Source organism: Arthrobacter sp. AG1021 (assembly GCF_003633665.1).
Lineage (GTDB): Bacteria > Actinomycetota > Actinomycetes > Actinomycetales > Micrococcaceae > Glutamicibacter > Glutamicibacter soli.
In genome coordinates this window covers 168,786-226,456 of the sequence record NZ_RBLB01000009.1, presented here as the reverse complement: position 1 = coordinate 226,456, position 57,671 = coordinate 168,786, and the positions used below count along the sequence as shown (strand labels likewise).

Genomic DNA, 57,671 nt, shown 5'->3' with positions numbered 1-57,671 from the left:
CAAACCGTCCCGGCCTGAGCCATCAGGAACGCTTCCAGAGGTACGGGGTCGTGGTCGTCACCTTGGCCAAGCCCTGGCGCTCCAGGATGGGGCGGGAGTACTCGGTGGAATCGCTGTGCGCAAAACTGTGCCCGGTGGCCATCGCGGACCGGGCGCGGGCGTTGGTCAGCGCACGGTAGATTCCGCGGCCGCGGTAGCCCGGGAGCACGCCGCCGCCCCAGAAACCGACTACCTCGGTGCCGGCCACGGGCTCGATCCTGCCTGCGCCGACCATGAGGCCTCCAGCCCAGGCCGCCCACAATTCGACGCCGTCGGCGAGGTCCATGCGCGCCGCCAGCTCCTGGGCCGTGCCCGGGGCAGACGGCTGGTCGAACGCCTCGGCTGACATGACGCACATCTGCTCCAGCTCGGACGTCGTGCTGATCCGGCGGACCTGCACGCCCTGCGGAGCCGGCCGGTGGCTGACCAGGTTTTCAAGCCGGCCGAGCATCACCGATTCCGGCTCCCCGGCGGCGAATCCGTGGGACAGCAGCGTCTCATGCAGGCCCGGGGCATAGTCGTGGGCGCGGGTCTTGAACTCCACCTTGGTGATTCCGCTGTGCGCCGTGAAGTACTCCAGCGCCGGGGCAACCAGCTCGGACAGCGGCGTTGGCTCGCCGCCGGAAAACCTCGGCGAGGTGATGAACCCCTGGCCGCCGGGGAAGATTGCCAGGTAAAGCGGACCCACCCGGCCAACATGGACGGCGCCCTGCATTTCAGCATCGGTACGCAGCAGCGAATCGTAGACATCCAGGAGCCTGGCGGCGGGTTCGGTCATGGGAAAATTCTAGGGCCGAGCAGCCCTGCGGGCAGCGCTTTGCCCTGAGCGCAGGTCGGTGGCACACTCGGACGAGGCAGCCAACGTACAAACAGGGAGCACCATGGGACGCAAGATCATCCGGCGCCGTGTCATCCGGGCCATGTCGGATGGAACCACCCGGGTGCGCGAAGAGAAGCTGGCCGGCGAAGAGCCGCTGGAAATCCGCTTCGGGCACACCTCCTTCACGACCTCGATGCGCACTCCCGGGGACGACTTCGACCTCGTCGCGGGCTTCCTGCTGGCTGAAGGGATCGTCACCAAGGCCGAGCATCTGGCAGCGATGCGCTATTGCCTGGGCACCGACGAGGACGGAAACCAGACATATAACGTCATAGAGGTGCAGCTGGGTTTCGGCGCCGTACCCCCTCAGCTGAGCGCCGCGCGCAACGTGGTGACCAGTTCGGCCTGCGGCATCTGCGGCACCAACTCGATCGACGAGGTGCGCAAGAAGTCCACCGTCCAGCTGCGCGAGGACTGCGGCCATGTGGACCTGGACGTGTTGTTGTCCATGCCGGACACGCTGCGCGAATCGCAGAAGCTGTTCTCCTCCACCGGCGGCGTGCACGCGGCAGGCCTGTTCTCCACCCGCGGGGATCTGCTGATTCTGCGTGAGGATGTGGGCCGCCACAACGCGGTGGACAAGGTAATCGGGGCGGCCCTGCGCGAAGGTCGTATGCCGCTGTCCGACACCGTGCTGCAGGTCTCCGGCCGCGCCTCCTTCGAGCTGGTGCAGAAGGCGGCCATGGCCGGCATCCCCGTGCTCACCGCGGTGAGCGCGCCCTCCTCCTTGGCCGTGGACCTGGCCCAGGATGCGGGGCTGACGCTCGCGGCATTTTCGCGCGGGCACAGCGTAAATCTCTATACGCATGCGCATCGCGTCGTGAACGCGTAGCGTAGTAGGTGTGTGGCTGGCGCCACAGCGCATTCGGCAGGAATTCAGACGGAGGAACGACATGCATCGCCCGGCTCCCAAGGAAGACATCAACGAAGACGAGCTGAAGGTCACCGAGCCCGAGCATTCGGCCGCGGGCCTCAAGGCCGTCATGGTGTCCATGGAACGCGGCTTCTCCGAAGCCGGCCCTTCGCGGACCCTGCGTTCCATGCTGCGCATCAACCAGCGCGGCGGCTTCGACTGCCCGGGCTGCGCCTGGCCCGAATCGATCACCGGCGCCCGCAAGCCCGCGGAATTCTGCGAGAACGGCGCCAAGGCGATCGCCGAGGAGGCCAGCGCCCGCACGGTGACCCCCGAGTGGTTCGCCCAGCACCCGATCTCCGTGCTGCAGGACAAAACCGAGTACTGGCTCGGCTCCCAGGGCCGCATCACCAACCCGATGATCATCCACGCGGGGGAGACCCACTACCGCCCGATCAGCTGGCCCGAAGCGTTCTCCACGATCGCCGAGCACGTCAACGCCACCACCCCGGACCGCTGCGTGTTCTACACCTCCGGGCGCACGGCGAACGAAACCGCGTTCATGTACCAGCTGCTGGCCCGCTCGCTGGGCACCAACAACCTGCCTGACTGCTCCAACATGTGCCACGAATCCTCGGGCACCGCGCTGAACCCGACCATCGGCATCGGCAAGGGCACCGTCTCGCTGGAGGACTTCGAGCATGCCGAGGCGATCTTCGTGGTCGGCCAGAACCCCGGCACCAACCACCCGCGCATGCTCTCCGCGCTGGCCGACGCCCGCAAGCGCGGGGCGCGCATCGTGGCGGTCAACCCGCTGCCTGAAGCAGGATTCTTCGGATTCAAGGATCCGCAGACGGTCAAGGGCATGCTGGGCAAGGCGGAGCCGATCTGCACCGACTTCCTGCAGATCAAGGTCGGCGGCGACCTGGCCCTGTTCCAGGCCTTCGGCCACCTGCTGCTGCAGTTCGAGGGCGAGAACCCGGGCTCCGTGGTGGACCACGAGTTCATCGCCTCGGTGACCGACGGGTTCGAGGCCTACCAGCAGGCCCGCTCCGCCATCGACTGGGACGCCACCGAAAAGGCCACCGGGCTGACCCGCGCCGAAATCACGGATGTCGCCCGGCTGCTGGCCAAGTCCAAGGCGACCATCATCTGCTGGGCGCTGGGCCTGACCCAGCAGCCGCACTCGGTGCCGACGCTGAAGGAAATCATCAACCTGCTGCTGCTCCAGGGCAACTTCGGCAAACCCGGCGCCGGCGCCTGCCCGGTGCGCGGCCACTCCAACGTGCAGGGCGACCGCACCATGGGCATCTGGGAGAAGCCAACCGAGAAGCTGCTGGCCTCGCTGGATGAGGAATTCGGCATCGAGTCGCCACGCGAGCACGGCTACGACTCCACCGAGGCGCTGCACGCCTTCGAGAAGGACGAGATCGATGTGTTCGTCTCCATGGGCGGCAACTTCGCGCTGGCCAACTCGGAGACCGAAGCGCTGGAAGCCGGCATGCAGCGCGCCAAGCTGACCGTGCACATCTCCACCAAACCCAACCGCTCGCACGTGGTGCACGGGCAGACCTCGCTGATCCTGCCCACCCTGGGCCGCACCGACAAGGACGACAAGCACCCCGGCGGCGCCCAGTTCCTGTCGGTGGAGGACTCCATGTCGGTCATCCACTCCACCCAGGGCCGGCTGAACCCGGTGTCCGACCACCTGCTCTCCGAGCCGGTGATCGTCGCGCGCATGGCCCAGGCCATCCTGGGCGACGACCATGCGGTGGACTGGCGTGCGATGGCCGAGGACTACGACGTGGTCCGCGACCACATCTCCCGGGTGCTGCCCGGCTTCGAGGACTTCAACCGCCGGGTGCGCGAGAAAAACGGGTTCGTGCTGCCCAACCCGCCGCGCGATTCGCGCTCCTTCGCCACCGACATCGGCAAGGGCCGCTTCACGGTCTCCGAATTCGAGGCGCTCGAAGCCCCGGAAGGCCACCTGATCCTGCAGACCATGCGCTCGCACGACCAGTACAACACCACGTTCTACGGGCTGGATGACCGCTACCGCGGGATCAAGGACGGGCGCCGCGTCATCCTGATCCATCCCGAGGACCTCCAGGAAGCCGGTTTCAAGGACCGCGACCTGGTGGACGTCATCTCCACCTTCCGCGGGACCGAACGCCGGGCGAACCGCTTCCGGCTGGTGTCCTACCCGACGGCCAAGGGCTGCGTCGCCGCCTACTTCCCGGAGGCCAACGCGCTGGTGCACCGCGACCTGGTGGCCCGCGAGTCCAACACCCCGGGATTCAAGGCAATGATGGTGCGCTTTGTGGAGCACACCGAGGATCCGGGTCCGACATTGGACAGCTGAGCGCTAAACAACAGCCCACGGACGGGATTCGAACTGAATTCCGTCCGTGGGCTGTGCTCGTTCCCGCGGAAAACGGGCCGCGCGGGCAGGGACTGGATGATGCAAAGTGCATCACGTCAAGCGCTTGCCCCCGGAAGAGGCTGTATTGTTGCGACACAATATAAGGTGTCCGGCTCCCGGGTCAGAGGAGCCGCTACAGTCCATCGATGAGGATCTTCCTATGAGCGCGGCCCGCAGCAACGCAGCCACCAGCACCCGACCCGAAGACGAACGCCTGCCCCCGGGGCGCACCATCGCCTACGGTTTCCAGCACGTCTTGACCATGTACGGCGGAATTATCGCGCCGCCGCTGGTGATGGGCGGAGCCGCTGGCATGGACACCACGCAAATCGGCGTGCTCGTGGCCAGCTGCCTGTTCATCGGAGGCCTGGCAACGATCCTGCAGACCCTGGGCATCCCGTTCTTCGGCGCCCAGCTGCCGCTGGTGCAGGGCACCTCCTTCTCCGGCGTGGCCACCATGATCGCCATCCTCAACGGCGGCGGAGGCATGCCTGCGGTATTCGGTGCGGTGCTGGCGGCCGGCGCCATCGGCATCGTCATCGCCCCGTTCTTCGCCAAGCTGCTCAGGTTCTTCCCGCCGGTGGTCACCGGCGTGGTCATCACCATCATCGGCATGTCGCTGTTCCCGGTCACCGCCGACTGGGCCATGGGCGGCGCCACCGCGGGCGAGGACTACGGGTCGCTGAAGAACATCGCGCTGGCCGCCATCACCCTGGTGATCCTGCTGGCCCTGTCGAAGTCCGGAGTCCCGGCGCTCTCGCGCCTGTCGATCCTGCTGTCCATCGTGCTGGGCACCGTCGTGGCCGCCTTCATGGGGCTGGCCGATTTCTCCACCGTGCTGGACGGGGACATCCTCGCGTTCCCGACGCCTTTCGCCTTCGGCCTGCCGGTTTTCGAACTCGGCGCGATCATCTCCATGATGATCGTGATCCTGGTGACCTACACCGAAACCACCGCCGACATGCTCGCGGTTGCCGAGGTCACCGGCTCCAAGGTCGATGCCAAGCGCATCGCCAACGGCCTGCGCGCCGACATGCTTTCCTCCACCGTCGCCCCGGTGTTCAACACCTTCACCCAGTCCGCCTTCGCGCAGAACGTGGGCCTGGTGGCGATTACCGGCGTGAAGAGCCGCTTCGTGGTGGCCGCCGGCGGCGGCATCCTGGTGGTCCTGGGCCTGCTTCCCGTCCTCGGGCGCGTGGTCGCCTCGATCCCGACCCCGGTGCTCGGCGGCGCCGGCATCGTGCTGTTCGGGTCCGTGGCCGCGGCGGGCATCCGCACCCTGGCCAAGGCCAAGGACGACAACATGAACATGCTGATCATCGCGACTTCGCTGGCCTTCGGCTGCATCCCGATGGTCAAGCCCGACTTCTACGAGCACTTCCCGACCTGGGTCGGCACCATCTTCCAGTCAAGCATTTCCTCGGCCACCATCATGGCTGTGCTGCTGAACATCATCTTCAACGAACTGACCTGGCGCAAGAAGGAGGATTCGGGCCGCACCGTCTACAAGTACCAGCTGACCGGCTTGCAGGACGGCGACCGGCTGATCGGCGGCAAGCTCTATGACAGCAAGGGCCTGGAAATCAAGGTGATCTCCGAGGAGCAGGGCGAAGCGGGCGACAGGCCCATGCCGCTCTGATTCGGTGAGAATTCTGCAGAACGCGTGAACCGCATCCGGTTCGCGCGTTCTTTTTTCCGTGGCTATACGGCGGAATCCCGCGCAGTGCGAAGCACTCTATGCGCCCGGGTGTGAGCTGGAGCACACTAAGTGTGGTAGTTTCAATAATTGAATGAAGTTCGATGCAACAACCACGGGAGGCGCGTCATGGGCGGGTCCTTGGCTTGGGGGAAGGGCCAGATCGCCCACGGGTGTTAACCGCGGGCCGCGGCTGCATGGTGCTCAGTTCCGCTCCGGGCGGGAATTTCTCCCGCCCCGAGGCTGAGTCCGCCAGCTCCCGGCCGAGCATGCACAAATCGTTCAACTTCTTTCACTATGCGCCCGCGCAGGGCGCAGGAGGTGAGGCGCTGTGGCTTCGGAAGCTGCGGGAACGCCCGGGTGCACCGTCACCGTCAACCAGCAAGCCCGCGAATTCACCGGGCCGCCGCATACCAACGCCTTGGACTTCTTGCGCGGGCTCGGGCTGACCTCGTGCAAGGAAGGCTGCGCCGAAGGCGAATGCGGCGCCTGCGCCATCCTGGTGGCGCGTCCCGACGGAGAGCGCCCGCGCTGGACCGCGGTGAATGCGTGCCTGCTGCCGGCCGCCGCCTTGGACGGCCAGCACGTGCTGACCGCCGAGGGGTTGGGCACCGTTCGGGAGCCGCACCCGGTGCAACGCGAAATGGCCGAGCGCGGCGGATCCCAATGCGGCTACTGCACCCCTGGGTTCATCTGCGCCATGGCCGCTGAATACTACCGCCCGGAACGCGCCGAGGAGCAGGTCGCCGAGGCCCCGGGCCACCATGCCGGAGGGCCCAACGGCTTCGACCTGCATGCGCTGTCGGGAAACCTGTGCCGCTGCACCGGCTACCGGCCCATCAGGGATGCCGCCTTCGCGCTCGGGATGCCAGAACCCGAGGACCAGCTGGCCCAAGCGCCGGCGACGGCCCCCGCGGCCACCGACTACGGCAGGGCGGATACCCCGGCAGGAGATCCCGGACGCTACCGCCGGCCCGCCTCGCTGGCCGCAGCGCTGCGGATCCTGGCCGAAGAACCGGGAACCCGGGTGGTGGCCGGGGCGACCGACTGGGGCGTCGAGGTGAATATGAGGTTCGCGCGGGCCCAGTCAGTGCTGGCCATCGACCGGCTTCAGGAGCTGCGCCGGGTGGTGCAGACCGATGACTGCCTGGAACTGGGGGCCGCGTGCACGCTGAGCGAACTTGAGCGCGTGCTGGCCGGGAGGGTTCCGCTGTTGTCGCTGCTCTGGGCGAACTTCGCCTCCCGGCTGATCCGCAACTCGGCGACGCTCGGAGGGAATCTCGGCACCGGTTCGCCCATCGGGGATTCGCCACCGGTTTTGCTGGCCCTGGACGCGCAGCTGGTGCTGGCCTGCAGTGCCGGGGAGCGCGTGGTGCCGCTGGATGAATACTTCACCGGCTACCGGCAGACCGTGCGGCGGCCCGAGGAACTGATCACTGCGGTCCGCATCCCGCTGCCGCTGGCTGGGCTGGTGTCCTTCCAGAAGGTCGCCAAGCGCCGCTTCGACGATATTTCAAGCACCGCCGTCGCGCTGGCCTTCGAGGTCGACGCCGGGCTGATCTCCCGCGCGCGGATCGGGCTGGGCGGGGTGGCGGCGATCCCGCTGCGGGCTACCGCCGCCGAACAGGCACTGGTCGGACAGGCCTGGAGCGAGGAAACCATGAGGGGTGCCTGCGGGATCCTGGCCGCCGAGGGGACGCCCCTGGACGACCACCGCGCCAGCGCCGCCTACCGGCAGGCGATGCTGGGCTCCGCACTTGAGCGGTTCTTCGCGCAGCAGGACAGCGGAACGGGGGCAGGAGCATGAGCATCCAGCACAACCAACGCCCGCAGGGTTCAGTGGTGGGGCGGGCCATCCCGCATGAATCGGCCTACGCCCATGTCACCGGCCAAGCGCACTATACCGAAGACCTGGCAGGGGCCCTGACCGGGGTGCTGCACGCCTATCCCGTGCAGTCGACGCACGCCCATGCCAAGCTGCTGAGGCTCGACACCTCCGCCGCGCTGCAGGTCCCGGGAGTGCGGCTGGTGCTGACCGCCCAGGACATCCCCGGGGTCAATGACCAGGGCGCGAAGCACGACGAGCCGATGCTCCCGGTGGACGAGGTTATGTTCCACGGCCAGCCGGTGGCCTGGGTGCTGGGCGAGGACCTGGAAGCTGCCAAGGCCGGGGCCGCCGCGGTGGAGGTGGACTATGAGCCGCTGGACGCGCTGGTGACCCTGGGCGAGGCCATCGCCGCCAACAGCTTCCACGGCATTCAGCCGGTGATCGACAAGGGCGAGGCAGCCGCGGGCCTGGCCGCCGCGCCCCACGTGTTCTCCGGGGAATTCGAATTCGCCGGCCAGGAGCACTTCTACCTGGAAACCCAGAGCTCGCTGGCGCAGGTCGAATCCGATGGGCAGATCATGGTGCATGCATCCACCCAGCACCCCAGCGAAACCCAGGACATCGTAGCCCACGTGCTGGGGGTCGACGCCCACCGGGTGACCGTGCAGGCGCTGCGCATGGGCGGGGCGTTCGGCGGCAAGGAAATGCAACCGCACGGTTATGCAGCGGTCGCCGCCCTCGGAGCGGTGCTCACCGGCAGGCCGGTGCGCGTGCGGCTTGAACGAGCCCGGGATCTGACCATGACGGGCAAGCGCCACGGCTTCCACGCCTCCTGGAAGATCGGTTTCGACGAGCAGGGGAAGATCGTGGCCCTGGCCGCGCAGCTGACCAGCGACGGCGGGTGGAGCCTGGATCTCTCCGAGCCGGTGCTGACCCGCGCCATGTGCCACATCGACAACGCCTACTGGATCCCCAACATCCAGGTGCGCGGCCGGGTGGCCAAATGCCACAAGACCTCGCAGACCGCCTTCCGCGGCTTCGGCGGGCCGCAGGGCATGCTGGTGATCGAGAACATCCTTGGTGAGGTGGCCCCGAAGCTGGGGCTCAGCGCGCAGGAGCTGCGCCGCCGCAACCTCTACGTCCAGGGGCAGGACACCCCGTACTACCAGCCGGTGCGCCATGCCGAACGGCTGCACCGGGTCTGGGACCAGGTGCTTGACTCCGCGCAGTTCGAGGTTCGGCAGCGGGATATCGAGGCCTTCAATGCCGCGCACCCGCACGCAAAACGCGCCCTGGCCATCACCCCGGTGAAGTTCGGTATCTCCTTCAACTTCACCGCCTTCAATCAGGCCGGCGCCCTGGTGCTGGTCTACAAGGACGGGTCGGTACTGGTCACCCACGGCGGCACGGAAATGGGCCAAGGGGTGCACACCAAGGTGCTGCAGGTGGCCGCCACGGCTCTGGGCCTGCCGCTGTCCTTCCTGCGCCCGGCTCCGACCCGGACGGACAAGGTGCCCAACACCTCAGCCACCGCGGCGAGCACCGGCAGCGACCTGAACGGCGCCGCCGTGAAAGACGCCTGCGAGCAAATCCTTGCCAGGCTGGCGGTGCTGGCCGCCGCGGAGCTGGACGCCGAAGCCTCGGATGTGGTTTTCCGGGACGGGGCGGCCCATGCCCGCGGCCGGTGGCTGGACTGGAAGACGCTGGTGTCCAAGGCCTACTTCGGCCGGATTCAGCTCTCGGCCGCGGGGTTCTACAGCACACCCGGCCTGCACTGGGATTTGGAAACCATGCGCGGGGAGCCGTTCAAGTACTTCGCCTACGGGGCGGCCGTCTCGGAGGTGCAAGTCAGCCGCTTCGACGGCTCCTACCAGCTGCGCCGCGTGGATATCGTGCACGACGTGGGCGAATCCCTGTCCCCGCTGGTGGACCGCGGGCAGATCGAGGGCGGCTTCATCCAGGGCGCCGGCTGGCTCACCCTGGAGGACCTGCGCTGGGAAACCAAGGGACCGCACCGGGGCCGGCTGGCCACCGCCAGCGCCAGCACCTACAAGCTGCCCAGCTTCTCCGAGATGCCGCCGGTGTTCAACGTCGAGTTCCTGGACGACGCGCACGAGGACGGCGTGGTCTACGGTTCCAAGGCGGTCGGCGAGCCGCCGCTGATGCTGGCGTTCAGCGTGCGCGAGGCGCTGCGCCAGGCGGTGGCCGCCTTCGGCCCGGCCGGGCACCGCGTGAAGCTGGCGTCCCCGGCTACCCCGGAAGCGGTGTTCTGGGCGGTGCAGGAAGCCCGGGACGCCTGGGAAGGCGCCGGCCGTGTGGATTGAGGACCTGGCCAGGCTGCGCGCCCAGCGCACACCTGCGGTGCTGGCCACCGTGGTGTCGGTGCGCGGGCACACCCCGCGGGAAGCCGGCGCGAAATTCGTGGTCACCGACCGCGAGCTGCTGGGCACCATCGGCGGCGGGAACATGGAGATGCTGGTGGCCGCCCGCGCCAGGCAGATGCTCGCCTCCTCGGCCAGGTCGCCGGAACAGCTGGTGCTGCGGCTGAACGACAAGGCCGAGGCGGACTTCGGCAGGCAGTGCTGCGGGGGAGAAGCGGTGGTGCTGCTCGAAGTGGTGCCGGCGCGGCCGGTCATCGCCGTTTTCGGCATCGGCCATGTGGGCCTGGAACTGGCGCACATCCTGGCCCGCCACGACGTGGAACTGGTGCTCTGCGACGCGCGCGCCGAGCAGCTCGCGCAGCTGGATGCGCTGGCGGCCTCTGCCCCGCCGGCGATGATCCGCCGGCAGCACGCGGTGCTCGGCGAACAGGTCATGGCCGAGCTGCCCGACGGGTCGCTGGTGCTGATCATGACCCACGACCACGCGGAGGACTTCCACCTGTGCGACGCGGCGCTGCGCCGCCCGGGCCTTGGCTATGTGGGGCTGATCGGCTCGGCCGCCAAATATGCGCGCTTCACCATGAAGCTGGCCGATTCCGGCCACGAGCGGCAGGATATCGCGCGGATCACCTGCCCCATCGGGCTGCCGGGCATTCCCGGCAAGCAGCCCGCGGCCATCGCGGTGTCCGTGGCCGCGGACCTGCTGGCCCGGCTTGCCCTAGATGCCGCGCCCCGGAGTCAGGATGTTCTTCCGATCTAGCGCGTACTTGATCATCTGCTGGGTGTGCAAGGTGGCCTCGTCCAGCTGCCAGGGCAGCTCGGCCTGCTTGACCAGGCCGATGCCGTGCTCGCCGCTGATGGTTCCGCCCAGCTTGAGGGCCAGCCTGGTGATGTCGCCGATGACGACCTCCGCGGCGGCGTAGCCCTCCGGGGTGTCCTCGGCCTCGACCGTCGGGTGCAGGTTGCCATCGCCTGCATGGGCCACCACGGAGATGGTGCGCCCGTGGGCTTCGGCGATCCGCTCGATGCCGTGGAACACCTCCGCCAGTTCCCCGACGGGCACCGCGACGTCGCAGGAGACCCGCAGCCCCTGGGCGTTCAACGCGGGATTGGCCAGGCGGCGGGCTTCCAGCAGGCTGTCGCCCTGCGCAATCACCACCTGCGCGGCGCCGTAGCCGCGGCACAGTTCTGCGGTGTCGTTGGCGGCCTGCTCCGCCTGCAGCCCGGTGAACTGGCCGATCAGCAGGGCGCAGCCGTCCGAGGGCAGGCCGGAGGGCTTGTAGGCCTCGATGATCTGCACGCTGCGGGCATCGAGCAGCTCCAGCACCTCGGGGGTCTGCGCGCCGTTCACGATCGCCGTCACCGCGCGCCCGGCGTCCTCGATGGAGGTGAAGCTGGCGCGGAAGGTGCGCGGGGTGCCCGGGGCGATCGCCTTGAGCCTGACCGTGGCGGCGGTGATGACCCCCAGGGTCCCCTCCGATCCGACGAACAGGCTGGTCAGGTCCAGGCCCACGACGTTCTTCAGGGTGCGGGCGCCGGTGTGCAGGATGCTGCCGTCGGCCAGCACCACTTCCAGGGCCGCCACCGAGTCGCGGGTGACCCCGTGGCTGATGCAGCGCAGCCCGCCGGCGTTCGTGGCGATGTTCCCGCCGATGCTGGAGATCTCCGCGCTGGCCGGATCCGGGGCGAAGAACAGCCCGAGCTCCGCGGCCGCCCGGTTCAGCTCCGCGTTGATGACGCCGGCTTGGACCTCTGCCAGCCGGTTGACCGGGTCGATCCGCACGATCTTGTTCATCCGCTCCAGCGACACCACCAGCCCGCCGGCATAGGCCAGCGCCCCGCCGCTCAGACCGGTTCCGGTGCCGCGCACCGAGACCTTCACCCCGTACCGGTTGGCCCAGCGCAGCGCGGCGGAGACCTCCTGCGTGGATTCGGGGAACACCGCAGCCAGCGCGGGGCCCTGGGGCTCGTAGCGCGACTCGTCCCGCGAAACGCGGTCCAGCTCGGAGCCTCCGGCTATGAACCGGTCGCCGAAGAGGTCCTGGAGTTCATTGGTCGCAGGGGCGGTCGGGGTGCTTGCGTGCATGGGGTCCTTCGATCTGGTGCGAGTGAGTGAGCTACGCAACTTACTTTATATTATAAAATCTGCGGGTCAAGGAAACGGGCCGGCCCCCGCCGGTGCGATAGTCTTCAGGGGCGGGAGCAAACATCTTCCGCGATACTCGAGGCCAGCGGCGCGACGACGGAAGCGGGGGATGGTGCCTACTTCGGAGCCACGGCGGCGCGGTGCGCAAAGCAAGGCGGACACCGCATACGCCCACATCAAGGAGCAGATCGAGCGGGGAGCTTTCGAGCCCTACCAGCGGGTGCTGGCAGCTCCCATCGCGGCCGAGCTCGGGGTGAGCGGGGTGCCGGTGCGCGAAGCCATCCAGCGCCTGGCCGCCGAGGGGCTGCTGCAGATCGTGCACAACGTCGGGGCCCGCGTCGCGGTCATCGACGACCATGCCTACCGGGCAGGCATGGAAGCGCTCGCCGTCCTCGACGGCACTGCCACGTCGCTGGCCGCCGGCCAGCTGGGCGCGGCCGACATCGAGCGGGCCGAAGAGATCAACGGCAGCATCCTGTCAATGCTCGATGACTTCGATCCCGCACTCTTCGAGGAGCTCAACACGCAATTCCACGAGGTGCTGTATTCGGCCTGCCCCAACGAGAGGATCCTGGAACTGGCCCGGTCCGAATGGAAGAAGTTCTCCAGCACCCGCGGGCCCGGCGCCGCCGTGGACCGGGACCGCGCGCGCGAATCCGTTGAAGAGCACGGGGAACTGCTGGATCTCATCCGGGGCTCGGCGCCCAGCGCGCAGATCGAGCAGGCCGCCCGCCGGCATGTGCTCAAATCCCTCGAAGCCAGGACCGGGCACCGCAGCCGGCTGCTGTAGCACTGCACGGTGGGAGCGCCGGCGGGTGCCCCCGGCCGGCACCCGGTCGCGGACTAGACTCGGATTATGGAACATCGTGAACTAGGAAGAACACAGCGCAGCGTCTCCGTGATCGGGCTGGGCACCTGGCAGCTCGGCGCCGACTGGGGCTCGGTGGACGAGAACGACGCGCTGGCCGTGCTGGACGCCGCCCACGCAGGGGGTGTGGACTTCTTCGACACCGCCGACGTCTACGGGGACGGACGCAGCGAGCAGCTGATCGGCCGCTGGCTCAAGGCCAACCCGGAGGCGGGCGTCACCGTCGCCACCAAGATGGGCCGCCGTGTGGAGCAGGTACCCGAGGCCTACACGCTTGAAGCCTTCCGCGCCTGGAACGACCGCTCGCGCGAGAACCTCGGAATGGACACCCTAGACCTGGTGCAGCTGCACTGCCCGCCCACCGCCGTCTACTCCAACGACGCCGTCTACGATGCGCTGGACACCCTGGTCGCCGAGGGGCGCATCGCCAATTACGGCGTGTCGGTGGAAACCGTGGACGAAGCGCTGACCGCCATCGCGCGGCCGAACGTGGCCACGGTGCAAATCATCGTCAACGCCTTCCGGCACAAGCCCATCGAGCAGGTGCTGCCCGCCGCGCGCGAGGCAGGCGTGGGCGTCATCGCCCGCGTCCCGTTGGCCAGCGGCCTGCTGGCCAACCGCTACACCGAGGACACCCGGTTCGCGGCCGACGACCACCGGAACTTCAACCGCGACGGGTCAGCCTTCGACGTGGGCGAGACCTTCTCCGGGGTCGACTACGCCACCGGGCTGCAGGCCGCACGGGAATTCGCGGAACTGGCCGCCGCCGAGGCGCCCGGCGCCTCCAGCGCCCAGGTCGCCCTGGCCTGGCTGGCCGCGCAGGACGGGATCAGCACCGTCATCCCCGGAGCCCGCTCCACGGCGCAGGCACTGGCCAACGCCGCCGCAGGGTCGTTGCGGATCTCCGGGGAATTCTCCGCTTCCGTGCGCGATCTCTACGACCGGAAGCTGCGCGCCCAGATCCACCCGCGCTGGTGAAGGCTCAGGCGATGCGGTAGCCGCGCTTGATGACCGTGGTGATCAGCTGCGGATCGGGCAGGTTCTTGCGCAGCCGGCTGAGCGTCATGTCCAGCGCATGGCGTGAAGGCAGGGTGCTCAGCGAGGTGGCCAGCTCATCGCGGGAGACCACATTGCCGCCGGCCTGGAGCAGGCAGCGCAGGATCTCGGCGTGCAGCGGGGTGAGCGTGCAGTCCTCGTCATTCAGCGACAGCGTACGCCCGCGCAGCTGGCACAGGCCGCGGGAGGTATCCACGCTCAGCGTGCCCTGGTCGGCCAGGGCGGTGGCCAGCTGCAGCACCATGGCGCCCATGCGGTGGCGCTGCGGAACCAGCGGGCTGCGCACCCCGGCCTGGATCAGGGGTTCGGCGGTCACCGGCCCCACCGTCGCGGCCAGCACGCGTTCGTTGAATGAGCGGATCAGCGTGGGCAGCATGCCGCGGGAGGCCGCGGCGGTCAGCAAGGAGTGCACGCTGGGGGCGCTGGTGAAGGTCACCGCGTCGAAGCGGCCGGCGCAGATGCCGTCCAGCAGGGTGAGGATGTGCGGGTCGCCGCTGCTCTCCAGCCAGCGGTAGGGTTCGATCTTCAGCACGTGCGCGGCGCCGAGCGCCCTGATGTCGCGGGCCAGCGGGCGGTCGTTGTCCGCGTGCATCTGCACCGCCACGCTGGCCCCCTGCACCTCGCCGTGCAGCAGCTGCAGCAGCGCTTCGCTGGTTCCTGCCGCGGCGCTTCCAGCCACCGGCAGGCCCAGCGCCCGCACCGCGCCGAGCGCCTTGGCCCCGCGGGTGAAGATCCGGCAGGTCTCCAGCGCCCGTCCCAGCTGGTCGCCCAGGCCGGCGGCCTCCGCCGTGTCGAACCAGCGGCGCAGCCCGTAGGCGGTGGTCACCACCAGCACTGAGGGGCGTTCGGCGATGACCCTGCGTGTTTGGCCGAGCAGGAACTGCTCGTCCTCCAGCGGAGCGAGCCGCAGCAGCGGGGTGTGGGCGGTTTCGGCCCCGCGGCGTTCCAGGGCCTCGATGAGTTCGTTGGAGCGCCGGTCACTGGTCACCGCGATGCGGAATCCTGCCAGCTGCTGCGCGCCGTTCATGCGGTGGCTCCCAGGCTCAGCGGCGGCATCGCGTCCAGGGCCAGCGGCAGCGCCGCGACCTGTCCGATGACGATCACCGCGGGGTTCGCGCAGCCGGCCGCCCGGGACGCCGCGGCCAGCGTGGACAAGGTGGCGTGGGTGGTGCGCTGGGTGCCGGTGGTTCCCGACTCGATGACGGCGCAGGGCGTGTCGGCCGCCAGCCCGCAGCGGCGCAGCCCCGCCGCGGTATGCTCCAGGGTTCCCATGCCCATCAGCACCACGATGGTTCCGCCCAGGCCTGCCAGCTGGCGCAGCTGGTGCTCCTCCAGGGGATCATGGCCCGAGATCACGGTGAAGGCGCGGGTGACCCCGCGAGCGGTGACCGGGATGCCGGCCGCGGCCGGCACCGTGATGCAGGAGGACAGCCCGGGAACCACCTCGACCGGGATCCCGGCGGCGCTGGCGGTGCGCAGTTCCTCGAATCCGCGGCCGAACACGTAGGGATCCCCGCCCTTGAGCCGCACCACGTGGCGGCCGCGCAGCGCCTCCTGCAGCATCAGGTCCTCAATGCGCTCCTGGGCGATCTTGTGGTGCCCGGGCCGCTTGCCCACGTCGACGACGCGGGCCTGCGGCGCGAGGCGGTCCAGGAATTCACCGGGCGCCAGCCGGTCGCAGAAAACCACGTCCGCGCTGGCCAGCGCGGCGGCCGCGCGCAGCGTCAGCAGGTCCAGGGCGCCGGGTCCTCCGCCGACCAGGGTGATGCGGCCGCCCATTGCGCCGGGGTCCAGCTCGACCACCGGAATGCCTTGGGCCACAGCCTGTTGGCGCAGCGCGGCGAATTTCAGGGACTGCCCGGAACACAGGGCCAGGATGTCTGCCTGTCCCAGCAGTGCCGCGGCCCCCAACGGCGTGCTGGCCTGCAGCAGGGTGTCGACGAACTGCGCCTGCAGGTACCGCGCGGCGCGGGCGGAGGTTCCCGGAGCCGCCGCCAGCAGGACCGTGCAGCCGCCCAGCTCGATGTGCGCCCCGATCATTTTTCACTCTCCCGGGCCAACAGGGCGGTGCGGCCCTCGGCGTGGAGGCACACGGTGCCCAGAGTTGCTGCAAGACTGCGTGGATGATTCTGTGACATGGGGATACGCTCCAGGGTGCTCGCTGTTTCGGCTTGATTCACATGCTATCCAGGTCTTTTTGCCTGGAAATTTCGCAATTGTTTCACCGGCAATAACTTGTCGATTCATTCGTTTCTCAGTTGGCTGCCGGGCGCACGGGGATGCTCGCGCCCAGGTCCACCGGGTGGCGCTGGCCGCGTTCGCTGGCGTATTCCAGCTCGGTGTCGGAGATCTGGGGTGCGTTCACGAAGGAACGGAAGCGCTTGAGCTTCTGGGGATCGGCCAGCGTGGCCGCCCATTCGTCCTGGTAGCTGGAGACATGGCGTTCCATAGCCTGCTCGAGCTCCGCTCCCAGCCCGAGCGAGTCCTCGACCACCACGCTGTGCACGGTGTCCATGCCGCCGGGCAGTTCCTGGATCCAGTGGGCGGTGCGCTGCAGGCGTTCGGCGCTGCGGATGTAGTACATCAGGAATCGGTCGATGTACCGCAGCAGCGTGCGGTCATCCACCCCGCCGGCCAGCAGCTGGGCGTGGGCCGGGTTGGCTCCGCCGTTGCCGCCCACGTACAGGTTCCACCCTTCCGCGGTGGCGATGACTCCGACGTCCTTGGCACGGGCCTCCGCGCATTCGCGGGCGCAGCCGGAGACACCCATCTTGAACTTGTGCGGGGCGCGCAGCCCGCGGTAGCGCAGCTCGATGTCGATGCCCATGCCCACCGAGTCCAGCATGCCGTAGCGGCACCAGGTGGAGCCGACGCAGGTTTTCACGTTGCGCAGGGACTTGCCGTAGGCCTGGCCGGATTCGAACCCGGCGTCGACCAGCTCGCGCCAGATCTGAGGCAGCTGCTCCAGCCGGGCGCCGAACATGTCGATGCGCAGCCCGCCGGTCAGCTTGGTGTACAGCCCGTATTTCTGCGCCACCCGGGCAATGACGCCCAGCTTTTCAGGGGTGATTTCGCCGCCGGGGATGCGCGGAACCACCGAGTAGGTGCCGTCCTTTTGCATGTTGGCCATGACGCGGTCGTTGGTGTCCTGCGCCCCGGCCAGCCCGGCGTCCATCGGGTGCACGTTGGTCTGGCTGGCCAGGATGGAGGCGATGGTCGGCTTGCAGATGTCGCAGCCGGTGCCGGTGCCGAAGCGTGCCATGATCTGCGGGTAGGTGCCCAGCCCGGCCACGCGCACGGCCTCGAAGAGCTGCGGGCGGGAGAGGCTGAAGTGCTCGCACAGGGCCGTGGAGACTTCCATGCCGTTCTTCGCCATTTCCGTTTCCAGCAGCTTCTTGAGCATCGGCACGCAGGAACCGCACTGGGTGCCGGCCATGGTGCAGGACTTCAGCCCGGACACCGTGGAGGCCGGGCCGCAGCCGGCGCAGGCCCCGCCCACCGCGCCGCGGATCGACCCGGCGTCCACGTTGTTGCAGGAGCACACCACCGCGTCATCGGGCAGCTCGGTATCCGGTGCCGGCCCGCCGGCGGCGCTGAGATAGGCGCCGGGCTCTGCCGGAAGCTCCCTGCCCAGCAGCGGCCGCAGCGACTGGTAGGGGCTCGCGTCGCCCACGAAGATGCCGCCGAGCAGGGTGGAGGCATCCTCGGAGACCACCAGTTTCTGGTAAAGCCCGCGGGCGGCATCCGCGTAGACCACCTCCAGCGAGCCCTCGGTGCGGGCGAAGGCGTCGCCGAAGGAGGCGACGTCCACCCCGGAGAGCTTGAGCTTGGTGGCGGTGTCGAATCCGCTGAATTCCCCCTCGCCGCCGGTCAGCCGGTCAGCGGCGACCTCCGCCATCGTGTTGGCCGGGGCGACCAGCCCGACGCACAGACCGCCGAAATTGGCGACCTCGCCGATGGCCCAGACATGCTCCACCTCGGTGGCGCAGCTTCCGTCGATGACGATGCCGCCGCGTGGGCCGAGGCTGAAGTGCGCGCCGCCGTCGGTCTGGGTTTCGTTGTGGGTGCGGGCCAGTTCGTCGCGCGGGCGCACGCCGATGGACACGATCACCATGTCAGCCGCGATGACCTTGCCGTCTGCCATGTGCACGCCGGTCACCTGCCCGTTCTCGGAGAGGATCTTTTCCGGGTACACCCCGCCGTGCACCGTGAGGTCCTTCTGGGCGATCAGGCGCCCCAGCGCCTGTCCGGCGCCCTGGTCCAGCTGGGTTCCCATGAGCCAGTGCCCGCCGTCGATGATCAGCGCTTGCGCGCCCAGGGCCTGCACCCCGGCTGCGGCTTCCAGCCCCAGCAGGCCCCCGCCGATGGTGGCAACCACCGGGGTGCGTCCCAGCGTTGCGGCCAGGGTGCGCACCTGCTTGGCGATGCCCCGCACGTCCTCCAGAGTGCGGTAGACATGGGTCAGTTCGGCGCCGGGGATCGGCAGGGTTGCGGCGTTGGAGCCGGTGGCCAGCACCAGCTCGTCGTAGCCGAATTCGCGCCCGTCCTCGGTGCGCACCACGCGGGCGGCGCTGTCCAAGGCCACCGCGCGGGCCCCGGTTTCAAGGGTGAGGTGCTCCTGCTCCCATAGTTCCGCCTCGCCCAGGGTCAGGTCCACGCCGGGATCCGTCAGCGCTTTGGACAGGGCCACCCTGTCGTAGGGCAGGTGGGCCTCTTCGGTGAGCACTGTCAGTCGGGTGCCTGCCGGCCGGCGGGTGGCCATGGCTTCGGCAAAGCGGTGCGCGGCCGGACCGCCGCCGATCACGAGGATGTGTCGCTGTTCGCTGGAGGTATTCATGATGCCCTTTCGCTGGCGGACCCACGGGGTGTGGAGCGTCTGGCACCAGCCTAGGAACCTGTTTTTGCCCCGCAGTTACCCCGATGTTTCGCCGGGCGCAATTTTCTCCAGCAGGAACGATCACCCGCAGTGAGCGCGTCGAAACATGTTCGTAGCACGGGTTTGCCCTAGGGCTGTGAATCGGGCTTTACCGACCGGCAACCGTGCGGGGCGGCGGCTGAAACATGACGCTTCTAGGCTCGAAGCATCGGAACACCAGCGAAAGGACCCACCGATGACCACGCAACTGATTGATGCACCTGCCGCACTGGCCGAACTCTGCTTCGCGGACGATCTGGAAACTGGGTGGGGCGAGGCCGCCTGGATGGAAGGGCGGCAGATCGCGGTGTACCGCACCGAGCACTTCGGCTTCTACGCCAGCTCCCACCGCTGCCCATCCACCGGCGCCAAGGTCATGGCCCGCGGCATCCTGGGCGATGCCACGGTGGACGGATATCGCGTCGCCACCATCGCCTGCCCGCTGCACAAGGAGATCTACCGCCTGGACACCGGCGACTGCCTGAGCTCCGAGGGCGCCGCACTGCCGGTGTTCGGCGTGAAGGAACTCGACGGCCGGTTGTGGATGAAGGCCTCGAAATGAGCAGGCACGCCGCCGTCCACGACGCGGACGGGACCTACCTTGAACACTGCGCATGGTTCGGCTGGTACGAGGTCAGCACGAACCCGGCAGCCTGCAAGCATTCATGAGCAGGCACGCTTCAACGATTCGAGTTTCACTAGAACACGTAACCCAGCACACGCCGCCAGGATTTCCTGGCGGCGTGTGCTGGGTTAAGCAGCCGGTCGGAACGAGGCGGGAGCCGGCAGCATCCCGCCTCCCCGCTAGGCCCGGGCCGGGAGCTCGAGCAGTTCCTCGATGCGTTCCTTGCAACCGCCGCAACCGGTGCCTGCACGGCAGTTCGCGCCAACCTCTTCGACGGTGGAGCATCCAGCCTGGACCGCCTGGGCCACCTGCCCGTAGGTCGCACCCGAGCAACGACAGAACTGGTCATCAGCCCCGGCCGCGGGCGCATGCGCATCCTCGAAGGGCGCATCCAACCGCAGGAGCAGGGACGGGTCAACCGGCAGTGCGGTGCCACGCTCGAATCCCAGGGCGAGCTCCGCCCCGGTGCGCGGCAGGCCCAAGGCCATAAAGCCGGTGGGGAGCCCATCGTGCGCCACGATCTTCAGGTAGCGTCCGGAGACGGGATCGGCGTACACCGTGACCTGCTGTGCGGGGTCGTCGAAGAGTCCTGCCTGCACCGTGCCGGCAGCGGTGAGTTCCAGCCCCTGCCCCTTGAGCATCAGGATCTCGCCGCCCTGGGCTTGGGGACCGGGCAGGCGGCCCAGATCCGGGGCGGGCGCGGAAGGATGCGGGGCCGGATGGCTCAGCAGGAAGCCGGCCAGCCACCCGGCCTGCGCCCAGCCCGGGGCGAGCAGGCCCGCAGGACGGCGCCCGGCCACCTCGGCGCAGTCTCCCACGGCGAAGAGGCGTCCGCTGGAATCCGCCATCAGCTGCTCGTTGACGGCGATCCCGTGCCCGGCGGCCAGCCCGCAGCCTTCAGCCAGTTCGGTGCGCGGGCGCACCCCGGTGGACACCAGCAGGGCGTCGGCGTGGATCAGCCCGTGGGTGTCGGTGGCCAGCGCATGGAAGCGGCCGTCCTTTTTCTGCACTCCGGTGGCGCGCACCCCGGAGAGCACCTGCACCCCGGCGGCTTCCAACTGGCGGATGAGCAGGGTGCCGCCGTCCGCGTCCACCACGCGTCCCAGCGGTGCCGGTCCGTGGTGCACCAGCACTGGCTCGAGGCCGGCGCTGGCCATGGCCAATGCGGCCTCCAGGCCCAGGATGCCGCCGCCGAGCACCAGCACCTTTCCGCCGCGGCGAAGCACCGAGTGCAGCTGCAGGGCATCGTCGAGGGTGCGCAGCGCCAGCACCCCGGCGGGCAGCGTGGAATCCGCGTGAGGATCGAAGTTCAGCCCTGCCAACGAGGGGATGACCGGTCGGGCGCCGGTGGCGAAAACCAGCCGGTCGTAGGGGACCGTCCCTGCGCTGGTGTGCACCACGCGCCGGGCTCGGTCCACCCCGGTCGCGGCGGTGCCCAGCCGCAGATCCACGCCCGCGGCGCGCAGCCGGGATTCGTCAGCCATGCCCAGGTGCTCGGGCTTGGCCGCGCCGATGGCGACCTCGGCCAGCAGCACCCGGTTGTAGGCGGAGCGCTCTTCCGCGCCCAACACCGTCAGGTGGAGGTCTTTTGAACGCACCGCGGGAAGCAGCCCCTCGACCAGGCTCGCGGCCACCGGCCCGAAGCCGATGACAACCAGTCGTTCACTCATGTCGCTCCAATCGGGACAGCAGCACCAGCGCATGCTTGAACTCGGGCATGGAACTGTCCGGGTCCACCGCATTGCCGGTGAGCAGGTTGGCGTTCTGGGTTTCAGGGAAATGGAAGGGCAGGAACACGGTGTCCACGCGGATGCCCGCGTCCAGGCAGGCCGTCGCTTCGACGCGTCCGTGCGCATTTTCCAGCACCATGTCCTGTCCGTCGCTGATGCCGCGTGCCAGCGCGGTGTCCGGATGGATCCGTGCCAGCGCCGCAGGCGCGGCCTGTTGCAGCTCGGCTACCCGGCGGGTCTGCGTCCCGGACTGGTAGTGTTCCAGCAACCGTCCGGTGACCAGCGAGATGCTCCCTGGCCGCCGCTCGGAACCACCGACCGCCGTCGGCTGCGGGTAGACCGGCTCCAGCCGCGCTTTGCCGTCGGGGTGGGCGAATCGTTCCAGGAACAGGCGCGGGGTGCCCGAGCGCTCGCCGGGAGCCGTACTGATCGGCGTGCCGCTGGGACAAGGCCAGTAGACCGCCGCCCCCGCATCGAGGCTGTCGTAGTCTACCCCCGAGTAGTCGGCGATGCCTCCGGCCGAGGCCCTGCCGAGCTCTGCGAAAACCTCCCGCGGGTCCGCGCTGAAGGCGGACGGGGCATGCAGGCGTGCGGCCAGTTCGGCCAGCAGCCACAGCTCGCTGCGCGCCCCCGGCGGCGGGGCCAGCGCGGCGCGGCGGCGCAGCACCCTGCCTTCCAGATTCGTCATGGTGCCTTCCTCCTCGGCCCACTGCAGCACCGGCAGCACCAGGTCCGCCTGCGCGGCGGTCTCCGAGAGGAAGAAGTCGGACACGACCAGGTAGTCCAGCCGGCGCAGCGCCGCAGCGGTGCGGTTGGCATTGGGGGAGGAGATGACCGGGTTGGAGCCGTGCATCAGCAGCATCCGGGCCCCGCCAGGTTCTCCCAGGGTTGCCAGCAGCTGCGCCGCCGGGATGCCCGGCCCGGGGATGATGTCAGGATCCACGCCCCAGACGCCCGCCACATGCCTGCGTGCCGCCGTGTCGGTGATCTTGCGGTAGCCGGGCAGCTGGTCGGCCTTCTGCCCATGTTCGCGCCCGCCCTGCCCGTTGCCCTGTCCGGTGATGGTGCCAAAACCCCCGGCCAGGGTTCCTGGCAATCCCAGCAGCAGGGCCAGATTGATCGCAGCGGACACCGTGGCGGTGCCGTTGGCATGCTGTTCCACCCCGCGCCCGGTGAGGATGTACACGGGTTTGCCGCCGGCATGGGCTGCTTGGGCCGCGGAAGCCAGGGCGCGCGCGGTCTGCCGGATCACGCTGGCCGGGACTCCGGTGAGCGACTGCACCCGTTCGGGCCACCAGGCCGCTAGCGAAGTACGCAGCGGGTCCAGCCCGGAAACGCGGGCTGCCAGGTAGCCGGTATCGGCCAGGTCCTCGGCCAGCAGCACGTGGGCCAGGCCGAGCAGCAGCTGCAGGTCCGTGCCGGGCGCCGGCTGCACATGGATGTCCGCCAATTCCGCCGTGGCCGAGCAGCGCGGGTCGGAGACAATCAGCCCGCCGTTCTCCCGCGCGGATTCCAGATGCCTGACGAAGGGCGGCATGGTGTCAGCGACATTGGATCCGAGCAGCAGGATGGTGCCTGCCCGGTCCAGGTCCGCCAGCGGAAAGGGCAGCCCGCGGTCCAGTCCGAAAGCCTTGTTGCCGGCTGCCGCGGCCGAGGACATGCAGAATCGCCCGTTGTAGTCGATGCGCGAGGTGCCCAGTGCCAGCCGCGCGAACTTGCCCAGCTGGTAGGCCTTTTCATTGGTCAGCGAGCCGGAGCCGAATACCGCCACCGCGTCCTTCCCGTGGGCCTTCTGCACAGTGCGCACCTGGTGCACCACCAGTTCCAGCGCCCGCTCCCAGCTCACCGGGCGCAGCACGCCGTCGGCCCCGCGTTCCAGCGGGGAATGCAGTCGTTCGGGGTGGTCCAGCAGCTGCGCGGCGCTGTATCCCTTGCGGCACAGCGCCCCGCCGTTGGTTTCGAAGTTCCGTCCGCTCAAGCCCACCGGCGTGGTGCCTGCATCAAGGGTGATCCCGCACTGCAGCGCGCAGTAGGGGCAGTGCGTCGCGACCGCCATCTCAGGCCTTCCCCGCGAAACCCGAACCGCGGCGTACGTAGCAGAACCAGGTCGCCGCCAGCAGCAGCACGTAGAGTCCCACAAACACTCCGAAGGCTGGCACGTAGGAACCCAGCTTCGACAGGGACAAGCCCAGCACCTGCGGAATCAGGAATCCGCCGTAGGCGCCGATGGCCGAAACCAGGCCCAGGGCCGCGGCGGCGCTGCGCGCCTGCTCGGCTCGGGTACGGCCGCTGCGACGTCCCGAGAGGGCGAAGACTGCCGGGATCATGCGGTAGGTGGAGCCGTTGCCGAGGCCTGCCGCGGTGAACAGGGCGAGGAACAATCCCAGGAAGACCGGGAAGTCCACCTGTCCCAGGCTCAGCATCAGCGCGAGAGTCAGCGCGGCCATTACCGCGAAGGCCGCCAGGGTGATGCGGGCCCCGCCGAAGCGGTCGGCCAGCTGTCCTCCGTAGGGTCGTGCCAGCGACCCGACCAGCGGTCCGAGGAAGGCCAGGGAAACGACTGCGGTGCCCAATTGAAGCGAGGAGTACTCGGTGAAGGTATCGGCCAGCAGTTTGGGGAATACCGCGCAGAAACCGATGAACGAGCCGAAGGTGCCGATGTAGAGCCCGGCGATGATCCACAGGTGCTTCTCGCGCAGGCAAGCCAGCGCGCCACGCACGTCGCTGCGCGCGTTGGACAGGTTGTGCATGAACTTCGCGGCTCCTGCCGCGGCCGCCAGGATCAACGGGATCCAGATCAAGCCGGCCATGGGAAGCTGCAGCGTCCCGGCGGCGAAGATTGTGATGGCGATCGGCACGAGCAGCTGGGCGATGGCCGCGCCCAGGTTGCCGCCGGCCGCGTTCAGTCCGAGGGCCCAGCCTTTCTGGGCGGCCGGATAGAAGTAGGTGATGTTGGCCATCGAGGAAGCGAAGTTGCCGCCGCCGAATCCGGAAAGCCCGGCCAGGACCAGCATGATCCAGAACGGGGTCTGCGGGTTCGCCGTGGCCAGGGCCAATCCGGTTACCGGGATCAGGAGCAGCAGCGCGGAGACGATGGTCCAGTTCCGTCCGCCGAATCTGGCGACCATGAAGGTATAGGGGATGCGCAGGGTGGCGCCGACCAGGCTGGGCATGGAGATCAGCCAGAACAGCTCGCTGGTGCTGTAGTCGAATCCGGCGGCCGGCAGGTACACCGCGAGGATCGCGCACAACTGCCAGACGGCGAACCCCAGGAATTCCGCGAAGATCGACCAGCGCAAGTTAGTCCAGGCGGTGCGCCGGCCCACTGCCTGCCAGAACTCAGGGTTCTCCGCGTCCCAGTTGCGGACCCACCGGCCGCGGGTGGTCTCCAGCTGGTCAACGGCGGGGGTCAGTTGGCGGGATTGCGTGCTCATGCGAATCGATGCCTTTCACTCGTGGATGCTGTTGAGCATTCCAGAGCGACATTTCATCGGCAGGCGTTTGTTGTTGCCTCGGTGGCAATTCTGGGTAACGGCTGCCGGGTCCCGCTGAGAGGAGCCGGTAATCTGCCGGAAATGAACAAATTTTTTGATCAGTTTTCGTGCAGCGAGTTCCGGATCGATGACCGCCAGCCCTGCGCTTGGTGGCTCGACGTCTCAGAAGTGCGGACACAAAAAACTGGTCCCGTCGCTTTTCGGCGACGGGACCAGCTGTTGTTCGATGCAGGCTACTTCTTCAGGTGGTCAACCAGCTGCGAAGCAATACCGTTGTAGGTGCCCGGGGTCAGCGACTGCAGACGCTGCTCGGCCTCGGCCGACAGGCCCAGCTCGCCGACGAATTCCTTCAGGCGGGCCGCGTCCACGCGGTGGCCGCGGGTCAGGTCCTTCAGGCGCTCGTACGGGTTGTCCATGCCCTCGACTCCGGCGATGGCCTCGGCACGCATGACCATCTGGATGGCCTCGGCGAGGACCTCCCAGTTGTGGTCCAAGTCGTCGGCAAGCACTGCCTCGGCAACGTCCAGACGGTCAAGGCCCTTGGCGACGTTGGAGATGGCCAGCACCGAGTGGCCGATGGCCGAACCGATGTTGCGCTGCGAGGAGGAGTCGGTCAGGTCGCGCTGCCAGCGGCTGGTGACCAGGGTTGCACCCAGGGTGTCCAGCAGGCCGTTGGAGATTTCCAGGTTCGCTTCGGCGTTCTCGAAGCGGATCGGGTTGACCTTGTGCGGCATGGTCGAGGAGCCGGTGGCACCGGCCACCGGGATCTGCGCGAAGTAGCCGATGGAGATGTAGCTCCACACGTCGGTGCACAGGTTGTGCAGGATGCGGTTGAAGCGGGCGATGTCCGCGTACACCTCTGCTTGCCAGTCGTGCGACTCGATCTGGGTGGTCAGCGGGTTCCAGGTCAGTCCCAGGTGCTCGACGAAGCCCTGGGAGATCTGCTGCCAGTCGGCGTTTGGAACCGAAGCGTAGTGGGCGGCGTAGGTGCCGGTGGCGCCGTTGATCTTGCCCAGGTACTCGGTCTTCTCGACGCGGTCCAGCTGGCGGGTCAGGCGCCATGCAAGCACGGCCAGTTCCTTGCCCAGGGTGGTCGGGGTGGCTGGCTGGCCGTGGGTGCGCGAGAGCATCGGCACGTCGCGGGACTCCTCGGCCATCTTGGTCAGCTGCGCGACCAGGTCGCGGGCTGCCGGCAGCCAGACCTGCTGCACGCCACCCTGCACGCCCAGCGCGTAGGACAGGTTGTTGATGTCTTCAGAGGTGCAGCCGAAGTGGACCAGCGGCTTGAGCTGGGCAATGCCGATGCCTTCAAGGCGATTGGCGATGTAGTACTCGACGGCCTTCACGTCGTGGACGGTCACTGCCTCGATCTCGGCCAGTTCCTGCACGGAATCGGCGTTGAAGTCGGTGACGATCTTTCGCAGCGCAGCCTTCTGCTCAGCGGTGAGCGGCGAGGTGCCCGGAAGCACGGAGTTGTCGGTCAGGTGGATCAGCCATTCAACTTCAACGTGAATGCGATCGCGGTTCAAAGCCGCCTCGGACAGGTAGTCCACCAGCGGGGCGACGGCCGCGCGGTAGCGTCCGTCGAGGGCGGTCAACGCCAGGGGTTCATTAGCAAGGGAAGTGCGCGCAATCTCAACCATGCTCTTATTCTTTCATCCCTTGGCACCGCGGCATACTTTTTACGCTCGGGCCTAATCCACATTCCGCGGGCCAGCGCCTGCCCGGGACGGCGGATACGGGCATCCTGAAGGCTCACGGGCCTGCCGTGCAGAGGACGGCCCACGAGGCGGGAGTAGCGCGATGATGTTTCAGGCAACGCTGGATTCGGTGGCATTCCAGCTTTCCGATGCCAAGGACACCACCCGGTTCGCTATTGGCCAGTTGTCCCAGATCAGCGGGCTGACTTGGAGATCTGAAGCGGGCAGGGCTTTCGCTGCGCAGGTGGGGGAGCTGAGCGGACGGCTCCAGGTGCTGGCCGGGGTGCTGGTGGATGCCGAGGCCTATCTGGCAGTGGCCACGAACGAAATCCATGCGTTGGAAACCCAGATCAACGAGCAGCGGATGGCGTCCTGAGCATGGGATATGACGTCAATTACAACGCCGTGGATTACGCGGATTCCCGAGCCATCTGCGTCGATGTCTATACCCGGCTGCAGCAGATGGAATTGAGCCTGCTGCGCGCCGCGCAGCAGGCTGCGCAGTGCCAGGACGACCTCAACCTCCAATGCAGCATCGCGGGAGTGGCGGCCCGTGGCTACAATCTTGCGCTGCTCGCGGAGCACCTGCGCAACGGCTACCTGCATGCGACCGAGGCAGTTATCGCCGGGCGGCGCCTGGATGAACGGGTGCGTGCGGCCATCGAGAATTACGAGTCAGCAGAGCAAGTGACGGAGAAAATGCTGCTCGCGGCGAATTGGCTGCATGTCGTGACGAGATTTCTCCAAGAGACATCGGGCAACGGCAACAGGCCACCGACGCAGCAGATGGAAACCATGCTGCGATTGCTGATGCTCGCCAACCCGTGGAGTATCTTGCGGCCCGAAGCCGGCATGGATGCACTGGTCACCGAAACCACCAAGCAGCTGGGCGAAGCGATCGGCACCATGGACCCCGACGGCCGGCTGGAACTGACAGGGGAGCAGCCGCCCGAGCAACTGCAGGCCAATGGAAATCTGGACGACTACGCCACCTTGCACCGTTTGCTATACGACGGCGGGGCCGAGGAACAGGGCAAATTCGTCATCGCGCAGCTTGATTCGAAGACCTTTGTTCTGGTGCTGCCGGGAACCCAGGACGGTTTCGGGGGAGCCAATCCCTTCGACTCGATGGGCATCGTCGACGGATTCGGCCGCGATTCGGAAAACTTTGCCGAACCGATTGCCCGGGCTTTGGAATACTCGGGGGCGGGACCCGGTGACGAGGTGATTCTCACCGGCTACTCCCAGGGCGGCATCCATGTTGCCAACCTGTTGAAGAACAAGTTGATGCGCAAGAAATTCACCATGACCCGTGCGCTGACCCTGGGCTCGCCGATTGGCGGCATTCCGGTGCCATCAGAAGTGAGAACCTTGTCGGTGGAAGATTCCAAGGACATGGTTCCCGGAACCGATGGACGGCAGAACCGAACCTCGCCCAGACAAATGACGGTGACCTTTGACGGGCCGCGCAAGGACGTCGAGGACGCCCTGCCCCAGGGTGGCGTTTTCGGGCCTCCGCATTCCCTGCCGAACTACGAAGACCACCTGCGTGAACTTCAACGAAATGCAGCTCCAGACGTGCGCAAGCAATTGGAAGCATTCATGCTGCCTCCCGGTCCGTTGACGTTCCGCCGATTCAAGCTGGAACGGAAATCCCTTCCAAAACAAAAACCGCGCGGCCAGGAACCGCGCGGCAGTGGGAAACAGCGCAAGCCGCTGGACCACGAGATCGCCCCGCCGCACTAAATGGCGGGACGACGGACGGGTGCTACCGGCGGTCGCTGCTGACGAACAATCCGAGCACCGCGGAGACGATGGAGATGATGATGGTGCCCGCGATCGCGTCCCACCAGAAGTGGTCGATGATCAGCTCCGCCGGGATGAACCGGGTGAGCCAGCCGGTCAGCGCAAGCATCAGCGCATTCACGACGATGGTGAACAACCCCAAGGTCAGGCAGGTGATGGGCAGCGACAGCAGGCTGACGATCGGGCGGACCAGCGCGTTGACCAAACCGAAGATCAGGCCGACCACCAGGTATGACACCACGAGGCCCAAGGTGTCATCGCCAACGGCGTCGATATGGATTCCGGGCACAATCCAGACGGCAACTGCTAGTGCCAGCGCATTTACGATGACTCGAATCAGGAAACTCATGATAAAACCTTCGCACATAAAGCTGGGTCGTAGATGAAAACTAAATCACCTTTCCGCACTTCCGGGGCTACGCTGGGATTTATGACTGAGAATTCTGTGCCCCAAGACCAGGTGCAGCCGCGATCGATCGTTGCCCGCCTGCCCAAGTACGCCGCCGGAAAACCGCCGGTACAGATTCAGGGGCTGAGCTCCTTCAAACTCTCCTCCAACGAGATTCCCTTCGGCCCGCTGCCGCAGGTGCGCCAGGCGGTCCTCGACCAGGATGCGCTGAACCGTTATCCGGACCCGCTGAGCACCAAGCTGCGCGAGGCATTGGCGGACTACCTCGACGTCCCGGCCGATGACATCGTCACCGGCGCGGGCTCGCTCGGTGCGCTGGTCCAGATCCTGAACACCTTCGCCGGGCAGAACGAGGACGGCATCCAGGACGAGGTCATTTTCGCCTGGCGTTCCTTCGAGGCCTATCCGATCCTCGTGCAGACTGCCGGCGCGCTTCCCGTGCCGGTTCCGGTGCTTGCCGATGGGCGGCATGACCTTGAAGCCATGATCGAGGCCATCAACGAGAACACCTCGGTGATCCTGCTGTGCACTCCTAACAACCCGACCGGCCCGATCCTCACGCAGGCCGAGGTTGACGACTTCATTTCCCGGGTGCCGCGCAATGTGCTGATTGTGCTGGACGAGGCCTACATCGAGTTCGTGCGCGATCCGCAGTCCGTGGATGGGGTGAAGACCTACAAGGCCAACCAGAACGTGGTCCTGCTGCGCACCTTCTCCAAGGCCCATGGCCTGGCGAACCTGCGTGTGGGCTACTCGGTGGCCCATCCGGAAATCACCAACAACCTGCGGGTCATCGCAACCCCGTTTGCGGTCTCCTCGGTGGCCCAGGACGCGGCGATCGCCTCGCTGAAACATATCGATGCGGTGTACGAACGGGTGGATTCACTCGTCGCTGAGCGCGAACGCGTGGTGGCTGCGCTGGTGGAGCAGGGATGGAAGTTCCCGGCCACGCAGGCGAACTTCGTCTGGCTGCCACTGGGCGAGAAGACCACGCAGTTCGTTGAACGTGCTGAAGCCAGGGCATTGTCGGTGCGCGGCTTCGCTCACGAAGGCGTGCGCATCTCGATTGCGGAGCCGGAAGCCAACGACCGCTTCATCGAGCTTTGTGCAGAGTCTCTCGATTTGGCGCAGAGCTGAGCGGCGCTGTTTTCTCGCGTTTTTACAGGCAAACGCTATAGGCTTGGAAATTAGACAAGCCGCTATATGTCCCATGCGGAATGTATTCCGTGTGGGGCATATTTATGACCGGAGGAAGATTTATGACGCCTGCTGCGACCGAGGTCGGGCCGAAGGATCCGGTGCAGATCCTGACCCCCGACGGCCAGCGCCTGCCCCACGAGATCTATGACGCCTATTTGGGCGACGTGGACGAGGACATGCTGCGCGGCTTCTACCGCGACATGGCGTTGACCCGCCGGTTCGACCAGGAGGCGACCGCCCTTCAACGCCAGGGCCAGCTGTGCCTCTGGGTTCCGCTGCGCGGCCAGGAAGCGGCGCAGATCGGTTCGGGACGCGCTACCCGCCCCAGCGACTACATCTTCCCGACCTACCGCGAACACGGCGTCGCGCTGACCCGCAACGTCTCCTTCTCCGAGATGTTGCGTCTGTTCCGCGGCATCTCCGGCGGCGGATGGGACCCGCGGGAAAACAACTTCCACATGTACACCATGGTGCTCGCAGCCCAGCTGCCGCACGCGGCCGGCTACGGCATGGCGCTGAGCATGGAGCAGCGCGGCTGGGACGAGGAAAAGCTCGCCGCCGAGGGCAACGCGGTGGTCGCCTACTTCGGCGATGGCTCGTCCACCGAGGGCGAGACCCACGAGTCGATGGTCTTCGCCAACTCCTTCAACGCCCCGGTGGTCTACTTCTGCCAGAACAACCAGTGGGCCATCTCGGTGCCTTTCGAGGTCCAGTCCAAGGTGCCGCTGGTCGAGCGTGCCGCAGGCTACGGCATGCCTGGCATCCGCGTGGACGGCAACGACGTGCTGGCAGTGCTGGCAGTGACCCGCTGGGCGCTGGAACACGCCCGCAGCGGCAAGGGCCCGGTGTTCATCGAAGCTGACACCTACCGGCTGGGTGCGCACACCACGGCGGACGATCCCACCAAGTACCGCATGACCGAGGAAGAAGCCGCCTGGGCGCCGCTCGATCCGCTGATCCGCCTGGAGACCTACCTGCGCGAGAACAACATCGTGGACGACGCCTTCTTCGAGCAGCTGGCCAAGGACGCGGACCAGATGGCCGCCACCGTCCGCGAGGACGCCATGGCTTTCCCGGTGCCGCCGCTGGCCAAGTCCTTCGAGCAGGTGTACGCCGAGGCGCACCCGCTGATCCAGGAAGAACTGGCCTGGCACCTGCAGTACGAAGCAGGATTCGCAGATTCGGGAGAGAACGCATGAGCACCATGACACTGGCCAAGGCCATCACCTCCGGCCTGGACAAGGTGCTGGAGTCCAACGACAAGGCGCTGCTGATGGGCGAGGACATCGGCAAGCTCGGCGGCGTGTACCGCGTGACCGACGGACTGCAAGACAAATACGGCGCGCACCGCGTGATCGACTCGCCGCTGGGCGAGGCCGGCATCGTGGGCAGCGCGGTGGGCATGGCCCTGCGCGGCTTCTGCCCGCTGGTGGAGATCCAGTTCGACGGCTTCGTGTTCCCGGCCTACAGCCAGATCACCACGCAGCTTGCCAAGATGCATGCCCGTTCCGAGGGCCGGCTGACCGTCCCGGTGGTCATCCGCATCCCGTACGGCGGCGGCATCGGCTCCATCGAGCACCACTCCGAATCACCCGAAGCCCTGTTCGCGCACACCGCGGGCCTGCGCATCATCACGCCGTCCAACGCGAACGACGCCTACTGGATGATCCAGCAGGCGGCGGCGTGCCAGGACCCGGTGATCTACTTCGAACCCAAGCGCCGCTACTGGCTCAAGGGCGAGGTGGACACCGAGACCCCGGCCCTTGACGCGTTCAAGGCGCAGGTGGTGCGCAGCGGCGACGACGCCACCATCGTGGCCTACGGCCCGCTGGTGCCGGTGGCGCTGGCCGCCGCGGAGGCCGCCCGCGAGGAGGGCCGCTCCATCGAGGTCATCGACCTGCGCTCGCTCTCGCCGATCGACTTCGACACCATCACCGAGTCCGTGCAGAAGACCGGCCGGCTGATTGTCACCCATGAAGCGCCGACCTTCGGCGGGCTGGGCGGGGAGATCGCCGCGCGCATCTCCGAACGCGCCTTCCTGTCCCTGGAGGCCCCGGTGCTGCGCGTGGGCGGATTCCACATGCCGTACCCGATCTCCAAGGTCGAATCGCAGTACCTGCCAGACATCGACAAGCTGCTCGAAGCGCTCGACCGTTCCTTCGCCTACTAGGAGCCGAACATGACCGTCTTTAACCTGCCCGATGTGGGCGAAGGCCTGACCGAAGCCGACATCGCCTCGTGGAAGGTCGCCGTGGGCGACACCGTCGAGGTCAACCAGGTCTTCGTGGAAATCGAAACCGCCAAGTCCCTGGTGGAGCTGCCCAGCCCGTTCGCCGGGGTGGTCACCGCCCTGCACGCCGCCGAGGGCGAGACCGTGCTGGTGGACAACCCGCTGATCACCATCGACCAGGAGGGCAACAAGCCGGCCCCGACCGGCACCCCGGAACCGGCCGAGGCGCTGGCCACCGCGGCGCCCGTGGCCAGCGAGGAGCCCGGCCCGCTGGTGGGCTCGGGCCCGACCGCAGACTCCTCGGTGCGCCGCGAGCGCACCAACCGCCCGGCGCCCTCCGCTCCGCCGGCGGCGGCCCGTCCGGCCGTGCGCGCCTCGGCTATTGCCGACACCATCTCCCGCCGCGCCGCCTCGCTGGGAAGCGCGGTGACCCGCGAGGTCGACCGCGCCAAGCCTGCCATGGCAAGCTTCGTCGACCGCGTGCTCGCCAAGCCGCCGGTCCGCCGCCTGGCCAAGGAGCTGGGCATCGACATCAACGATGTCGTGGGCACCGGAACCCAGGGCGAAATCACCCGCGAGGACGTCAACAGCTACCAAGCCCAGCGCGAGGCCGAGCACGCGGCGGCGCCGACCTACTGGGCCCATGGCCAGCTGGCCGACGCCCGCGTGGACCGCACCGCGGTGCGCGGCGTGCGCAAGGCCACCGCCAAGGCCATGGTGGACTCCGCCTTCACCGCCCCGCACGTGTCGATCTTCGTGGACGTGGACGCCAGCCGCACCATGGAATACGTGCAGCGCCTGAAGAAGTCCCGCGACTTCGAGGGCATCAAGGTCTCCCCGCTGCTGGTGCTGGCCCGCGCCGTGATCTGGGCCGCGGCCCGCAACCCGAGCGTCAACGCGAGCTGGGTGGAAACCCCGCAGGGCGCCGAGATCCACCAGAAGCGCTTCATGAACCTGGGCATCGCGGCCGCCACCCCGCGCGGCCTGCTGGTGCCGAACATCAAGGACGCCCAGAACCTGAACATGAAGGAACTGGCGGTCGCGTTGAACGAGCTGGCCACCACCGCCCGCGCCGGCAAGACCTCCCCGGAGGACATGCGCGGCGGCACCCTGTCGATCACCAACATCGGTGCGCTGGGCATCGACACCGGCACCCCGATTATCAACCCGGGAGAGGTTGCGATCGTCGCCTTCGGTACGATCCGCCAGAAGCCGTGGGTAGTGGACGGGGAAGTCGTCCCGCGCTGGATCACCACGCTGGGCGGATCCTTCGACCACCGCGTGGTGGACGGGGACCTGTCGGCCCGCTTCATGGCCGACGTCGCCTCGATCCTGCAGGAACCTGCGATGCTGCTGGACTAGTTCCCGGCCCGCAGCCAAGGCCCCTTTGAATCCTCTTGATTCAAAGGGGCCTTGGCAGTTAAGAAAAGCAGCTGTTGATACAATCGTTGGATTATGACTTATCTGCTTTCGACCGCCCGGCGAACCGCGACGGCCCTGCTGGTGCTTCTTCTGCTGGTGCTCGGGGGATTTCTTGCGGCGCCCGCGATGGCGGACGAACAGATTTACGAGCCGATCTACCCGGTGGGCCCCAGCGACGCACCGTCGAAAGGCCAAGACGAAGACAAGGGCAAAGGCACGATCCGCGTCCCGGACCTGGTCGCCGAAGAAGGGGACTTCCACCTGGCGGTCATCGACTCGGTGCAGTCGCAGATCGACAACCAGGAAGTCCTGGACGCGGTCCGCGAGACCATGGGCCAGACCAACGCCAACATCGTGGTGGGTGTCGATGCCGCCGACAATGCGATGGAAGGCGGGGCAGCCCAGTTCATCCGTGCCTTGACCCTGTTCGGTCCCACCTCTTACCTGCTCCTGCACGACGACTGGCCAGACAGCACCGACACCAAGGGCTACATCCAAGACGGCTGGATCGTCATCGGCCTGATGCTTCCGGACAAGGACGGCAAGGGCGCGGAGATCGCGATCGACAAGGCTTGGAATGTGACCGGGGACCGCTCAGCGGCCCTGTCCAACAGCGTTGCCGCGTTGCGGCCGATGATGGACAAGGAAGACTACACCCAGGCAGTTATCGAATCGGTGCGCATCACCACCGAGGAATTGAAAGCGCCCAAGAACACCCTCGGCACGTTGCTGTCGGCCAGTTCAGAGGGCAAGCGGACTGTGCTTTTCGTGGTCCTGGGTGTGCTGGGCGCATCGCTCACCACCTACGTTGTTTTCCGCGGCGTCCGCAAGCGCCAGCGTCAGGCAACCACGGAGCGCAGCGCACGCGCAGCACAGCTGGCCCAGCAGCTGCCGCAACAACTGCGCGACCTTGAATCCTGCAAGCTGCCAGCCCTCAGCGCGGATGCCGGGGGCGTCATCCAGCAGCGCGCCGAACTGCTGGAACGGGCCATCGCACCGCTCGCGAAGGCAGGGCAGGAAGCGGTGCACCGGGTCTCGGCGGCAACTGCAGTCAGCCGCGCGGAACTTGAACGGCTGGAAGTGATCAGCCGGTGCCAGAAAGAACTGGTGTCGGCATGCACCGCGCTCAACGGGCTGCTCGGCAACTCGAATCCAAGCCGCCAGCGCTGGGGCTCGATTATCTCCGCGCACCGGCAGCTGCTGGATGAATGCGCGCAGTTCCTCGACCGCGTGGACGTCGCGCCACTGAAGGCCGCCTCGAGCGTGCGTGCGCATTTGGTGACCGATACGGACGCCCTGGATGAAGCCCAGCAGTGGCTGGATAAGCCGATGTCCAGAAGAGCAGAGCCGGTTGACATGCTGGAACGGCTCTGGGAACTGCGGCTCGCGCTGGCTTCGGATCTGGATCAGCTGCTGGAACAGGCAACGAGAAAGCGGATCAAGGTCCCGCACGAGCTTGCCGTCCACCGCGCCGACCGTCCAGAGGGCGGCACACGGAGGCTTGACGACCTGGCCACCCTGGAACAAGCTTCGCGGCAAGTGCAGCGCTGGATGGATGCCTACGTGGGGGACAAGGCATGAGCCGGTTCGCGGCCTTCGACTCGCACGGGCGCAAGCTGCGCCGTCCGTACGCGCTGGCGCTGATCCCGGCAGTGCTCATGGCCCTGGCCACCACAGTGATTGCCGGGATGGGGCTGTCCACCTACGTCGCGTACGGGCAGGAGAACACTCCCCAGCACGAGGTGAAGATCGTGGTGGAAGGCACACACGACTGGAACATCAGCCAGGAAACCGTAGATGCCGCCGCCGGCCCGATCTTCGCACACCGTCCGCTCACCTTGACCGTTACGGATCGATTCCTGACCGGCGACGAGCTGCTGCGCGGCGTGGTCCCGGATCATGACATCCTGCTCAGCACCCAGCTGGAGAACCTCGAAACTGACGACCACAAGATCCAGCAGCGCTTCGAGGGCACCGCGGTACGCGCGGACCTGCTGGAGGGGCGGGACCGCAAGGCGTACGACGAAACAGATATCCGTTTCGAGATCGACAATGCGTTCCGCGACAATCTGGGTTTGGGCCACGGACCGAAATCCGTTGTGGCCGCCGCCCAGCGCGCGGCAGTGGTGCTTTACGACCCGCCCAACACCAACCCGGTTTTCTGGATCTCGCTGATCGCCCTGGCCGCCACGGCGACCACGGTTTTCCTGCTGATGGCGCTGCGCTACAACCTGCGATGGGAAGCAAAACACCGCCGTTTCGTCGCGGCGCAGCGCAAGCTGGCCCGCGTCGTGCTGGACCTCGAAGCGCTCGAAGCGACCTTCTACGCGGTGCCGGAGACCGAGCGCCCACAGGGCTTCCGGAAATCCTGGCTCCAGCTGCAGAAACTGTCCCTGGACTTGGCCCGGTCCGAAAGCTCGCTGACCGAGCTGGTTTATTCGCGCAAAACCGCCTTCGGGACGCAAACCGCGCAGCAACTCGCCGATTTCGAGGCGTCCGCCCGCAAGCTGACCAGCTTGTCCGACGCATTGATGGGCGCAGGCTCCGTGCACGCGCGCCTGGTCGGGACCGGGACGACCTTCGACCGGCTCAGCACGCCGATCAACGATGCCATGACGACGCTACTGATCCGCTTGGAGCAGGCACCGGGCCGAATGGTCGCCAACGGCGACATCGAACAGCTGCGTTCGGCCCTTGGACAGCTGCTGGATGCGGCCGCCGGGGATCCGAAGAACCTGCAGGCCGTCGAACAGTGGCAGCGGGCCGAGCAGCACCTGGTCGAACTCTTGAGCAAGCAGAAAAAGAAGATCTCCCGATACCCGCACGGCAAGGTCGCCGCACCGGCTGGCGCACCCCCGGAATATCGGGAATTGAAAACCTCCCTGGGACTGGACGCAACGACCGGCAGGGACGGCTACGCGAACGCGGCCTACCTGGATGCGCTGGCGAAATCCATCACCGGTGAAACCCTTGAGTCGGACCGGAAGACGACGGCAAAGCAGCGCACTGAATCGGCCTACCGGCCCAGCGGGCCGCGGCTGGCCGTGATGCTCACCGCCCTGCTGCTGATCGGCATGATTCCGGCCGGCATCATAGCAGCAAACGTGGTTGAGGACCCGTTCCCAGACAGAGAAGGCACTGGCCGCGGCGCTCAGCTGGAGATCGACGACCCCAGCGGAGAGCTGTCCGATACCGAAATCATTCGCTACATGGACACCGATTTCCCGGTGCCGACCAACATGGTGATTGCCGTCCGCGACGCCGAAGCCTACCTGGACCTGAGGACTGATCCTCCCGGATCTGAATACCGCTCGGCAGAGCCCCTGAGCCTGCTGACGTCCCTGCACCGCATCAAGCAGGAATTTCCAGAACTGCTCGACCCGATGACGAAGGAGTTGAAGGACGGCAAGGCCATCATTCCGGTATTCTCTACGGACGAAGGGACAACCATCGCCCCCGGCCTGATCAGCCCGGAAATCAGCACGGGTCAATACACCCTCGGCGGTACCTCGAACTGGGAGCACGGGAGCATCCACGAAAGCACGTATGCGGATATCACCATCGCCAACGTGGTGGACGACTATGCCGAAGGTATCCAACGCAATGGCTTCGAAGAAGATACCTCGATCAGCTTCGGGGGACTGTTCTGGCTGCTGACCATGCTGTTCTTCTTCACCGTGGTGAACATCGTCCTGGTCATCCGGTTCCTGCTCACCGCTACGTCAAGCCTGGGACGTTTCGGACGCGGGACCGCCTCGTTGCGCTCGGCCAAGAAGAAGTTGGCGCGCCTGCTGTTGGGCCTGGACGAATCCCAGATCAACGCCGTGGCGGTTCTTGGGTCAAGCGGCAGTAACGGCCGCGCCGACGATGCAGGCCAGAGGCTCTTTGAACGTGCTCTGGCCATGGCGCTGCGGGAAGAACGGGAACTGGACGCCACGCCGTTGAACGAACGACTGCGCCGTGAGTTCAGCGCCCGCGTTGAGCACCTGGACCACCTGGCCGATGTCTTGGCCGAGCGCGACGCAGATGTCGCTCGCCGTGCCCAGAGATTGATCGAGGCCACACGCGGAGCCGGTGGAGATACTCCTGACGGGGTGAAGTTGCCCGGACTGCACCCGATGAAAGCCTAGCGAGGGACGACAAGGCGCACCGGACGTGAAGGCTTTGCGGATGCCTCAGTCCTGTCCTCTGGTTTTGGGGCTTGAACCATGAAATTGAGCCGAAAATCGCACGATCATGCCCATTGCTCCATGCAAAATCCGGGAGGAGAATTACCCACACCCAAGTTCCGATGCGATCTGTCCGAAGGAGCGCGCGCATCATGAACAATCCACTAATCTCAATAGCCGATCTCAGATCGCTGGGTGCTTCCCTCAGCGGAACCCTTGTCACGGCAGCAGACCACGAGTACGATGATGCCCGCGCCCTGTGGAACGCCATGATCGACCGCCGGCCAGAGCTGATTATCAGGGCCGGAGAGCTCACAGACATTCCGCTCGCCCTTGACTTCGCCCGAAGCCATCACCTGCCGCTCGCCGTTCGCGGAGGCGGGCACAACGTGGCAGGGCACGGCACCGTTGACCGGGGCCTCGTCCTCGACTTGCGTGCTTGCAACAAAATAATGGTCAATCCGTCTCTGCGACAGGTGAGCACCGGCCCGGGAACCCTCCTTGGCGAACTCGACCAAGCCACGAGCGCCCACGGACTTGCCGTTCCCGTCGGGGTGATCTCGCGGACAGGAATCGCAGGACTTTGCCTGGGCGGAGGATTCGGCTGGCTAACCAGAGCCCATGGCCTGACCGTCGACAACCTCATTGCCGCGGAGATGTACACGCCGAGCGGCGAAAAAGTCCGTGCCGATGCCCGGGAAAATCCCGAGCTGCTGTGGGGCCTGCGCGGCGGGGGCGGCAACTTCGGGATCGTGGCCGACTTTACCTTCTCCGCGCATACGCTTCCGGAAACGGTGCTGGCCGGAAACCTGATCTACCGGGCAGCGCATTGGCGTGGAGCATTACATGCACTGCGGGACTGGGCCGCGAACCTGCCTGATGCAATGACGGTCATTGCGACAGCGCTGGTCCCGCCGGAGGAATGGGAACTGGGCACTGACACGATCCTCGCGGTCGGCTTCGTCTGGGCAGATCCGGATCATGCCGCCGGAAGCGCATGCGTGGAGCGGTTTACGGAACTTGCACCGCCGGATGTCCAGGATGTCGCGGCAATCTCCTGGCCTGAATGGCAATCATCCATGGATGACGTCTTTCCCAAGGGCGTTCGCGCCTATTGGAAGAACACCGGTTTTGATTCCCTCGACGACGACATCATCGCACTGCTGGTAGACAAGGCCACTCAGCTCACATGGCCGGGCACGGCCTTTGATCTGCATGTCATGGGCGGGGCCATGGGACGGGTAGCGGAGGAAGCCACCGCGTTTCCCGACCGCTCCTCGGCCTTCTGGATCAACATCTATGGATTCTGGAAGGAGCAGGCTCAAGACGCACACCATCGGGAATTCATCCGCGGATTCCATCGGGACATGAGTGCAGTGGCCGAAGGCGGCGAATACCTCAACTTCTCCAGCACCGATGCCCCGACGACCGGCGGCTTCGACGCCTTGGCAGTGTATGGGGAGCAAAAGTATGCTCGGCTGGCGGCACTGAAGCGGCGCTATGATCCGCACAATGAGCTGCGCCTGAACCACAACATCAAGGTCACGGGTTGACCCCAGCCCGTGGCGCATCACGGGAAGCCGGCTCAAGATGCCCCACTGTCCGGGCACGGGCCGGGGCGTTGACACGCGCCAGCCGTGCCGGGGGGGTACCAGCGCCTTGAAGGCCGTCGCGGGCAGCGTCTGCCCCGGGTATTTGTTGAAGATGGAAGTCACTAACGGATAAGCAGACTTTGCTCGATCAGAACACGTCCGTGAAAGATGCGAAGAGCACCCGCTGAGCTGGAAGCTATCATAGGTTCAAATGCAAAATAACCTTTGACAAGGGTCGAGTCGTTAGGCTCTGCCCGCGCTTAGAGTCAGGATCCACGGATGGAAGATACGCCAAAAGCGGTGCACAGCGAAGCCTACATTCTGGTTCCACACACCGTGGAGGACCTCGATGATTTCGTGGAGAACCCCGACAAGTATCTGGTGGACATGTACGAGGCACCAGAACGCGCTGCCGACATTTGGCGCAATCGGCTCAAGCGAAACCCCTATGGCGGAGAAGGATTGCTCCAGGTGGCCTACTATGGAATCGACCTGATTTCAGCGTCCCTCTGGGATAACGTTGCAAGCCTGTGGATGGATCTGGTCGAAGTCATCGATTCGTTCCTTCAAACGGGCGAGGGCGAAGGACTATTCCCCGGTTCTCCAGTGCCGATTCACTTGCGTTCAAAAGGCCGTTCGACACTGTTCACCGTAGATGAGCAGACGAACGTGGTGGATCCGAAGGATTTCATCCCGGGGATGCTGGATGAAGCCCAGCGCTACTTCGAATGGATTCAGGAAAATATCGGCACTGACGAGTCCGGTGACCTTGGGGCAATCAACGAAGTTCGCGACTTGTTCGTTGAATGGTCTGCTCGTCACTAGACGCCTCGTGCATTAGAAAGCTGCAAGCGGCGCACTCGGCTGGTCCTTGGTTCCAACAACAGCAGTACCGGATCGGTGTGTCATGGCCGGCACCTGCGTCAGTGGTGGCGCTGTTTATCGTGCCCATCAACGGGGAAACCCACCAGCCCTTTGGCTCACGCCGGGCGCTGGTGGGTTTCAATACCGCCATCAAGAAGCTGGGCTATCCCAGCAGCTCAGGCAGTTCGCCCGGCTCCTGTCCCAGCACGTTCTCGGCCAGGAATCCGGTGACCACCTGGTACCAGATCTTCGCGTGCTGCGGGGCGAGCACCCAGTGGTTCTCGTCCGGGAAGTACAAGAAACGGTGGGCAGTGGTACCGTCCGCCTGCTGCGGCAGACCCGAGGAAGACAGCAGCTCGTACCACAGGCGCAGTCCTTCGCCGATCGGCACCCGGTAGTCCTTGTCGCCGTGGATGACCAGCATCGGGGTGACGATCTTGTCCACCGAATGATGCGGCGAATTCGCCTCGATCATCTCCGGGCTCATCTCGCGGGTCCAGTAGAACGAGGCGTCGGTGGTCTTCCCGAAGCCGTCCAGTGCCCAGAGGCTGGCGTGGGTGACGATCGCCTTGAAGCGGTCGGTATGACCTGCCACCCAGTTGGCCATGTAGCCGCCGAAGGATCCGCCCATGGCCGCAGTGCGGGTTTCGTCGATGTCGGCGCGCGCCTCGGCCGCGTCGGTGATCGCCATCAGGTCCGTGTACGGCGCCTGGCCCCAGTTGCCCCAGCCGCGCTGGATGAAGTCCTGGCCGTAGCCGGTGGACAGGGCAGGATCCGGCAGCAGCACCGCGTAGCCTTGCGCGACCAGCAGCCAAGGGTTCCAGCGCCAGCTCCACGCATTCCAGGAGTTCAGCGGTCCGCCGTGGATCCACAGCAGCAACGGAGCCTTGTTCTGGGCGCTGGCGCCTTCGGGCAGCGCCAGCCAGGCGCGGACCGTTGCCCCGTCGACCTCGGTGCTGACCTCTTCCAGGGTGCCCGGCAGCTGCGGACGCGGTGCGGGGGAGGGCAGCTCGGTGACCTGGACGTAGTCGCCGGCTTCCAGGTCGCCGATGTGGGTCAGGTCCAGTGCGACCGGCTCGGCAGGGTGCTCATAGCTTGCGCGCAGCGCATAGGCGGCACGGGAATCCGGGCTCACCAGCACGTTGGTGAAGGCGCCGGAGTCGGTGAGCCGGGTGACGCGGTCGTTTTCCAGACGCAGGTGGAAGACCGGGCCGTGCCCGTCCTCGTCGGCAACCAGCAGCAGCGACATGCTGTTGGGGACCCACACGATCTCCGTGGCCCAGCGGTCCCAGCCCACGGCGATCTGGTAGGACTCGCCGCTGGCCAGGTGCATGACGAACAGCTCGCAGACCGGAGCCGACTGCGGGGTTGAGCGGCGCCAGCGCGCGTAGGCGAGCTTGGCTGAATTCGGGCTGATCTTGCCCATGGCGTATTCGTAGGTCTCGTCGGGGGCCAGCAGCATTTCCCGGGCGCCGGTATGCATGTCGATGCGCATCAGGCCGACGGCCTGGTCGCCGTGGCCTTCCGGGACGATCCATTCGGTGATCAGGAAGTCGCCATTGGGCGCGACATCGCAGGCTGCCTCCACGAGGCTGCCGCCGATCCCGGGTGTCAGGTCGGTCAGCTCGCTGTGCTCTTGCCCGGCAGGCAGGCTGGTTGCGTACAGGTGCGGGGTGGCCGGGCCCAGGTCGTGGTCCCAGTAGCGCACCGGGTAGCCGGTGTGCAGGATGGCGGAGACCTTCTTCTCCTTGCGGGCCGCGCGCAGCTTGGCCTCGTGCTCCAGGTCGGTGGCCCGGCTGAGTGCCGAGGAGCGCACCAGCACGGTCTGCGGGGATTTGGCGCAGGTGGCCAGCGATTCGACGCCTGCCGGGTGGGTGATGACCGAGCGGGCTTCGCCGCCGGCGGCCGGCAGCAGCCAGCCTTCGGCCACCGCGTCGTCCTTGGAAGAGCGCTTGGCAGTGAACAGCAGGTCGCCGTCGGCGGTGAAGACGGGGCTCGACTCCCCGTGCTCCGAGTAGGTCAGCCGGCGGGCCGGGTTCTTGCCAGCCGGGTCGATTTCCCACAGCGCGTTGGTGTATTTGGTGGCGTCCTCGCTCAAGGTGCTCAGCGTGGTGACCAGCCGGCGCCCGTCGGGGGAGAGCGCCATGCCGCTGATCCGCGGCATGGCGACGTAGGAGTCCAATTCCTGAAATGAATGCTTAGAGTGTTTCACCTCACACATCATGCCACTATCTGTGCCCTTTGCACTACTGGAAACCCAGATCATGTCGGAGGCCAACTACCCTTGACCGGCGCGTCCGATGCGCGCGGACGACCGATGGCCCGGGAAGAATCCCGGGCCATCGGTGGTGGAACAGCTGCGAAGCGGCTAGACCTTTTCGGACTGCGCCTCGGCTTTCAGCCGGGCGGAAGCCAGCTGGTTGATGCGGCCGCGGCACAGGTACCAGCCGCCGATCAGCATCGGAATGATGACAACCAGCGAAGCGATGGTCCAGGTGCCCACGGGGTTGTCGAAGGCCATCATGACCAGCACCGCGGCAAGGAACGCCAGCGTCACCCAGCCGGAGACCGGAGCGAATGGCATGCGGAAGCTCGGGCGCTGCATTTCGCCGGCGCGGACCTTTTTCACCAGCGCCATTTGGCACAGCACGATCATGCCCCAGGAGGCGATGATGCCGACGGCGGCGAAGTTCAGCACGATCTCGAATGCTGCTGCCGGAACCACAGCGTTCAGCACCACGCCGAGCACTGCCACCGCAGCGGTGATCACGATGCCGCCGTACGGGACGCCGGAACGGTTCATGCGTCCGGCGAAGCGCGGAGCCGAGCCGTTCAGAGACATCGAGCGCATGATGCGGCCGGTGGAATACAGGCCGGCATTCAGCGAGGACAAAGCCGCGGTGAGCACCACCAGGTTCATCACCACGTCCATGCCCTTCACCCCGATGGAGCCGAAGAACGTCACGAACGGCGACTCCCCGGCCGAATAGGCGGTGTACGGCAGCAGCAGCGAGAGCAGCACCAGCGAACCGACGTAGAACACTGCGATGCGGATGATCACGGTGTTGATCGCCTTGGGCATGACCTTCTCCGGGTTGGCGGTTTCGCCGGCCGCGGTGCCGATCAGCTCGATGGACGCGTAGGAGAAAACCACACCCTGCATCAGCACCAGCACCGGCAGCAGCCCGTTGGGCAGCAGCCCGCCGTTCTCGGAGATGATCGAGAAGCCGACCTCGTGGCCGTCGACCGGGGTGCCGAAGAAGACGAAGTAGCAGCCGATGACCAGGAAGGAGACCAGCGCGACCACCTTGATCAGGGCAAACCAGAACTCCATCTCGCCGAAGACCTTGACCGAGATCAGGTTCATGGTCAGCACCAAGGCCAGGGCGGCCAGCGCCCACAGCCACTGCGGGACCGAACCGATCCATTCCACGTACTTGCCGAAGAACGCCATGTACAGCGCGACGGCGGTGATGTCCACGATGGCGGTCATGACCCAGTTCAGCCAGTACAGCCAGCCGGTGGCGAAGGCCGCCTTCTCGCCGTAGAACTCGCGGGCGTAGGACACAAACGATCCGGTGGACGGCCGGTGCATGACCAGCTCGCCCAGCGCACGCAGGATCAGGAAGGCGAAGAAGCCGCAGACCGCGTAGCTGATGACGATGCCGGGACCGGCCTGGGCCAGGCGCCCTCCGGCGCCCATGAACAGGCCGGTGCCGATGGCGCCGCCAATGGCGATCATCTGCATCTGCCGCGGGGACAAGCCCTTGTGGTAGTCGGAGTCGCCGGCAGTCAGCGCCGCCTCGGGGGTGGTTTTCTCCATAGGGTTCCTTTTTAGTCGGAGAGGTTGGCCAAACGCTCTGGGGAGAGCAGCTCGTTCAGGTCTTCGGCGGACAGCAAGCCGCGTTCAAGCACCAGCTCGGCCACGCCGCGCCCGGTGTGCAGCGCCTCCATGGCGATGGCGGTGGACGCGGAGTAGCCCAGGCGCGGGTTCAGCGCGGTGACCAGGCCGATGGAGTTCTCCACCTCGCGGCGCAGCGCGTCCTCGTCCACGGTGATGCCGTCGATGCAGCGGGTGGCCAAGGTCAGGCAGCCGTTGGTCAGGTGCTTGAGCGACAGGCCGATCGAATGCGCGATCACCGGTTCGAAGGCGTTCAGCTGCAGCTGGCCGCCCTCGGCCGCCATGGTCACGGTCAAATCGTGGCCCACCACCTGGTAGGCGATCTGGTTCACGACCTCCGGGATCACCGGGTTGACCTTACCGGGCATGATCGAGGAGCCGGACTGCACAGCCGGCAGGTGCAGGTCGTTCAGGCCCGCGCGCGGACCGGAGGAGAGCAGGCGCAGATCGTTGCAGATCTTGGAGATCTTCAGCGCCACGCGCTTGAGCACGCCTGACAGGTGCACGAAGGCTCCCACGTCGCTGGTGGCCTCGATCAAATCCGGGCTGGTGGTCAGCGGCAGGCCGGTCAGCTCGCGCAGGTGGCGGCAGGCGGCCTCGGCATAGCCGGCCGGGGCGTTCAGACCGGTGCCGATCGCGGTGGCACCCAGGTTGATCTCGGTGACCAGCGACAGCGATTCGGCCAGGCGGGCCCGGTCCTCGCCCAGGGTGACGGCCCAGCCGCCGAACTCCTGGCCCACCGTCATCGGCACCGCGTCCTGCAGCTGGGTGCGGCCCATCTTGACCACGGTGCGGAATTCCTCGGCCTTGGCCAGGCAGGAATCCTGCAGCACCTTCATGGCTTCCAGCAGCGGCTGGGTGGCGAAGTGGGTGGCGATATTGACAGCAGTCGGGTACGCGTCATTGGTCGACTGCGAGAGGTTCACGTGGTCGTTCGGGTGCAGGTACTGGTACTCGCCCTTGGCGTGGCCCATGATTTCCAGCGCCAGGTTGGCGATGACCTCGTTGGCGTTCATGTTGGTGCTGGTGCCGGCGCCGCCCTGGATCGGGTCGATGATGAACTGCTCGTGCAGCTCGCCGGCCACGATGCGCTCGCAGGCGGCGTCGATGGCCGCGGCGCGCTCGGCGTCCAGCAGCCCCAGCTCGTGGTTCGCGCGGGCCGCTGCCTGCTTCACGCGCGCCAGTGCGCGGATCAGGTACGGGTTGCCGGAGAGCTGGGTCCCGGTGATGTCGAAGTTGTGCTTGGCGCGCAGGGTGTGCACGCCCCAATAGGCCTCGGCTGGGATGTCGAGGTTGCCGATCAGATCATGCTCTACGCGGGTGGCGGCGAGCTGAGACTGGATCATGTGGATATTTCTCCTGTAATGGATGGGTGTTTCTAGAGTGCGGCCAGGCGGCCGACGGGCTTTCCCCCGCCCAGGGCGGGGCTTGAAAGCAGATCTTCGGGCACGCGAACGTGCGCCGCGAGCAGGGCCGCGGTAACCGGCATGCGGGCGCGGTCGCCGCCGTCGGCGATCTTCACTGCCAGCGCGGTGCCGTCGGGCAGGGCGACGGCCTGGATGCCCTCGAACCCGTCCTTGGCGATGGCGCCGGGAACCGCGCGCATCAGCGCGGTGACGTCGCGGCCCTCGCCGGCCACCAGCTCCGGGTAGGCGCGCATGGCGGCGGCGACGCGGCCCTCCGGGGTACCCTGCGCGGCGGTGGCGATCCGGGCGAAGCCGCGGGCCAGCGCCGGCAGTGAGAGCAGGTAGACCGGGGTGCCGCAGCCGTCGGTGCTCTGCCCGGCGATGTCCTCGCCGGTGAGCTCCTCGACGGTTTCGCGCAGCAGCTGCAGCAGCGGGTGGCCTTCGCAGAGGTAGCTTTTCAGATCCCAGCCCTTGAGCTTGCACAGCGCCAGCAGCGCCGCGTGCTTGCCGGAGCAGTTCTGCGCCAGCTGGGTGGCTGAGCCGCCGGCGGCCAGCCAAGCGGCCTGCTCGGCGGTGCCGTAGGGCAAGTCGGTGGAGTTGCCCAGGGCCTGGAGGGACAGCCCGGCCGCTTCGAGGGTGGAGCGGGCGACGTCCTGGTGGCGCTGCGAGCCCGAGTGGCTGGCGGCAGCCAGGGCGATCTGCTCGTCGCTCAACTCCAGGCCGGCACGCAGCAGGCCCACGGCGAACAGCGGCTTGAGCGCCGAGCGCGGATAGTACAGCGCCTGGGTGTCGCCGCGGCTTTCAAGCACCGAGCCGTCGGGGCCCAGCACCACGGCCGAGCCGTAGTGGATGGATTCGATGGCGTCCCCGCGGGTGGCAGCTACCAGGGGGACGTGCTGCGGCAGGCCGTGGGCGGCCAGCGCATGCAGGTCCGGCAGTTGGGTTTCGATGCGGGTCACTTGCTGCTCCTGACGATGGTGGTGATGGCGTGGTGCACGGCGCTGAGGTGTCCGTTCATGGCTTGCGCGGCGGCGTCCGGATCCTGGTCGGCGATGGCCTGGACGATGAGGCGGTGCTCCTCGTTGGACGGGCCGGTGCGGCCGGCAACCAGGTTGACGGTCTCGGACTGGCGCGACATGGCTTCGCGGATGTCGCTGACGATTTTGGTGAACACCGAGTTGTCGCTGGCCAAGGCGATGGCGGCGTGGAACGCCGCGTCCAGCTCGACCCAGGCTGCCGGATCGTCTTCGTGCTCCATCTGGTCCAGCAGCCCGCGCAGCCGTTCGAGGTCTTCGGCGGTGCGCCGGCTGGCGGCCAGGGACGCGGCGGGGATCTCGATGTGCGGGCGGGCCTCATGCAGGTCGTCCGAGGAGAAGGTGCCCAGCTTGAGCTCGCGGGTGGGGCGGTGGGAGATCACGAAGGTGCCGCGCCCGGTCTCCGTGCGGGTGAGTCCCAGGGTGGCGCAGGACCGCAGGGCTTCGCGGATGACCGATCGGCTCACGCCGTAGTCCGCGGCGAGGCTCGCCTCGGATCCCAGCTTGGTGCCGAGCGGGATTTCCTGGGCTTCGATGGCCGCGCGCAGGGAGAGGAAAACTGCTTCCGCAGCCGAGCGGCGTTCAATGGGTTGATGTCCGGGTGTCCAGCTGTCTGACAGGTTCACGAGTACGAGTCTTGCAGTGTAGAGCTCGTGAGTCAAGGAGCCGCTCTTGGCGGGCTGCTGAATACCCGAGGGGCGATGTTGCGCTTGGGGGACTGCAGCATCGCCGACGTGGATCGGTACTTGGGGGACACCGGTCCTCGTCCCTCACGTTCGAGGCGCTCGGGCATCTACAGCTTAGTATCTTCGAGCAACTTTTGGGATACCCGTACGGATGTTCTATCCGGAGGAAACGGGTCCACCGCCCTGACTTGCGTTTTGTCCGATGAGCATTGATGGACATCACACCGCACGTCGAAGACCGGTGTTGCAATGCCGTGACCATAAGCTAAGTGCTCCGTACCGCGTTCCGGACAGACGCCGGTGAGGATCTTCGCGCCGCGGAGAGAGCTGGGCAAATCAAACGAAGGGCGAGACAAGTGAAGCACTCTCGCTGGGGACCGCGCCTGAGGACTTCCTGACCGCTTCTTGTGCCACCCGTGCTGGCAGAGCAGTGTTGGCTGTGAACACCTAGAGGAAAGGAAAAGCCGATGGCTGATTTGTCCAGTAAAAAGGTTCTCGTTCTGGTCTCCAATCGTGGCGCTGAGCAAGACGAATTGACCAGTCCGGTCGAATCGCTTCGGTCTGCCGGAGCAAACGTCAAGGTCGCTGCTCCCAGGAAAGAGAAGATCCAAACCTTGGTGGGAGATTGGGACCAGGGCAAGATTCTCGAAGCTGACATGGCTTTGGAGACCGTGGACGAGCAGGAATTCGACCTGCTGCTGATCCCTGGGGGAACGCTCAATGCGGATAATCTGCGTCTTGACGACGAGGCGCAGCGCATTGTCCAGTCCTTCGCCGCCACCGGACGGCCGGTGGCTTCGATCTGCCACGGTCCGTGGCTGCTTGTGGAAACCGGGCTTGTCCGGGACAAGACGTTGACTTCGTATAAGTCAATTAAGACAGACGTGGTCAACGCTGGCGGACAGTGGGTGGACGAGGAAGTTTTCCGGTGCTCGGCGCAAAATTTCGTTCTCATCACTTCGCGCAACCCTGGAGATCTGGAAGCGTTCAATGCCGCGATCATCGAGGAGCTCGGTGCTTAATCGGCCCTGGACAACTAACGCGAGCAAGGTATAGAAATCCCGAAGGAGCTTTTCAATGAAGAACAACAAGTTCGACAAACAAAGCGAAACAGAGAAGGACGCCGCGGGTGAGGCAGCAAGTCAGGAAAAGGCGGCTTCCTCTAACCCCGACCCTCTGGAACAGACGATCACTGGCTTGGAACCGGGTGGCGGAGTGCCGCCCGGAGAAACACCGCCGGCAGAAGGATCGATGAGCGGGGACCAAGGGCACGAAGAGTAGACACTTCGGGGACTGCGACCTTCCAGCAGCTTCGGACACCTCACGGTCCGGTTGCCGGGAGAAAACGCTTCCCCGAACGCAGGGGTGTTTCTCCTGCGGAAGTCTGTTGTGTCTCTGAGTGGCAGTGACGATGCAGACTTCGAGATTGCAGACTGCGCCTCGGGGCAAGTCAAGACTTGCCCCGAGGCGCACTCTGCCAAGGGATGCGTTCGAGCTCTCCAGACCAGATGCGATTCTGGGCAGTGCCGGTTCAAGGGCTTTCGATTGCTTCCTTCGACTTGGCGATCGCAAACCCCCAGGCGTCAGACGCAGTCGTCTTCGGCGGCAAGGATATCTCCTGAGGATTGGTACGGATGTCGAGCAGATACGGTCCATCGCTGGCAAGCGCTGCATCAATGGAAGCCGCGATGTCTTCGGGCTTCGTGACCAGCTGGGAATTAATGCCCATTGCACGTGCGACTTGGGAGAGATCGGGATTGTCCAGCTCCGTGCCGAATTCCTCGAGACCGCCCTGTTCCTGCTCAAGCTTGACCATTCCCAGACGGCCGTTGTTGTAGACGATGAACTTCACCGGGAGCTTGTAGGTCACGGCTGTCCGCAGATCTCCGAGCAGCATCATCAGTCCGCCGTCGCCGCAGTTGGCGATGACCTGCCGCGAACGATCCAACGCCTGCGCCCCTAGAGCTTGAGGCATGGCGTTGGCCATGGAGCCCAAATTGAAGGACCCAAGCAGGCGCCGTTCGCCCCGCATCTCTATGAACCGCGACAACCAAACCGTTGACATTCCCGTGTCGACGGTGAATATCGCGTCGCGGGCTGCTTTCTGGTCCAGCTGGGCAGCGACTGCTTCCGGACGAATGAACTCCTCCGGGTTCTCCACCAGGCTACGGACTTTTCCCACCAGACCGCGGTCGCGATCCGGGTCGGTGATCCTGCCCTGGCGTTCCAACCAGCGCTCGTATTGCTTGCGGATCGATGCCAGATGCTTGTCCGCGCGTCCGGCTGGTAGTTTCGGCAACAGTTGTTTCAAGGACGGCTCGACATGCCCGACCAGCGCGTGCGAAACCTGGGTGCGACGGCCAATGTGCTCGGCACGCATATCCAGCTGGATGACCGTCTTCCCGCTGGGGTACCAGTCCCTGTACGGAAAATCGGTTCCGATCATGAATACTACATCTGCTTCGTCCAATGCAGCGGCCGCTGCGGGGTTGCCGATCAGGCCGGTCTGCCCTACCTGATAGTTGTTCTCCGATTCCAAGATTTCCTTGGCCTTGAGCGTCAGCACCATGGGAGCTTGCAAGCGTTCGGCAAGTTCGAGGATCTCGGCGCGTGCTTCGCGCGCACCCATCCCGACCAGCAAGGTGACTTTCTGGGCATCCTGCAAGACTTGGGCGGCCTCATCAATCTGTCGCAGTGGCGCAGCGGCTTGCGCCGCCTGCGGGGTGAACTTGGCCGGGCGGACGTTCTTTTCGAGCTTCATGCCGCCCACGTTCCCCGGCACGGTCAGCACGGCCACACCGCGGTTCGAGATGGCGGCGTTGACAGCCTGTTCCAGAAGCTGCGGCATTTGGTCGGCCGAGGTGACTGTCTGCGCGAAGACCGCTACGTCGCTGAATAGAAGATCGTTGTTGACCTCTTGGAAGAAACTGCTGCCAATTTCCGAGGTAGGTACCTGGCCGCAGATGGCCAAGACCGGGGCATGGGACTTCTTGGCATCATAGAGGCCGTTGAGCAGATGGATCGATCCCGGGCCCACCGTTCCCATGCACAACCCAAGACGTCCTGTCAGCTGGGCTTGCGCACCGGCTGCGAACGCAGCGGCTTCCTCGTGTCGTACGCCAACCCACTCCATGGAAGGTTCTTCACGGATTGCGTCGGTCAGCGGGTTAAGAGCATCGCCGACAACACCCCAGGCGTGGGTGACGCCGTATTCCGCGAGGGACTCGACAATAGCTTTACTGACTGTCTTCATGTCTTTCCTTTCCGCAACAAGGACAACGTGGACAATGGATAGCCGCAGTCTGGGACAGATTCGGAAAACTCCGATTCTTGTCTGCTTCCCGACGGACCGAAGACCTCTTTTTCAGGGAAGCTGTGCTGTATCCACCAATTTCATCGTGGCACAACGATCCGCGGGTCGCAGGTGCGTTCAGCCTTTCCACATACTGGCCGGGCGAAAGCTGCGGAAGGTACAAAAAAGCCTGCCGCCGATGGCGACAGGCTTTCTGATTTAAGCGTCGATTATGGAATGGTGATGACCTGGCCGGCGTAGGCCAGACCGCCGCCGAAGGCGAACAACAGGGCCTTGGACCCCGAAGGCAGCGGCTCGTCCGAAGCCATCAGCTTGGACAGCGCCAGCGGCACCGAAGCGGCCGAGGTGTTGCCGGAGTAGACGATGTCGGTGGCTACGCGGGCATTCGGCGCACCGATCTTCTCGGCCAGCGGCTCGATGATCCGCAAGTTGGCCTGGTGCAGGATGATGCCGTCGATTTCCTCGGGCTGCAGTCCGGCGCGCTCGATGATCTGCGAGGCGATCTTCGGCAGCTGGGTCACGGTCCAGCGGTAGACGCTCTGGCCGTTCTGCGCGAACTTCATGTCGTTCTCGGCTTCGATGCGCACGGCATCCGACAGCGAAGGCACCGAACCCCATACCGCAGGGGAAATCGCATTCTCCTCGGAAGCTGTCACGACAAACGCGCCGGCGCCGTCGGCGGTCAGCACGCAGGTGGTGCGGTCGGTGAAGTCGGTGTAATCGGTCAGCATTTCCGCGCCGATGACCAGGACGTTGGTCGCGGTGCCTGCGGCGATGGCACCCTGGGCCAGGCCCACAGCGTGCGTAAAGCCCGAGCAGGCAGCATTGATGTCCATCGTGGCTGGACCCTGGTTCATCTCAAGGGCGTTGGCGACGCGGGCGGCCATGTTCGGCGAACGGTCGGTCGCGGTGCACGTCGCCAGCACGATCATGTCGATGTCCTGGGCGGTGATGCCCTCGGCATTATCCAGCGCCATTTTGGCGGCCTTGACGGCCATGGAATCGACGGTCTCGACTCCGGTGCCCCAACGGCGTTCCTCGATGCCTACGCGGCGCACAATCCATTCGTCGCTGGTCTCCACGAGCTTTTCCAGCTCGGTGTTTGGCACGATGCGCTCTGGCTGGAAGTGGCCAAAAGCGACGACTTTGCTGCCGGTCATGGATGTTGCTCCTTGGTGGATTAAATGCTGCCTCCATTAAGGTTAGTCGTTTTGCACGCTACTTGCCGTTCACATGCTCAAGATGGCATATATTTTGCGAAAATTCGCGGGAAATCGGCGCTTCTCGTTCGTTATACGAGAATCCAAGCATTCCGGGCCTCTTCATATGTCGTCGACGTGGAGTTCACCCGGATGTCAGCGGCGGCCGCTGCAATGGAGGGAAAGCAGTACGGAGGGAGGGGAGAAAGATGGATCAACTGACAATTGTGCACCTGAGCGACACCCATCTCACCGGGAATGCCCGGCTGCTGTACGGGACAATCGATCCGTGGCGCCGGCTGGCCCGGGCACTTGGCGCCGCGGAGCAGCTGAAACCCGACGCGCTGGTGCTGACCGGGGACGTGGCCGACCGCGGAGCCGCGATCCACTCGGATGCGGCCAGGATCCTGGCCGAGGCGCAGTACCTGCTGGGCTGCCCGATCATCACGATTCCCGGGAACCACGATCCCGCCGGATCGATCGGCCCGCTGTTCAACACCACGAGGTTGTCCACCGGACCGCATCCGGCCAATACCGTACATGACATTGACGGGCTGCGCTTCATCGGACTGGACAGCGGCGGATTCCAGCAGGCCCAGGGCCGGATCGACGCCTCCCAGCGGGCCTGGCTCGATCGGCTGCTGTCCGTCGCCGCACCCAAGGGAACGGTTGTGCTGCTCCACCATCCGCCACTGGAATCCTTCTCCGCCGCCCTGGCCGGGCGCGGGCTGGAGAATCCCGAAGCATTGGCAGCACTGGTCGCGGGAAGCGACGTGCGCGCGATCCTGTGCGGGCACTACCACCAGACCGGATCCAGCCAGCTGCTGAACACCCCGGTGTTCATGGCGCCGGCCACCTCGTACAACATGAACCCCTTCGCCCCGACGGAGGTCGTCCAGGAGGACTGCGCTTGGTTCTCGGTGCTGCGCATCAGTGCCCAATGCGTGGTGTCGGTGCCTGCGTCCACCGAGCAGATGCGCCCGTCGCAGGAACGAACCGAAACCTATCTCGCCCTGCGGGGCCGCTGAACCTACGACAAACCGCGTTGCCCCGAAAGCGCCCACGAAGGAAGAACAATGACTGCAACAACGATCGTCTTGATCCGCCATGGCCAAACCGAATGGAACCGCGCGCAGCGGCTGCACGGCCGCAGCGACTTGCCGTTGAATGCCACCGGCATCGCCCAGGCCCACTCGCTGGCGGCCGAATTGTCCTGCGATGGTCCGTGGGATGCCGTCTATTCGTCGCCGTTGTTCCGGGCCTGCCAAAGCGCGCAGATCCTGGCCGATGCGCTGGGGATCGCCAAGGTCCAGGAGAACCCGGAACTGATGGAACGCGACTTCGGCGAGTCCGAGGGCCGCCTGGTGAAGGGCCTGGATGATGAACAGCGCCGCCTGCTCATGGAGGTGGGCGAACCCGAGGACCATCTGGTGCAGCGCGGGGTGAACGCCCTGTTCAAGATTTCAGTGCAGCATCCGCAGCAGCGGGTGCTGGTGGTCAGCCACGGGGCCTGGATCGGCTCGGTGCTGACCGCGCTGAGCGGTGAAGCGCATCCGCCGCTGGCCAATGCGCAGATGATCGAGCTCGATCCTGCGCTGTTGGGCAACTTTGTCGCGCGAGAGCCGTTGTGGCACTAGCTGCCGGACTCAACGGGTTCGGGTTCTCGAACTCGGTTCGGATCGTTCTTTGCCGCTCTGCATGAATGCTCTGCAGGCTTTGCTATCGTGCTGGCTGGCTTTGTTTCAAGAGTTCCACCAAGCGTTCGGTGTCCCCGTCGGTCCACTGGCCTGAGGGAAGGATCTGCGCCCATGCTCGGACCGGCACCTGCCCGAATTCGTGTCCCTGGCCATCGGGTATCCCGGAGGCCACCTGGTCCAGCAATAGCTGGAGACCGGTCACCACGGGAATCCAAACCATTGCCGATGGAATATTCCCCGGCCGCTGGCCGGCACGCAGCCAGTCCGGCTTGGAAATGAAGACTTCGACATCTCCCCAGCTGATGGGGTCGTTGGAATGCTGGAGATAGCCGATCCGGCTCTCGCCCCACGTGCCAGAACCCGGCCAGTGGACCCCGTCGGCGGAGAACCTGACAATGTCCCCGTTTTCGTAGACAGGGAGGACCGCGGGGCTGCCCGGATCGCGTTCATCGGTGAAGCGCTGCCAGAGCCGGTTGCCGGCGGCTGGGCCGACAAAGAGCGCACCATCGGTGCGCGTCGCGAAATCCTGAGCGCCGCTGAAGGCAGCCTCCGCACCGAAGGACCCCAGCGATTCCCCGCTGACCACCAGTTTTGGGCGTTCCTTGGTCGGCAGCTGCACCCAGTGCCGATACACGGCGTCGAACAGCAGGCGTCCGGCGTCTTGTGCCCGTGAGGAGTCCATGAGGAATGACATCCAGCTGGGAAGGTAGGAATACTGCATGCTGACCGTCGCCGTATCGCCGCCCCACATGTACTCCAGCGCCTGGATCTGGTTCTCGTTCACCCAGCCGCGTCCCGTGCCGGTGGCCACGTTGAGCACCGCGCGGTTGAATGCGCCGGTGCGCCGCAGCTCCTCAACCGCCAGCGCGGCCTGGGCCGCGAGCTCCGTGTTGCCGTCCTTTCCGGCCCCGGCATAGACACGGATGGGCTGTTTGGCATCCTTGCCGGAGAACGCCGCCACCGACGAGCTGTTGGGGGTGTTGGAAATGAATAGGCGCCCTTGGCGTCCCAAATCGGCCCAGCTGACCGAAGACCCGGGTCCCGCAGACAGTTCGGGATTATGGGGCGGTTGCAGGTCGGTGAGGAATTCGTCATTGATCGACAGGAACAGGTTGTCCAACGATCCGGCGACGCGCTGCACCACTGCCCGGTTGCCGACCATCGCCAACCCCAGCACCATGGCCGCCACGACGATGACCGCCGCGACGCGCCGTGGCAATACCTTGTCCACGATTTCAATGAGTGCCAGGGAAATCTTGCGAATGAATCGGCAGATGATCAGCAGCAGCGCCAGGAGAACCACACCCACCAGCACGACGTACACCAGCGACCACGCAGATTGGTGCGGCATCGCCAACTGCTCTCGCTGGTCGTTCTGCCAGAGTTGGTAGAACACCAGCCCGGCGGCCGACAGCACCACGCCGAGCACTGCGGCGGCCTTCCCTGCGGTACGCGGGGCAGGATTCGCTTGCGGCGCTTCGGAATGAATCTCCGGCGACGAGGCATCCTGCTGCCCAGCGGCCCGGGGTTCCTGCGACGCGCTCTTCGAAGAGACCAAGAGCCACCGGATCAGCGCTCCTGCCGCATATCCCAGCAGCGCGGCCAGGGCGCAGAGCACTCCCTGGAATACCGCGGTGCGCGGCAGCATGGACGGGGTTAGCGAAAGCAGCGCCAGTGCCAGCGCGCCCAACGCAGGGATCCAGTGCATGCGCCAGGGTTTGAGAACCGCCAGCCGCTCGGCCATGTGGTGCCTCCGTAGGTCCGGGCCGGCCTGCGGTGTTGCCGTCCAGCTCCTGGAATTGAAGTCTAGGGGGCTTCGGCGTATTTCGTGCGAGTATGACTTGTGATGCACGAAATCCGGCGGACGGGTCTCATCTCCCGCCGCCGGCATTCGTTGATTTTTAGGGGCTACAGCGAGCGCAGCAGCACCGCGGTGCCCTGGCCGCCGCCGCCGCAGATGCCCACGGCACCCAGCGAACCGGCCGGCAATTCCTGCAGCTGGCGTGCCAGGGTGCCCACGATGCGGGCGCCGGAGGCGCCGATCGGGTGGCCCAGTGCAATCGCGCCGCCGTGCGGGTTCACGATCTCGGGGTCGATGCCCAGCGCCGCGGTGGACTGCACCGCTACGGCCGCGAAGGCCTCGTTGATTTCCACGACCTTCAAGTCCTCGGCCTTTTCGCCGGCACGCTGCAGCGCGGCGCGGATGGCGTTCGACGGCTGCTCGTGCAGCGTGCGGTCAGGTCCGGCGACAAACGCGTGGGAAACGATCTCCGCCATCGGGGTCAGGCCCAGGCGCTCGACTGCGGCGTCGCTGGCCAGCACCACGGCCGCGGCGCCGTCGGTGATCTGCGAGGAGTTCCCGGCGGTGATGGTGCCATCCTTGGCGAAGGCCGGGCGCAGCCCGCCCAGGGACTCGATGGTGGTGGACTCGCGCACGCCGTCGTCCTCGGAATACACGGTGTCGCCCTTGCGGGTGGAGATGGTGAACGGAGCGATCTCCCCGGCCAGAAACTCGCGGGAGGCGGCGGCACGCTGATGCGAGGCCGCTGCCACGGCGTCCTGGGACTCGCGGGTCATGGACAGCTTGGCATTGTGCTCCTCGGTGGAGGCGCCCATGGAGCGTTGCTCGGCGGCATCGGTCAAGCCGTCGTACTCCAGGGTGTCGATCAGCTCGATCGCGCCGTACTTGGTGCCGGCGCGGGCGCGCTGCACGTGCGGGGCCAGCGACATGGACTCCTGGCCGATGGCCAGCACCACGTCCACCTCGCCGCTGGCAATCAGGCGCTCGCCGGCCACCACGGCCTCGGCGCCGGAGAGGCACACCGCGTTGACCGCGATGGCCGGGACGTTCAGCGGAACGCCGGCTCCGACGGCGGACTGGCGGGCAGGATTCTGGCCGGCACCGCCCTGCAGCACCTGGCCCGCGACGACGCGCTGGACCTCGGAGGGGTCAACGCCGGCGCGCTCCAGCGCGGCCTTGGCGGCATGGGCGCCCAGCGCGGTTCCCGGCACGGAGGCCAGGGCCCCGTTGAACTTCATGAACGGGGTGCGGGCATAGCCTACGATCTTGACGGTCATTCTTACTGGTCCTCCTGGATGTCCACGGCGAAGTTCGCCGCGGTGATTTCTTGAATGCTTGCCGCGGTCTCACCCGGGGCGCAGGCCCGCAGGATGAGTGCCCCGTCTTCGATGTCGAAAACGGCGCGGTCGGTGATGATGCGGTTGACGACCCCGACGCCGGTCAGCGGCAGGTCGCACTTTTCAACGATTTTGCTGGTGCCGTCCTTGGCCACGTGGTCGGTGAGCACGATGACGCGCGGGGTGCCGGCCACCAGGTCCATGGCTCCGCCCATGCCCTTCACGAGCTTGCCGGGGATGGTCCAGTTGGCCAGGTCGCCGTTGGCGGCGACCTGCAGCGCGCCGAGGATGGCGGTGGCCACGTGCCCGCCGCGGATCATCCCGAAGCTGGTTGCCGAGTCGAAGAAGCTGCCGCCGGGCAGGATGGTCACGGTCTGCTTGCCGGCATTGATCAGGTCTGCGTCTTCTTCTCCCTCGTAGGGGAACGGCCCCATGCCCAGCAGCCCGTTCTCGCTTTGCAGCTTGACCGAGACGCCCTCGGGCAGGTGGTTAGCCACCATGGTCGGAATGCCGATGCCCAAGTTCACGTACTGGCCGTCGGTCAGCTCGCTGGCGGCGATGGCCGCCATTTCGTCGCGGGTCCACATGGCTAGCCCTCCTGCCTGCTGCGCACGGTGCGCTGTTCGATGTCCTTGGTGCTGTCGGCCTGGACGAGCGTCTGCACGAAGATGCCCGGGGTTTCCACCAGCGACGGGTCGAGGAAGTCTTCGCGGATATGCTCGGCTTCGGCGAAGGTGTGGCGGCCGGACATGGCCGCCAGCGGATTGAAGTTCTTGGAGGTCATGCGGTAGCGCAGGTTGCCTTCGGCATCCGCCTCGTAGGCCTTGACCAAGGCGATGTCAGCGAAGATGCCGCGTTCAAGGATGGCCGGCTTGCCGTTGAACTCCATGACTTCCTTGCCCTCGGCCACCGGGGTGCCGACGCCGGTGGGGGTGAAGAAGGCCGGGATGCCCACGCCGCCGGCGCGCAGTC

45 protein-coding genes (2 of these 45 cut by a window edge) are annotated in these 57,671 nt (G+C 66.2%); 24 read left to right on the top strand and 21 right to left on the bottom strand.

The genetic code is table 11. The features are described 5' to 3' along the window. Window positions 1-18: the 3' end of a VOC family protein gene (locus DFO58_RS12200; RefSeq protein WP_120991109.1), read on the top strand. It extends 756 nt beyond the left edge of the window; 18 of the gene's 774 nt are visible here — the last part of the coding sequence; its start codon lies off the left edge, out of view; it ends in the stop codon at window positions 16-18. A gap of 4 nt (window positions 19-22) precedes the next feature. Here DFO58_RS12200 and DFO58_RS12195 read toward each other — a convergent pair whose 3' ends face one another. After that, a complete protein-coding gene (locus DFO58_RS12195) occupies window positions 23-817 on the bottom strand; it encodes a GNAT family N-acetyltransferase (protein WP_120991107.1) in 795 nt (264 codons plus the stop codon). A 103-nt stretch (window positions 818-920) separates the two neighbouring features. Between DFO58_RS12195 and fdhD the strand changes: the two genes are divergently transcribed. The 6 genes from fdhD to xdhC all read left to right on the top strand — a co-directional run bounded on the left by fdhD (window position 921) and on the right by xdhC (window position 10,859). Continuing rightward, the gene (gene fdhD / locus DFO58_RS12190; protein ID WP_120991104.1) at window positions 921-1,751 is read left to right on the top strand and encodes a formate dehydrogenase accessory sulfurtransferase FdhD; all 831 of its coding nucleotides are present in this window, start codon (window positions 921-923) and stop codon (window positions 1,749-1,751) included. A 61-nt stretch (window positions 1,752-1,812) separates the two neighbouring features. Next, window positions 1,813-4,134 (top strand): FdhF/YdeP family oxidoreductase, encoded by a 2,322-nt coding sequence (locus tag DFO58_RS12185; RefSeq protein ID WP_120991102.1) that lies wholly within the window; start codon window positions 1,813-1,815, stop codon window positions 4,132-4,134. A 220-nt stretch (window positions 4,135-4,354) separates the two neighbouring features. After that, window positions 4,355-5,833 (top strand): nucleobase:cation symporter-2 family protein, encoded by a 1,479-nt coding sequence (locus DFO58_RS12180; RefSeq protein ID WP_120991100.1) that lies wholly within the window; start codon window positions 4,355-4,357, stop codon window positions 5,831-5,833. A gap of 388 nt (window positions 5,834-6,221) precedes the next feature. Beyond that, window positions 6,222-7,697 carry an FAD binding domain-containing protein gene (locus tag DFO58_RS12175; protein WP_120991098.1) on the top strand — a complete coding sequence of 492 codons (1,476 nt, stop codon included), beginning with the start codon at window positions 6,222-6,224 and terminating at the stop codon, window positions 7,695-7,697. Further along, entirely contained in the window at window positions 7,694-10,042 is a 2,349-nt protein-coding gene (xdhB, locus tag DFO58_RS12170) for a xanthine dehydrogenase molybdopterin binding subunit (RefSeq protein WP_120991096.1), read from the top strand. The genes DFO58_RS12175 and xdhB overlap by 4 nt, the downstream gene beginning before the upstream one ends. Next, complete coding sequence (xdhC, locus tag DFO58_RS12165; RefSeq protein ID WP_286163577.1) at window positions 10,032-10,859, top strand: xanthine dehydrogenase accessory protein XdhC; 828 nt, start codon at window positions 10,032-10,034, stop codon at window positions 10,857-10,859. Before xdhB ends, xdhC begins: the two co-directional genes overlap by 11 nt. Here xdhC and DFO58_RS12160 read toward each other — a convergent pair. After that, window positions 10,818-12,185 (bottom strand): FAD-linked oxidase C-terminal domain-containing protein, encoded by a 1,368-nt coding sequence (locus DFO58_RS12160; protein WP_052772496.1) that lies wholly within the window; start codon window positions 12,183-12,185, stop codon window positions 10,818-10,820. The genes xdhC and DFO58_RS12160 overlap by 42 nt on opposite strands. Window positions 12,186-12,354: 169 nt before the next feature. Between DFO58_RS12160 and DFO58_RS12155 the strand changes: the two genes are divergently transcribed. Both DFO58_RS12155 and DFO58_RS12150 read left to right on the top strand, forming a co-directional pair. After that, entirely contained in the window at window positions 12,355-13,035 is a 681-nt protein-coding gene (locus DFO58_RS12155) for a GntR family transcriptional regulator (RefSeq protein ID WP_183043185.1), read from the top strand. 66 nt (window positions 13,036-13,101) lie between these two features. Continuing rightward, window positions 13,102-14,091 carry an aldo/keto reductase gene (locus DFO58_RS12150; RefSeq protein ID WP_113607037.1) on the top strand — a complete coding sequence of 330 codons (990 nt, stop codon included), beginning with the start codon at window positions 13,102-13,104 and terminating at the stop codon, window positions 14,089-14,091. A gap of 4 nt (window positions 14,092-14,095) precedes the next feature. Here the strand turns inward: DFO58_RS12150 and DFO58_RS12145 are convergent, their stop codons facing one another. The 3 genes from DFO58_RS12145 to nirB form a co-directional block, all read right to left on the bottom strand. Then, the gene (locus tag DFO58_RS12145; RefSeq protein ID WP_120991091.1) at window positions 14,096-15,196 is read right to left on the bottom strand and encodes a uroporphyrinogen-III synthase; all 1,101 of its coding nucleotides are present in this window, start codon (window positions 15,194-15,196) and stop codon (window positions 14,096-14,098) included. Continuing rightward, window positions 15,193-16,209 carry a uroporphyrinogen-III C-methyltransferase gene (gene cobA / locus DFO58_RS12140; RefSeq protein ID WP_047120166.1) on the bottom strand — a complete coding sequence of 339 codons (1,017 nt, stop codon included), beginning with the start codon at window positions 16,207-16,209 and terminating at the stop codon, window positions 15,193-15,195. Before cobA ends, DFO58_RS12145 begins: the two co-directional genes overlap by 4 nt. A 214-nt stretch (window positions 16,210-16,423) precedes the next feature. Then, entirely contained in the window at window positions 16,424-19,006 is a 2,583-nt protein-coding gene (gene nirB, locus DFO58_RS12135; RefSeq protein ID WP_120991089.1) for a nitrite reductase large subunit NirB, read from the bottom strand. A 274-nt stretch (window positions 19,007-19,280) separates the two neighbouring features. Between nirB and nirD the strand changes: the two genes are divergently transcribed. Further along, on the top strand, window positions 19,281-19,646 hold the full coding sequence (nirD, locus tag DFO58_RS12130; RefSeq protein ID WP_120991087.1) for a nitrite reductase small subunit NirD: 366 nt from the start codon (window positions 19,281-19,283) through the stop codon (window positions 19,644-19,646). A 242-nt stretch (window positions 19,647-19,888) separates the two neighbouring features. On the opposite strand, the gene DFO58_RS12125 is transcribed toward nirD, so the two are convergent. The 4 genes from DFO58_RS12125 to purB all read right to left on the bottom strand — a co-directional run bounded on the left by DFO58_RS12125 (window position 19,889) and on the right by purB (window position 26,576). Beyond that, entirely contained in the window at window positions 19,889-21,379 is a 1,491-nt protein-coding gene (locus tag DFO58_RS12125) for an FAD-dependent oxidoreductase (RefSeq protein ID WP_120991085.1), read from the bottom strand. Beyond that, window positions 21,372-23,495, bottom strand: coding sequence for a molybdopterin oxidoreductase family protein (locus DFO58_RS12120; RefSeq protein WP_120991083.1), 2,124 nt, complete (start codon window positions 23,493-23,495; stop codon window positions 21,372-21,374). The genes DFO58_RS12125 and DFO58_RS12120 overlap by 8 nt, the downstream gene beginning before the upstream one ends. A gap of 1 nt (window position 23,496) precedes the next feature. Continuing rightward, entirely contained in the window at window positions 23,497-24,873 is a 1,377-nt protein-coding gene (locus DFO58_RS12115) for an MFS transporter (RefSeq protein WP_120991081.1), read from the bottom strand. Between the two features lie 293 nt (window positions 24,874-25,166). Then, window positions 25,167-26,576 carry an adenylosuccinate lyase gene (purB, locus tag DFO58_RS12110; protein WP_053798839.1) on the bottom strand — a complete coding sequence of 470 codons (1,410 nt, stop codon included), beginning with the start codon at window positions 26,574-26,576 and terminating at the stop codon, window positions 25,167-25,169. A gap of 160 nt (window positions 26,577-26,736) precedes the next feature. Here purB and DFO58_RS12105 point away from each other — a divergent pair, with 160 nt between their 5' ends. Beyond that, on the top strand, window positions 26,737-27,009 hold the full coding sequence (locus DFO58_RS12105) for a hypothetical protein (protein WP_120991079.1): 273 nt from the start codon (window positions 26,737-26,739) through the stop codon (window positions 27,007-27,009). Window positions 27,010-27,011: 2 nt separating this feature from the next. Beyond that, on the top strand, window positions 27,012-28,379 hold the full coding sequence (locus DFO58_RS12100; protein WP_120991077.1) for a hypothetical protein: 1,368 nt from the start codon (window positions 27,012-27,014) through the stop codon (window positions 28,377-28,379). Window positions 28,380-28,401: 22 nt separating this feature from the next. On the opposite strand, the gene DFO58_RS12095 is transcribed toward DFO58_RS12100, so the two are convergent. Continuing rightward, a complete protein-coding gene (locus tag DFO58_RS12095; RefSeq protein WP_053798837.1) occupies window positions 28,402-28,788 on the bottom strand; it encodes a phage holin family protein in 387 nt (128 codons plus the stop codon). Between the two features lie 81 nt (window positions 28,789-28,869). Between DFO58_RS12095 and DFO58_RS12090 the strand changes: the two genes are divergently transcribed. The 8 genes from DFO58_RS12090 (at window position 28,870) to DFO58_RS12055 (ending at window position 40,286) form a co-directional block, all read left to right on the top strand. Further along, on the top strand, window positions 28,870-29,985 hold the full coding sequence (locus tag DFO58_RS12090; RefSeq protein WP_120991075.1) for a histidinol-phosphate transaminase: 1,116 nt from the start codon (window positions 28,870-28,872) through the stop codon (window positions 29,983-29,985). A gap of 122 nt (window positions 29,986-30,107) precedes the next feature. Further along, entirely contained in the window at window positions 30,108-31,247 is a 1,140-nt protein-coding gene (locus DFO58_RS12085; protein ID WP_113607028.1) for a thiamine pyrophosphate-dependent dehydrogenase E1 component subunit alpha, read from the top strand. Next, window positions 31,244-32,218 (top strand): transketolase C-terminal domain-containing protein, encoded by a 975-nt coding sequence (locus DFO58_RS12080; protein WP_053798835.1) that lies wholly within the window; start codon window positions 31,244-31,246, stop codon window positions 32,216-32,218. Before DFO58_RS12085 ends, DFO58_RS12080 begins: the two co-directional genes overlap by 4 nt. Before the next feature lie 9 nt (window positions 32,219-32,227). Continuing rightward, window positions 32,228-33,640, top strand: coding sequence for a dihydrolipoamide acetyltransferase family protein (locus DFO58_RS12075; protein ID WP_120991073.1), 1,413 nt, complete (start codon window positions 32,228-32,230; stop codon window positions 33,638-33,640). A gap of 93 nt (window positions 33,641-33,733) precedes the next feature. Next, window positions 33,734-35,281, top strand: coding sequence for a hypothetical protein (locus tag DFO58_RS12070; protein WP_120991071.1), 1,548 nt, complete (start codon window positions 33,734-33,736; stop codon window positions 35,279-35,281). After that, entirely contained in the window at window positions 35,278-37,830 is a 2,553-nt protein-coding gene (locus DFO58_RS12065) for a DUF5129 domain-containing protein (RefSeq protein ID WP_120991069.1), read from the top strand. Before DFO58_RS12070 ends, DFO58_RS12065 begins: the two co-directional genes overlap by 4 nt. A 191-nt stretch (window positions 37,831-38,021) precedes the next feature. After that, entirely contained in the window at window positions 38,022-39,422 is a 1,401-nt protein-coding gene (locus DFO58_RS12060) for an FAD-binding oxidoreductase (RefSeq protein ID WP_120991067.1), read from the top strand. 318 nt (window positions 39,423-39,740) lie between these two features. Then, window positions 39,741-40,286 carry a hypothetical protein gene (locus tag DFO58_RS12055; RefSeq protein WP_113607023.1) on the top strand — a complete coding sequence of 182 codons (546 nt, stop codon included), beginning with the start codon at window positions 39,741-39,743 and terminating at the stop codon, window positions 40,284-40,286. A gap of 202 nt (window positions 40,287-40,488) precedes the next feature. Here the strand turns inward: DFO58_RS12055 and DFO58_RS12050 are convergent, their stop codons facing one another. The 5 genes from DFO58_RS12050 to DFO58_RS12030 all read right to left on the bottom strand — a co-directional run bounded on the left by DFO58_RS12050 (window position 40,489) and on the right by DFO58_RS12030 (window position 47,292). Continuing rightward, window positions 40,489-42,546, bottom strand: a complete 2,058-nt coding sequence (locus DFO58_RS12050; protein WP_120991399.1) for a S9 family peptidase — start codon at window positions 42,544-42,546, stop codon at window positions 40,489-40,491. Window positions 42,547-42,693: 147 nt separating this feature from the next. Next, entirely contained in the window at window positions 42,694-44,148 is a 1,455-nt protein-coding gene (locus DFO58_RS12045; RefSeq protein ID WP_120991065.1) for an amino acid permease, read from the bottom strand. Window positions 44,149-44,159: 11 nt separating this feature from the next. Then, complete coding sequence (locus DFO58_RS12040; RefSeq protein ID WP_120991063.1) at window positions 44,160-45,572, bottom strand: aspartate ammonia-lyase; 1,413 nt, start codon at window positions 45,570-45,572, stop codon at window positions 44,160-44,162. Window positions 45,573-45,604: 32 nt separating this feature from the next. Beyond that, a complete protein-coding gene (locus tag DFO58_RS12035; RefSeq protein ID WP_286163575.1) occupies window positions 45,605-46,591 on the bottom strand; it encodes an asparaginase in 987 nt (328 codons plus the stop codon). Beyond that, window positions 46,588-47,292 carry a FadR/GntR family transcriptional regulator gene (locus DFO58_RS12030; RefSeq protein WP_120991061.1) on the bottom strand — a complete coding sequence of 235 codons (705 nt, stop codon included), beginning with the start codon at window positions 47,290-47,292 and terminating at the stop codon, window positions 46,588-46,590. Before DFO58_RS12030 ends, DFO58_RS12035 begins: the two co-directional genes overlap by 4 nt. A gap of 527 nt (window positions 47,293-47,819) precedes the next feature. Between DFO58_RS12030 and DFO58_RS12025 the strand changes: the two genes are divergently transcribed. Both DFO58_RS12025 and DFO58_RS12020 read left to right on the top strand, forming a co-directional pair. Next, window positions 47,820-48,374 carry a type 1 glutamine amidotransferase domain-containing protein gene (locus tag DFO58_RS12025; protein WP_047120149.1) on the top strand — a complete coding sequence of 185 codons (555 nt, stop codon included), beginning with the start codon at window positions 47,820-47,822 and terminating at the stop codon, window positions 48,372-48,374. 55 nt (window positions 48,375-48,429) lie between these two features. Further along, window positions 48,430-48,633 (top strand): DUF6480 family protein, encoded by a 204-nt coding sequence (locus tag DFO58_RS12020; protein WP_047120148.1) that lies wholly within the window; start codon window positions 48,430-48,432, stop codon window positions 48,631-48,633. Window positions 48,634-48,883: 250 nt separating this feature from the next. Here the strand turns inward: DFO58_RS12020 and DFO58_RS12015 are convergent, their stop codons facing one another. Then, entirely contained in the window at window positions 48,884-50,605 is a 1,722-nt protein-coding gene (locus DFO58_RS12015; protein ID WP_120991059.1) for a thiamine pyrophosphate-dependent enzyme, read from the bottom strand. Between the two features lie 269 nt (window positions 50,606-50,874). Beyond that, the gene (locus DFO58_RS12010) at window positions 50,875-51,825 is read right to left on the bottom strand and encodes a beta-ketoacyl-ACP synthase III (protein WP_047120146.1); all 951 of its coding nucleotides are present in this window, start codon (window positions 51,823-51,825) and stop codon (window positions 50,875-50,877) included. A 248-nt stretch (window positions 51,826-52,073) separates the two neighbouring features. Between DFO58_RS12010 and DFO58_RS12005 the strand changes: the two genes are divergently transcribed. Together DFO58_RS12005 and DFO58_RS12000 are read left to right on the top strand one after the other, a co-directional pair. Further along, window positions 52,074-52,892, top strand: coding sequence for a metallophosphoesterase (locus tag DFO58_RS12005; RefSeq protein ID WP_120991047.1), 819 nt, complete (start codon window positions 52,074-52,076; stop codon window positions 52,890-52,892). Between the two features lie 48 nt (window positions 52,893-52,940). Continuing rightward, on the top strand, window positions 52,941-53,501 hold the full coding sequence (locus DFO58_RS12000) for a histidine phosphatase family protein (RefSeq protein ID WP_120991045.1): 561 nt from the start codon (window positions 52,941-52,943) through the stop codon (window positions 53,499-53,501). Window positions 53,502-53,583: 82 nt separating this feature from the next. Here DFO58_RS12000 and DFO58_RS11995 read toward each other — a convergent pair whose 3' ends face one another. The 4 genes from DFO58_RS11995 to DFO58_RS11980 form a co-directional block, all read right to left on the bottom strand. Beyond that, window positions 53,584-55,305, bottom strand: coding sequence for an alpha/beta-hydrolase family protein (locus tag DFO58_RS11995; RefSeq protein WP_183043184.1), 1,722 nt, complete (start codon window positions 55,303-55,305; stop codon window positions 53,584-53,586). A gap of 164 nt (window positions 55,306-55,469) precedes the next feature. Then, window positions 55,470-56,639, bottom strand: a complete 1,170-nt coding sequence (locus DFO58_RS11990) for an acetyl-CoA C-acyltransferase (protein ID WP_120991041.1) — start codon at window positions 56,637-56,639, stop codon at window positions 55,470-55,472. Window positions 56,640-56,641: 2 nt separating this feature from the next. Next, window positions 56,642-57,286, bottom strand: a complete 645-nt coding sequence (locus DFO58_RS11985; RefSeq protein WP_053798824.1) for a CoA transferase subunit B — start codon at window positions 57,284-57,286, stop codon at window positions 56,642-56,644. Window positions 57,287-57,288: 2 nt separating this feature from the next. Beyond that, window positions 57,289-57,671, bottom strand: the 3' portion of a protein-coding gene (locus DFO58_RS11980) for a CoA transferase subunit A (RefSeq protein ID WP_120991397.1). Its footprint extends 322 nt past the window's final position; the window shows 383 of its 705 coding nt (coding positions 323-705); the start codon falls outside the window, past its right edge — the gene reads right to left on this strand; it ends in the stop codon at window positions 57,289-57,291.

Bases quoted from the DNA above. Each gene is read 5' to 3' on its own strand.
- DFO58_RS12195 (WP_120991107.1), bottom strand. From the start codon at position 817: ATGACCGAACCCGCCGCCAGGCTCCTGGATGTCTACGATTCGCTGCTG.
- fdhD (WP_120991104.1), top strand. From the start codon at position 921: ATGGGACGCAAGATCATCCGGCGCCGTGTCATCCGGGCCATGTCGGAT.
- DFO58_RS12185 (WP_120991102.1), top strand. From the start codon at position 1,813: ATGCATCGCCCGGCTCCCAAGGAAGACATCAACGAAGACGAGCTGAAG.
- DFO58_RS12180 (WP_120991100.1), top strand. From the start codon at position 4,355: ATGAGCGCGGCCCGCAGCAACGCAGCCACCAGCACCCGACCCGAAGAC.
- xdhB (WP_120991096.1), top strand. From the start codon at position 7,694: ATGAGCATCCAGCACAACCAACGCCCGCAGGGTTCAGTGGTGGGGCGG.
- DFO58_RS12160 (WP_052772496.1), bottom strand. From the start codon at position 12,185: ATGCACGCAAGCACCCCGACCGCCCCTGCGACCAATGAACTCCAGGAC.
- DFO58_RS12155 (WP_183043185.1), top strand. From the start codon at position 12,355: ATGGTGCCTACTTCGGAGCCACGGCGGCGCGGTGCGCAAAGCAAGGCG.
- DFO58_RS12150 (WP_113607037.1), top strand. From the start codon at position 13,102: ATGGAACATCGTGAACTAGGAAGAACACAGCGCAGCGTCTCCGTGATC.
- DFO58_RS12145 (WP_120991091.1), bottom strand. From the start codon at position 15,196: ATGAACGGCGCGCAGCAGCTGGCAGGATTCCGCATCGCGGTGACCAGT.
- cobA (WP_047120166.1), bottom strand. From the start codon at position 16,209: ATGATCGGGGCGCACATCGAGCTGGGCGGCTGCACGGTCCTGCTGGCG.
- nirB (WP_120991089.1), bottom strand. From the start codon at position 19,006: ATGAATACCTCCAGCGAACAGCGACACATCCTCGTGATCGGCGGCGGT.
- nirD (WP_120991087.1), top strand. From the start codon at position 19,281: ATGACCACGCAACTGATTGATGCACCTGCCGCACTGGCCGAACTCTGC.
- DFO58_RS12125 (WP_120991085.1), bottom strand. From the start codon at position 21,379: ATGAGTGAACGACTGGTTGTCATCGGCTTCGGGCCGGTGGCCGCGAGC.
- DFO58_RS12120 (WP_120991083.1), bottom strand. From the start codon at position 23,495: ATGGCGGTCGCGACGCACTGCCCCTACTGCGCGCTGCAGTGCGGGATC.
- DFO58_RS12115 (WP_120991081.1), bottom strand. From the start codon at position 24,873: ATGAGCACGCAATCCCGCCAACTGACCCCCGCCGTTGACCAGCTGGAG.
- purB (WP_053798839.1), bottom strand. From the start codon at position 26,576: ATGGTTGAGATTGCGCGCACTTCCCTTGCTAATGAACCCCTGGCGTTG.
- DFO58_RS12105 (WP_120991079.1), top strand. From the start codon at position 26,737: ATGATGTTTCAGGCAACGCTGGATTCGGTGGCATTCCAGCTTTCCGAT.
- DFO58_RS12100 (WP_120991077.1), top strand. From the start codon at position 27,012: ATGGGATATGACGTCAATTACAACGCCGTGGATTACGCGGATTCCCGA.
- DFO58_RS12095 (WP_053798837.1), bottom strand. From the start codon at position 28,788: ATGAGTTTCCTGATTCGAGTCATCGTAAATGCGCTGGCACTAGCAGTT.
- DFO58_RS12090 (WP_120991075.1), top strand. From the start codon at position 28,870: ATGACTGAGAATTCTGTGCCCCAAGACCAGGTGCAGCCGCGATCGATC.
- DFO58_RS12085 (WP_113607028.1), top strand. From the start codon at position 30,108: ATGACGCCTGCTGCGACCGAGGTCGGGCCGAAGGATCCGGTGCAGATC.
- DFO58_RS12080 (WP_053798835.1), top strand. From the start codon at position 31,244: ATGAGCACCATGACACTGGCCAAGGCCATCACCTCCGGCCTGGACAAG.
- DFO58_RS12075 (WP_120991073.1), top strand. From the start codon at position 32,228: ATGACCGTCTTTAACCTGCCCGATGTGGGCGAAGGCCTGACCGAAGCC.
- DFO58_RS12070 (WP_120991071.1), top strand. From the start codon at position 33,734: ATGACTTATCTGCTTTCGACCGCCCGGCGAACCGCGACGGCCCTGCTG.
- DFO58_RS12065 (WP_120991069.1), top strand. From the start codon at position 35,278: ATGAGCCGGTTCGCGGCCTTCGACTCGCACGGGCGCAAGCTGCGCCGT.
- DFO58_RS12060 (WP_120991067.1), top strand. From the start codon at position 38,022: ATGAACAATCCACTAATCTCAATAGCCGATCTCAGATCGCTGGGTGCT.
- DFO58_RS12055 (WP_113607023.1), top strand. From the start codon at position 39,741: ATGGAAGATACGCCAAAAGCGGTGCACAGCGAAGCCTACATTCTGGTT.
- DFO58_RS12050 (WP_120991399.1), bottom strand. From the start codon at position 42,546: ATGTGTGAGGTGAAACACTCTAAGCATTCATTTCAGGAATTGGACTCC.
- DFO58_RS12045 (WP_120991065.1), bottom strand. From the start codon at position 44,148: ATGGAGAAAACCACCCCCGAGGCGGCGCTGACTGCCGGCGACTCCGAC.
- DFO58_RS12040 (WP_120991063.1), bottom strand. From the start codon at position 45,572: ATGATCCAGTCTCAGCTCGCCGCCACCCGCGTAGAGCATGATCTGATC.
- DFO58_RS12025 (WP_047120149.1), top strand. From the start codon at position 47,820: ATGGCTGATTTGTCCAGTAAAAAGGTTCTCGTTCTGGTCTCCAATCGT.
- DFO58_RS12020 (WP_047120148.1), top strand. From the start codon at position 48,430: ATGAAGAACAACAAGTTCGACAAACAAAGCGAAACAGAGAAGGACGCC.
- DFO58_RS12015 (WP_120991059.1), bottom strand. From the start codon at position 50,605: ATGAAGACAGTCAGTAAAGCTATTGTCGAGTCCCTCGCGGAATACGGC.
- DFO58_RS12010 (WP_047120146.1), bottom strand. From the start codon at position 51,825: ATGACCGGCAGCAAAGTCGTCGCTTTTGGCCACTTCCAGCCAGAGCGC.
- DFO58_RS12005 (WP_120991047.1), top strand. From the start codon at position 52,074: ATGGATCAACTGACAATTGTGCACCTGAGCGACACCCATCTCACCGGG.
- DFO58_RS12000 (WP_120991045.1), top strand. From the start codon at position 52,941: ATGACTGCAACAACGATCGTCTTGATCCGCCATGGCCAAACCGAATGG.
- DFO58_RS11995 (WP_183043184.1), bottom strand. From the start codon at position 55,305: ATGGCCGAGCGGCTGGCGGTTCTCAAACCCTGGCGCATGCACTGGATC.
- DFO58_RS11990 (WP_120991041.1), bottom strand. From the start codon at position 56,639: ATGACCGTCAAGATCGTAGGCTATGCCCGCACCCCGTTCATGAAGTTC.
- DFO58_RS11985 (WP_053798824.1), bottom strand. From the start codon at position 57,286: ATGTGGACCCGCGACGAAATGGCGGCCATCGCCGCCAGCGAGCTGACC.